A 44,658-nucleotide genomic window follows, 5' to 3' on the forward strand; every position below is an offset into this window, starting at 1 on the left:
CCGGTTCAAGGCCTACAACGACACTTACGGCCATTTGGCAGGTGACGAATGCCTGCGCCTCGTCAGCAAGTGCCTGCTCCAATCGGTGAAGCGGCCCGCCGACATCGTGGCGCGTTACGGTGGCGAGGAATTCGTCGTGCTGTTGCCGGAAACCGATGAGGATGGCGCGCTGGTCGTTGCCGGCCACTTCGCGGACCATCTGGCCGAAGCGAACATCGCGCATTCGCGGAGCGAGTTCGGCAGGGTGACGGCGAGCATCGGCATTTGCTGTGGCAGCGGGCGAACCCTGCGGTCGGACCCGAACGCGCTTCTCTCCGTGGCGGACACCGCACTCTACGATGCCAAGTCGCAGGGGCGTAACCGCCTTGTTTTCCGGGCTCTCGCCGATGGCGGGGACACCCGGAAGGCCGGCTGACACGTCCTTTCGACATCAGGGTTCGGGGCGCGGTCCTGGCCGTTATACGATACGCCCGCGGGCCGCGACCGGCAGCGAACGCATCGACGTCGTATCGGCATCATACACGTGAACCCTATCGACCATGTTGGTCACGACGCAGGCGTGATTGGGAACGATGCGGACACGGTCACCGACCGCAAGATCGATCGGTCCGGCGCTGATGAGCCGGCCATGTTCCTCCGATAGCTGGTCGATTGCGATGTCGTCCCGCCCGAGGACGTGCCCGTACCCGGTCAGTCCCAGCAGGTCGGAGGTCAGGGTCTTCGAGCCGGCGTCGATGATGGCGCGGTTTTCGGCGGGGACCGACACGACGGTTGCGAGTACGGTCAATGCGCAATCCTCCCAGCGGCAAACGCCTCGGGTGACCAGAGACCGGTCGTTGTAGACATAGGTGCCGGGCCGATACTCGGTGACGACCGGCGCATCGGCGGCCTGCATCATCGTCGGCGTCCCGCCCGAGGTGATCGTCGGCACGGGAATGCCACGGGCTTCGATCAACGCCTTTGCCTCCGTCATGAACCGCTCGACGCCCGCTTCGCCACCGGCAGGCGGATAGGTCATCAGCCCGGCGAAACGAAGACCCGGTGCCGTCGCGATGCGGACTGCGAGAGCCCCGGCCGCTGCCGGCGAGCTGACGCCGCACCGATTGGCGCCCGTATCGCACTCGACGAGAACGGAGAGGGGCAGCGGCATACCGCTGAACGTCTTGGAAAGTCCATCCACCACCGCGGCGCTGTCGGCGACGACGGACAGCGTCACCTTTTCGGCAAGCGCGGCGAGGCGCGCGCGCTTCGTTCCGCCGACGATATTGTAGGTGATCAATACGTCGCGGATCGAAGCATCGCCCGCGACCATCGCCTCGGCCTCCGAGACCTTCTGGCAAGTGATACCGATCGCGCCGGCGGCAAGCTGCATCGCGGCGACTTCCGGCAGCTTGTGCGTCTTGATGTGCGGACGGACGGCGATCCCGTGCGCGTCGGCATAGGCTTGAAACGTCCGGATATTGGCTCGGACGACGTCGAGGTCGATGACCACGGCCGGCGTATCAAGGTCATGCAGAAACGTTTCGTTCACCGGCATTTCACACCTCCGAAGGCAATTGCGGGCGCCAGAATAAAAGGCGCAACCAGACCTTTTACGCGAAAACCGTCAGGCGACGGCTTGACAATTCATGGGCGCTGCCGCTCTATGTGTCAATCCAATAAAACAGACACTTGTTCGGTATATTGGACAAAATATCAGACAAAAAGGGGAACGCCATGACCACATCCTTTCGTGCCGGCCTGCTGACACTGGCGGCGGCTACCTCCTTCCTGTCGGCTCTGCCCGCTGCAGCCCAGGAGGCGTCGAGCAAGCTCGACGAGGTTCTCGCCCGCGGCCATCTCGTCCTCGGTACCGGCAGCACCAACGCGCCCTGGCACTTCAAGAGCGCCGACGACAAGCTTCAGGGTTTCGACGTCGACATGGGGCGGATCGTCGCCAAGGCGCTGTTCGGCGACCCGGACAAGATCGAGTATGTCAACCAGTCCTCCGATGCGCGCATCCCGAACATCACGACCGACAAGGTGGACCTTACCTGCCAGTTCATGACGGTCACCGGCGAGCGCGCTCAGCAGATCGCCTTCACGATCCCCTACTATCGCGAGGGCGTTGGCCTGATGCTGAAGGCGGACGGCAAATATGCCGACTACGAGGCGATGAAGGCCGCCGGGTCGTCGGTGACGGTCTCCGTGCTGCAGAACGTTTATGCCGAGGACATGGTCCATGCCGCGCTGCCGGAAGCAACGGTCGATCAGTACGAGTCGGTCGACCTGATCTACCAGGCGCTCGAGTCCGGCCGCGCCGACGCGGCTGCGACGGACCAGTCGTCGCTTGCCTGGTACATGACGCAGAATCCTGATCGCTACAAGGATGCGGGCTACGGCTGGAACCCGCAGACCTATGCCTGCGGCGTCAAGCGCGGCGATCAGGATTGGCTGAATTTCGTCAATACCGCGCTGCACGAGGCGATGACCGGCGTGGAGTTCGATTTCTATGCGAAGTCCTTCAAGACCTGGTTCGGCAAGGATCTGGCGCCGCCGCAGATCGGCTTCCCGGTCGAATACAAGTAAGGGAAGCGGGAACGGGGACGGCCTCCCCGTTCCGTACTCTCGCAGCGACGGGACGTCATGGGTTACACGTTGAATTTCGCCGCCGTCTGGCGCAGCTTCGATGCTCTGCTTGCCGGCCTGGCGTTGAGCCTCGGGCTTGCCGTTATCTCCATCCTGATCGGCGCGCTGATCGGCCTCGTGGTCGCATTCGCGCTGCTGTCGAAGCTCCGCGCCGTCTCTTGGCCTGCGACCGCCTATGTCACGCTGATCCGCAATCTGCCCATCCTCGTCCTCGTGCTCTTTGCCTATTTCGCGCTGCCGCAGATGGGGGTCCGGCTGGGCAAGATCGAGAGTTTCGTCGCTGTTCTGTCGCTCTATTCCGGCGCCTATCTTGCGGAGGTGTTTCGCGCCGGGCTTCTGTCGATTCCGAAGGGACTGCCGGAAGCAGGACTTGCCATCGGGCTGACGCCGATGCAGATCCGCACGACGATCGTCGCGCCGCTGATGTTTCGCAATGTGCTTCCGTCGCTGTCCTCGACGGTCATATCGCTGTTCAAGGACACGTCGCTTGCCGCTGCCATCGCCGTGCCGGAACTGACCTTCGAGGCACGCAAGATCAATGTGGAGACCTTCCGGGTAATCGAGACCTGGATCGTCGCTTCGGGCCTTTATGTCCTCACATGCTCCGTTCTCGCCGCCCTGATGCGTCTGGTGGAGCGACGACTGGCGGTGCCGAGGTGAAGCCATGACGGACTTTTACGCTTTTCTCGATCAGCTCTGGATTGCCCGCCTGGTCATTTTGCGGGGCCTCGGCACGACCGTCTCCATTTCGTTCCTGGCGATCGTCGCGGGCTCGGTGCTGGGTGTCCTTGTCGGCCTGTCGCTCGTTTACGGCGGCCGTCTTCTGCGCCTTGCGATGCGTGCCTATACGGATATCGTGCGGGGGACGCCCGTCCTCGTGCTCGTGCTGGCAAGCTACTACGTCTCCGCAGCGGTCGGCATCGATCTCGGCCCCTTTGCTGCCGGCGTGCTGGCGCTTGCCGTCTTCTGCTCCTCCCATGTCGGCGAAATCGTGCGCGGCGGGCTGCAGGCGATCTCCGCCGGACAGACCGAGGCAGCCAAGGCCATCGGCCTCTCCTTCAGCCAGACCTTCGCCTATGTTCTCTGGCCGCAGGCGCTGCGCCAGTTCCTGCCGGCCTGGGTGAACACGGCAGCTGAAATGGTGAAGGCGTCGACGCTGCTGTCGGTCATCGGTGTCGCCGAACTGCTGTTGCGCACGCAGGAGATCATTTCGCGCAATTTCATGAGCCTCCAGTTCTATTTCTTCGCTGGACTTCTCTACTTCGTCGTCAATTTCGGCATCGAGCGGCTCGGCAAATATGTCGAACGCAAGACCGCCGTGCCGTCCTGAGGAAGCCGAGCCGATGGCCAAGACACTTCTCGAAATCAAAGGTTTGCGCAAAACCTACGGCCCGGTGGAAATCCTCAAGGGGGTCGATTGCACGGTCGCCGAAGGGGAGGTGATTGCGATCATCGGTTCATCGGGGTCGGGCAAGACGACCATGCTGCGCTGCATCAACATGCTGGAGGAGTTCCAGGGCGGCACGATCCGGCTCGATGGCGAGGAGATCGGCTATCACGTCGACGGGGCGGGGCGGCGGCGCAAGTCCGAAAAAGAGATCGCCCGGCAGCGTGCGCTGACCGGCATGGCCTTTCAGCAGTTCAACCTCTTTCCGCACATGACTGCAGCCGAAAATGTCATGCTCGGCCTCGTCAAGGTCAAGAAGCTCGGCCGGTCGGAAGCCCGGTCGATCGCCGAGACCTGGCTCGATCGTGTCGGCCTCGCCAGTCGCGCCGACCACTATCCCGGCCAATTGTCCGGCGGACAGCAGCAGCGCGTCGCGATTGCCCGTGCCATCGCGATGAGCCCGAGGCTCATGCTGTTCGACGAGGTCACCTCGGCGCTCGATCCGGAACTTGTCGGCGAGGTGCTGCAGGTGATCAAGGGCCTTGCAGCCGACGGCATGACCATGCTGCTCGTCACCCACGAGATGCGGTTTGCCTACGAGGTGTCGTCACGGGTCATCTTCATGAACCAGGGCATCATCTGCGAGGAGGGCGATCCGAAGGAAATGTTCGTACGACCGAACACCGAGCGTCTGGCGGAGTTCCTCAAGACGTCCAGTTTCAACTAGAGAAGAAGAGATATCCCATGACTATCAAGCGTTACGGCACTGGAGAAACCGGAGCCGGTGGTCAGCCCCTGCCTTTCGCGCGTGCGGTCGAAGCCGGCGGCTGGCTCCATGTCTCCGGCCAGGTGCCGATAGAGAAGGGCGAGATCGTGCGCGGCGGCATCGTTGCGGAAAGCCGCAGGGCAATCGAGAACATGATTGCCATCCTCGAAGAGGCGGGATACGGCCTTGAGGACGTTGTCCGCGTCGGCGTCTGGCTCGACGACCCGCGCGACTTCTGGAGCTTCAACGGCGTCTATGCCGAGTATTTCGGCACCAATCCGCCGGCGCGCGCCTGCGTGCAGTCGCGCATGATGGTCGATTGCAAAGTCGAGGTCGATTGCGTCGCCTATCGCGCCGATCGCGCCTGAGGCGGCTGCAGGGTCGCCGGAAAAGAAAGAGCCGGCATCAATCGCCGGCTCTCCGTTCCGTTTCGGGCCGGCGGCGCTCGAACAGCCCGTCGCCACGGTGGGTGGCGAGAGCCCGGGCATGGAGCCGCGCCTGACACCCGTCAGGCGACCTGTTCGCTGCTTGCCTTGAGAAAATACCGGGCGGTCAGGTCGGCGGCGCAAATCGGCTTGCTGAACAGATAACCCTGCAGCGCGTCGCAGCCCGACAGCCTGACCATCATCGCCTGTTCCTCGGTCTCGACTCCCTCCGCGGTCACCGGAATGGCGAAGGCGTTCGCAAGCGCGATCGTCGCCTGCAGCACCGCGCCGGCATTGGCATCGTGCTCGAGCGCTTCAATCAGCGAGCGGTCGATCTTCATGCGATCGAAGCCGAACTGGCGCAGGGTCCCGATACTCGCGAAGCCCGATCCGAAATCGTCGAGCGCGATCTGGACGCCTGCTGCTTTCAGTCCGTCGATGGCGCGGCGTGCCTGGTCCGGATTGGAGATCAGCACGCCTTCCGTCAGTTCTATGGTCAATCGGCACGGATCGAATTCCGCCGTTTCGATCGCGTCCCTCACCTGGCTCACGAATTTCGGGTTCTTGAGCTGCAGCGGGGAGACGTTGACCGACAGGGAGATGCCTGGCCAGGCGGCCGCGGCCTTCAACGATGTCTGCAGCACTTGCAATCCAAGCTGGTCGATAAGGCCGGCGCGCTCGGCAAGCGGAATGAACACGTCCGGTCTTATCTTCTGCCCGGCTTCGGTCGTCCAGCGCGCCAGCGCTTCCACGCCGCGGATCTGATCGGAGCCCGCGTCCACAAGGGGCTGGAAGAAAACCTCAAGCCCGCCGATCGACAGGGTTTCGCGCAGTTGCGACTCCAGTTCGGCGAGCCTTACGGTATCCTCGTCGAAGCTTGTTTCGAAATGCACCGTTACGCCGCGCCCGAGATCCTTCGCGCGATAGAGCGCAATGTCCGCCCGCCGTATCAGTTCGCCGACATCGATGTCGGCCCGGGAGACCGCAACGCCGATGCTGGCGCCGATTTCGATGGAGCGGCCGCCGATTTCGAAAACGCGTGACAGGGCAATCTGGATCTGCTCTCCGAGCGGCGGTGTCCGGTCCCCGCCGCCGCTCCCGGCGACCACCGCGAACTCGTCTCCGCCGAGCCGCGCGAGGAGGACGTCGTCCGGCAACGTATCGGACAGCCGCCGTGCGACGGCGACAATAAGCGCATCGCCGACGGCGTGGCCCCAGGCATCGTTGACGCCCTTGAAACCGTCGAGGTCGATGAGCAGCAGGTCGACGGAAGCGCCTTCCCCCCGGGCGTTGGCGAGCATTAGATCGATGCCTTCGAAGAGCCCGGCGCGGTTGCGAAGGCCGGTCAGCGCATCGTGCAGCGCCTTGTGGCGCGCCCGCCGTTCACTGGTGCGCAGATTGCGGCCCGTGACAACGCCGACGATCCCGATCGCCGCCAGGAAGAGAACGAGAATCAGGCCGGCATATTGAATGTCGCCCTCGACGAGGGCGTAGCTCGCGGTGCCGGGCAATTGGGGAGGCCATGTCAGCACGGCGATCGTTTCGCCTTTGACGTCCCGGAGCGGCACGTCGAGCCGGCCGGGCACGGTCTCGGCGTCCAAGCGAAGGCCCGCGATGTTGAAGCCCTCCGCGATGTCCTGCACGACCTCGGCGGTCACATGCTTGGCGAAGACCAGGACGGCGAGATCGTCGCGATCGACGGACGGGTCGGCTTCGTAAGGCTGGATGAGGGCTGCACCGATCAGGGCCGTGCCCTTCGGCGAGTGTATGAAATGCACCGGAACCTGTGCTTTGGCGTCGGCCTGTCGTGCGGCTTGGAGTATGTCACGGAACGTTGCAAAGAACTGCTGTGGCGGCGAAGCCAATTCGTCTCCCGAATGATAGGCCATGACAGGTTTGTTATCGGGTCCGATGACCATCGCGGTGTCATAGAGCGGGTAACCGGCGGTCGTTACGCCCCAGTTTTCAACGGCCCAGGCGAGAGCGTCTTCGGAAGCCATCTGCCGATAGGCGTCGTCCCAAAATGCATTGTCCCGCACGGTTGCCGCCAGTTGTTTGCGCAGGGACTGCAGGGCGGCCTCACCGGCCTGGAGGGCACGACGGTCGTCGATCCGGTCGGCTGTTACGGCCATCGTATCGATGGAGCGCATGACGAGGGTTGCGAGCGCCGTGCCGACGACGATGAATCCTGCTGCCACCACAGCCACGACAAACTGCGTTCGGCGCGCGAGCGACATGATGGGTTTCTGCACGGCATTCAACCTTCGATCGGAAACAACAAATGTCCGCAAGGGACCGCAGATCGGCGTCATGCCCGCAAAGCGTTGCGCCGGCGATCATAAGGCAAAGTTCTAGCTATTTGTTAAACACGGCCTCCGGACGGACCTGGCGAAAACAGGTCCGTCAGCCAACAAGCAATTTCACGTTTCGTCAGGCGCCGATTGGTTGCGACGTCAATACTGTCGCTGGAGCGCCGTCGGGCAGCTCTCGACAGGAATGTCCTGGAACGAACGACAGTGCGGCCGGGCTCAGGTGTTGGCGCGTTGCAGCATGCCGAAGAGATCGCGCGGATCGTCCGGATCGGCAATGATGTCGAGATCCTGGTAGAGACCGGTGCCGTTCAGCCGGTCCCGCACATAGCGAAGCGCTGAAAAATCCTCGACAGCGAAGCCGACACTGTCGAAGAGCGTGATCTGGTTGCGGTCGCGCCGACCTGCCGCTTCACCGGTGATGACCTTCCAGAGCTCGGTCACCGGATAGTCCGGATCCATCTGCTGGATCTCGCCTTCCACCCGGGTCTGCGGGGGATATTCGACGAAGGTGTCCGAGCGCAGGAGAATGTCGCGATGGAGCTCGGTCTTGCCGGGGCAGTCGCCGCCGATCGCATTGATGTGCACGCCGGCGCCGACCATGTTGTCGGAAAGGATCGTCGCATACTGCTTGTCGGCAGTGCAGGTGGTGATGATCTCGGCACCCTCGATCGCTGCTTGCGACGATGTACATGCCGTGATCGTCAGGCCGCAGCCTGCCAGGTTGCGGGCGGTTTTTTCCGTGGCCTTCGGGTCGATGTCGTAGAGGCGGATCCGTTCGATGCCGACGACGGCCTTCATGGCGAGGGCCTGGAACTCGGCCTGCGCGCCATTGCCGATCATGGCCATCGTCTTCGCCCCCTTCGGTGCCAGATGCCGCGCCGCCATGGCGGAGGTCGCGGCCGTCCGCAAGGCCGTCAGCATGGTCATTTCGGTGAGCAGCACGGGATAGCCGGTCGAGACCTCGGCGAGCAGGCCGAAGGCGGTGACCGTCTGCAGACCCTGCGCCATGTTCTTCGGATGGCCGTTCACGTATTTGAAGCTGTAGATATCGCCGTCCGAGGTCGGCATCAGTTCGATCACGCCCTCGCGGGAGTGTGAGGCGACGCGCGGCGTCTTGTCGAAGAGCTGCCACCGCCGGAAATCCGCTTCGATCACGTCGGCGAGTTCGGCGAGCATCGTTTCGATGCCGATCAGATGCACGAGCCGCATCATGTTCTCGACGCTGACGAAGGGGACGAGGGCTTTCTGCGACGGCGCTTGCAACACGGATCGGGCTCCTGGGTGGGCTTCGACGGGGAGAGTAGCAGCGACGGCGGTTGACGGAAATCGCACAACTGTGCTGAAAAGGGCAGAGATATAGGCAAATTGCTCAGTCTTCTTTCTCAAATTGCCAGAAGCACCGCAACAATGAACATCGCAAAATACATTCCCGACGATCTCGACCGCCGCATCATCGCGCATCTGAGGACGGATGGGCGGGCGTCGCTTTCCAAGCTGGCGGACGTGCTTGGCGTGGCGCGCGGCACCGTGCAGAACCGGCTCGACCGGCTGGTCGACACGGGCACGCTCCTGGGGTTCACCATCCGGGTCCGTGAGGACTACGACGCGCAAACGGTGCACGCCGTGATGATGATCGAGGTGACGGGAAAATCCACGACGCAGGTCATCCGCAGACTGCGCGGATTGCCAGAGGTTTATTCGCTGCATACGACCAACGGCAACTGGGATCTCGTCGCCAACATCCGTGCGGCGAGCCTTTCCGATTTCGATCGCGTGCTGCGCGAGGTGCGCATGATCGACGGCATCTCCAACAGCGAAACCAGCCTGCTGCTCAGCAGCGTTTAGGGCTGCGGACCGCTCGCCACGTCCTTGCGGACGTCTTCCGGCGTTACCCGCCATTCTCCCCACCGGGCGCGGCGGAGATGCTGGCATACATGCCGGTCGTGCGGAACTCCGTCGGGCTTGCGCCGAAGTGGCGGCGAAACACCTTGGCGAAGTAGTTCGGCTCCTCAAATCCCGACATGCTGGACACTTCCTTGACGGAAAGGTTGCCTGCCTTGGTCAGAAGCTTCGTCGCTCGCTGCAACCGCTTGCGCAGTACGAATTCGGCCGGCGGCACGCCTTCGGTCGCTGCGAACACCCGGGAGAAGTGCGAGCGGCTGAGGCCCGAGACGCGGGCAAGTTCCTCGACGGGCAGCGGCTTGTCGAGATTCTGAGCGATATGGCTGATGACGTGCTGCATGGCCCGGTACTCCTGCCCGAGCACCGGATGGGAGCCGAAGACGTCGTCGTAGAGCACCATTGCTGCCTCGTAGGCGATTGCCGAGGCGCGTCCCGGCGTCTCGCCGCCGCCGGAAATGAGGCGCAGGCTGCAGTCGGCGAGATGCTCCACCGTTTCGGGCTTGAGTTTCAGAACGGGGCCGGCCATCGCGAGGATCCCGCGATGGATGCGCAGAGCTTCCTCGCCGTTCATGGAAATCCAGAAGAACTCCCAGCGGCCACCGTCCTCCAGCCAGTAGCGATGATTGTGCGGCACGAGCAACAGCAGCGTCTCCCCCGGCTTCAGCCGGTAGGTCCGGTTCTCGTAGCGCAGATTGCCGGCGCCGCCGAGCGTGTGCTGCAGCACGGTGAAAGGCGTCTGCCCGCGCCGCCGCCCGTCCCAGTCGTAGCTCGCATCCGTGCGGATCTCGTAGCCGGTGCTGGTCGGCATCGTGTGCAGACGCTGGCGTCCGCGCGGCAGTGAGACCGTCTTCATTGCGGGGCCGGTCGCGATCAATTTCTGGAGCACAGAATTACCCATGAAAGCACAATACCTCTCTACCAAGACGCACCATTATACGCATAATCCTCATGGACGCATACGGAGCCTGATAATTCAGCGGGAGTGCGAACCGGGCGGTGGAGGAGATCTGCGAAAACGCGGCCGAAGGTGAGCGCGCGATTTTACCCGGTTCTTCGGCAGTCAGATTTCATGGGATGAGGACAGCATGAGCAGGTTCAAGATCACCATCATCGGCGCGGGCAGTGTGGGCTTCACCAAGAAGCTCTTCACCGACATTCTTTCTGTGCGGGAATTCGCAGGGATCGAGGTGGCACTCACCGACGTCAGCGACCGCAATCTTTCGATGATAAAGACCATCCTCGACCGGATCGTCGAGGCGAACGGCCTGCCGACGCTGGTGACGGCGACGACGGATCGCCGCAAGGCGCTTGAGGGCGCGCGCTATGTCATCAGCTGCGTGCGGGTCGGCGGACTTGCTGCCTATGCCGACGACATCCGCATTCCCCTGAAATACGGCGTCGACCAGTGCGTCGGCGACACGATCTGCGCCGGCGGCATTCTCTACGGCCAGCGCAACATTCCGGTCATCCTCGACTTCTGCAAGGACATCCGCGAGGTGGCGGAGCCGGGTGCGAAGTTTCTGAACTACGCCAACCCGATGGCGATGAACACCTGGGCGGCAATCGAATACGGCAAGGTGGATACCGTCGGCCTGTGCCATGGCGTTCAGCACGGCGCCGAGCAGATCGCGGAGATCCTGGGCGCCCAGGACGGCGAACTCGACTACATCTGCTCCGGCATCAACCACCAGACCTGGTTCATCGACCTGCGGGTCAGGGGCCGCAGGATCGGCAAGGACGAACTCGTCTCGGCCTTCGAGGCTCATCCAGTTTTCTCGAAGCAGGAGAAGCTGAGGATCGACGTTCTGAAGCGTTTCGGCGTCTATTCGACGGAGAGCAACGGTCATCTTTCGGAATACCTGCCCTGGTATCGCAAGCGCCCCGACGAGATTTCCCGCTGGATCGACATGTCGGACTGGATCCACGGCGAGACCGGTGGCTACCTGCGCTACTCCACAGAGACCCGCAACTGGTTCGAAACCGATTATCCGAAGCTGCTCGAGGCCGCCGGCAGCCCCATCGATCCGGCGAAGCGATCGAACGAGCATGCGAGCCATATTCTGGAGGCGCTCGAGACGGGGCGCGTCTATCGCGGTCACTTCAACGTCAAGAACAACGGCGTGATTGCGAACCTGCCGGCCGATGCGATCATCGAATCGCCGGGCTTCGTTGATCGCTTCGGCATCAACATGGTGGCCGGCATCAGCTTGCCGGAAGCCTGTGCCGCCACCTGCATTTCCTCGATCAACGTGCAGCGCATGTCGGTGCATGCTGCGGTATCGGGCGATCTCGATCTCCTGAAACTCGCGGTGCTGCACGATCCGCTGGTCGGTGCCATCTGCACGCCGGAGGAAGTCTGGCAGATGGTCGACGAGATGGTGGTCGCGCAGGCGGAATGGCTGCCGCAATACGCCCATGCCGTCGAGGGTGCCAGGGACAGGCTGTCGCGTGCCACCGTCAAGACGCGCGACTGGACGGGTGCCGCTCGCCGCGCAGTTCGATCGATCGAGGAGATTCGCGCCGAGAAGGAAGCGACGAGACTGCGCGCCGCCGGCTGAGCGACGCCTGCCGGCCTTGCCCCGGAGGAGGGGCGGAGCCGGCGCGAATGTCCGGCGCGCAAGGCCGGGCGTAGGTGCTTCGAGGAGGATGATCGTCCGGAACGGGCGGTCGGAAGTATAGGGAGAACAGCGACAATGACACGCATCCGCAATTTGCGGGCCGCCGCCCTGCTGCTTGGCGTCTCGGCCCTTGCCCTGCCCGCCGCCGCCGTCGAGCCGGTGGTCGTGCCTGAACAACCGGTCTTCCCGGCCCAGGGAAAGATCACCTATGTGCCGCGCGACTCGATCCTCGAGTTCAAGGCGCTGCCGTCCTACAAGGAGCCCGCCTGGGTCACGGAAAAGTTCGTCAAGACCGGCAAGCTGCCGCCCGTCGGGGAACGGCTGCCGAAGGAGCCGATGGTCTTCAAGACGGGCAACATGCCGGACGGCATCGGGGTCTATGGCGACACGATCCGCCATGTCATCGGCGGACGGCCGGAAGGCTGGAACTACAGCGCCGGCCAGACGCAGGGCTGGGGCGGCATCGATATCGGCATGTCCGAGTGCCTGACCCGCACCGCACCGCTGTTCCAGGTCGAAGCGAAGGACATGGAGCCGCTTCCCAATCTTGCGAAGAGCTGGGAATGGTCGGAGGACGGCCATAGGCTGACGATGAAGCTCGTCGAGGGCGCGAAATGGTCCGATGGCGACCCCTTCGATTCCGAAGACATCATGTTTTACTGGGACGACAATGTCGTCGACTCGAACGTGTCGCCGCTGAACGGTGCGACGCCCGAGACATTCGGTGTCGGCACGACGCTGAAGGCGATCGACAAGTACACGGTTGAATGGACGTTCCAGGAAGCCTTCCCGCGCCAGCACCTCTATGCCATGGCCTACGGCACCTTCTGCCCCGGTCCGTCGCACATCCTGAAGACGAAACATCCGAAATACGCCAAGACGACTTACGACGACTACAAGAACGGCTTTCCTCCCGAATTCCTGAACGTGCCCGTCATGGGCGCCTGGGTGCCGGTCGAGTATCGCTCGGACGACATCATCGTGCTGCGCCGCAACCCCTATTACTGGAAGGTCGACGAGGAGGGGCACCAGCTGCCCTATCTCAACGAGATGCACTACAAGCTCTCGACCTGGGCGGACCGCGACGTGCAGGCGATCGCCGGCTCCGGCGACTTCTCGAACCTCGAGCAGCCGGAAAACTTCGTCGAATCGCTGAAGCGTGCGGCGCAGGAGACGGCGCCGGCGCGGCTCGCCTTCGGCCCGCGCCTGATCGGCTACAATCTGCGCCTGAATTTCTCGGCCAACGGCTGGGGTGAGCCGGACGAGCGGGCGAAGGCGGTGCGTGATCTCAACCGCAATCTCGACTTCCGCAAAGCCGTCACGATGGCCGTCGACCGCAAGAAACTCGGCGAGGCTCTGGTCAAGGGACCGTTCACGGCGATCTATCCGGGCGGCCTTTCATCGGGGACGAGCTTCTACGATCGGCAGTCGACGATGTATTATCCTTTCGACCTCGAAGGGGCGAAAGCGCTGCTCGAAAAGGCGGGCCTTGCCGACACCGACGGCAACGGTTTCGTCAACTTCCCGGTGGGCACCGCAGGCGGTGCCGACGTGCAGGTGGTGCTGCTCGTCAATTCGGACTACGGCACGGACCGCAATCTTGCCGAGGGCATCGTCGGGCAGATGGAGCAGCTTGGTCTCAAGGTGGTGCTGAATGCCGTCGACGGCACCAAGCGTGATGCCGCCCAGTACGCCGGTCGCTTCGACTGGTTCATCCGCCGCAACGACCAGGATCTGACCTCCGTGGTGCAGAATACCACGCAGCTTGCCGCCACCGGCCCGCGCACGAGCTGGCATCACCGGGCAGGGACCGACGGCAGCGTCGACCTGATGCCGTTCGAGCAGGAGATGGTGGACATCGTCAATGCCTTCGTCGCCAGCAGCGACAACGACAAGCGGGCCGAGTTGATGCGGCAGTATCAGAAGATCGCGACGTCCAATCTCGATACGATCGGTCTCACCGAATATCCCGGTGCGCTTGTTATCAACAAGCGCTTCTCGAACATCCCCGAGGGCGCGCCGATCTTCATGTTCAACTGGGCGGAGGATACGATCATCCGCGAGCGCGTCTTCGTGGCGGCCGACAAGCAGGGCGACCACGAGCTCTTCCCCGAGCAGATGCCCGGCAAGCCGGGCGACAGCGGCCCGATCAACTGACCCGCACTCCGCCCGGCCGGCACGGTCGGCCGGGCAGCCCCTCTCGCGCGTCGCCGGCGCGTAAGCCCGAAACGGCAGGCCGGTGACGAAACAAGGGAAACGACGATGCATCTCCTGCGCTTCCTGCTCGGCCGCGTTGCCGCCGCGATACCGCTGCTCTTCGTCCTGAGCGTGGTGACCTTCGCGATCATCCAGGCGCCGCCGGGCGACTACAGCGACTATATCCGCTCGCAGCTCATCAACCAGGGCGGCGCGTCCTTCGAGGAGGCAGACGCCCAGGCCCAGGCCTACCGCGCGGAACACGGCCTCGACCGGCCGCTGCCGATCCAATATGTCAACTGGATCACCGGGATCGTCACCCGCGGCGACTTCGGCCACAGCCTCTTCTACAACAAGCCGGTCGCGGACGTCGTCGGAGAACGGTTGCCACGCACGCTTGCGCTTGCTCTCGTCTGCCACGTCCTGGCGTCCATTCTCGGCATCACCTTCGGCATTGTCGCGGCGACGCGGCAGTATTCCTGGGTGGACACCCTGCTCTCGGGCGTCTCGTTTCTTGGCATGACCGTGCCGCGTTTCCTGATGGCGCTGATCATCGTCTATGTCATGGTCTTCCACTTCAATGTCTCGGAGATCAACAGCTTCCATTCCGCCCGCTACGGCGGCGCGCCCTGGTCCTGGGGCAAGTTCGCCGATCTCGTGCAGCATGTCTGGCCGGTGATCGCCATCGCCACCTTCGGCGGTCTCGCCTACAACATGCGGGTGATGCGCGGGAATCTGCTCGACACGCTGAATGCGCAATATGTCGAGACGGCGCGCGCCAAGGGGCTGAGCGAGGGTGCAGTTGTCGTCCGCCACGCGGTACCGAACGCCCTGCATCCGCTCATCATGTACCAGGGCGTCGTGCTGCCCTACATGCTGACGGGCGAGATCGAGACGGCCATCATCTTCGCGCTGCCGACGGTCGGCCCAGCGATCGTCGGTTCGATGCAGGTTGGCGACGTCTATGTGACGGCGACCTTCATGCTCGTCCTCTCGGTAACCCTCATCGTCGGCAACATCATCGCCGATCTGCTTCTCGCCGCGCTCGATCCGCGCGTGCGTCTTTCGGGGGCCGCGGCATGACCGTCGATACGCATCCGCCGGTGGGCATGACCGCCGCCCCCGAGGAGAAGCACCACAACGAGAGCTATTCCGCCCTCGTCTGGCGCAGGCTCAGGCGTTCCTTCACCGGCATGATGGGCCTCGTGCTCGTCGGCTTGCTGATCGTCATTGCGGTCTTCGCGGACTTCCTGTCACCTGTCGATCCGAAGGCCACCGGCGTCGCCTTCGCGCCGCCGCAGGCTATCAGCTTCACCGACAGGGACGGCAACTTCGCCTTTCCGCCGAGGAGCTACCCGATCCGCGAGACGGAGGAGCTCGACCCGATCACCTTCCAGCCCGTCGTCGGGCCGGACTACGACAACCCGCAGGTCCTGGGTTTCTTCGTCGAGGGCGCGCCCTACCGGCTCTTCGGATTGATCCCGGCCGACCGCCATCTGTTCGGCACGACGGACGGCACGGCAATCCACCTGCTGGGGACTGACAAGTTCGGGCGGGACGTTTTGTCCCGCGCGTTGCATGGCTCGCGGATCTCGCTGATGATCGCGCTTGTCGTCGTGTCGATCATCACCGTGGTCGGCACGACGGTCGGCATGATGTCCGGCTATTTCGGCGGGCGCTTCGATGCCTGGACGCAGCGTTTCGTCGAACTGGTGCTCGCCTTCCCGCAACTGCCGCTCTATCTGGCGCTCACGTCGCTCATTCCGGTGACGGCGCCCACCAACGTCTTCCTCGCCTTCGTCATTATCGTCATGTCGGCGCTCGGCTGGGCGCAGATGTCGCGCGAAGTGCGCGGCAAGACGCTGGCGCTCGCCCGCATCGACTACGTGCGCGCCGCGATGGCGATCGGCGCGTCCGACCGGCGCATCATCCTCCAGCACATCCTGCCGAACGTGATGAGCCATGTGATCGTCGCCGTGACGCTTGCCATTCCAAGTGTCGTGCTGCTCGAATCCTTCCTCGGCTTCCTGGGTTTCGCGGTGAAGCCGCCGCTGATCTCCTGGGGCTTGATGCTGCAGGATACAGCGAACTATTCCGTGATCGGCTCCTATCCGTGGCTGCTCGCGCCCGTCGGCTTCGTGCTCGTCACCGTCTTCGCCTTCAACGCGCTCGGCGACGGTCTGCGCGACGCAATCGATCCCTATTGAGGAGGTTCTCCCATGACGACATCCGACATTGCCGTCACGGCCCCCGACGAGCGGCGCGACCTCTCGTCCAGAACGGACCGTCCCATCATCGATGCCCGGAACGTCGCTGTCGACTTCACGGTGGAGGGCGGCACGATCCGTGCGGTCCGGGACGTCTCCTTCCAGCTCTACCGCGGCGAGACGATCGCGATCGTCGGCGAATCCGGCTCCGGCAAGTCCGTGACGGCCCGCACGGTGATGGGCCTGCTGTCGAAGCGGGCCGTGACGAGCGAGCGTTCAAAGATCGAATACCAGGGTGAAAACGTGCTCGTCTTCCCGGAACGCCGACGCCGAAAGCTCCGGGGCGACCGCATTTCGATGATCTTTCAGGAACCGATGAGTTCGCTCAACCCGGTCTATACGGTCGGCAGTCAGATCGTCGAAGCGATCCGCGCCCACCGCCGGGTCGGCAGAAGGCAGGCGATGGCGGAAGCGCTCGACCTTCTGCGGCACGTCCAGATTCCCGATCCGGAGGCGCGCCTGAACCAGTATCCGCACCAGCTCTCCGGCGGCCAGCGGCAGCGCGTCATGATCGCGATGGCGCTCGCCAACAAGCCGGATGTGCTGATTGCCGACGAGCCGACGACGGCGCTCGACGTCACCGTGCAGGCACAGATCCTGAACCTCATCCGCTCGCTGCAGCAGGAAATGGGCATGGCGGTGATCCTGATCACCCATGACCTGACGGTCGTCCGGCAATTCTCGGACTATGTCTACGTGATGAGTCAGGGTGAGGTGAAGGAACACAACACGACGGAGGCGCTTTTCCGGAACCCGGTCCATCCCTATACCCAGCGCCTGCTTGCCTCCGAACCGTCGGGCTCTGCCAATCCGTTGCCGGAAAACTCGCCGGTCATGCTCGAAGGCAGCAAGGTGCGTGTCGGCTTCACGCTCCGGAAGGGCAGTTTCTTCCGGCCGGAATACAGCGAACTGCTGGCCGTCAACGACCTGTCGATTTCGCTGCGCCGGCACGAGACGCTCGGTCTCGTCGGCGAATCCGGTTCCGGCAAGACGACCTTCGGCCAGGCGTTGATCCGCCTCATTAATGCGGACGCCGGCGAGATCCGCTTCGACGGCGCGCCGATCCACGGTCGCAGCCGGGCGCAGATGCAGCCCCTGCGGTCGCGCATGCAGGTCGTGTTCCAGGATCCGTTTTCCTCGCTGAACCCGCGTATGGCGATCGGGCAGATCATCGAGGAAGGCCTGATCGTCAATCGCATCGGCGCGACAAGAACCGAGAGGCTCGAGCGGGTGCGCGACGCCCTGTCGAGCGCGGGCCTGCCGACCAACATCCTGTCGCGCTTCCCGCACGAATTCTCTGGCGGCCAGCGCCAGCGCATCGCGATCGCCCGCGCCATCGCGCTCGAACCGGAGTTTATCCTGCTCGACGAGCCGACATCGGCGCTTGATCTCTCCGTCCAGGCACAGATCATCGACCTGCTGCGCCGGCTGCAGGACGAGCGGGGGCTCAGCTACCTTTTCATCTCGCACGATCTCAAGGTTGTGCGCGCGCTCTGCCACCGCGTCGTCGTCATGCAGCACGGACGCATCGTCGAGGAAGGCGCAGTCGAAGACGTGCTTACCCATCCCAAGACCGCCTACACCGAACGGCTCGTCCGCGCCGCCTTCGATGTGGCTGCATAACCAACGACCAGAGGCTACCATCATGAGACAACCCAAGATCACCTTCATCGGCGCCGGTTCCACGGTCTTCATGAAGAACATCATCGGCGACGTGCTGCAGCGTCCGGCGCTTGCCGGCGCCACGATCGCGCTGATGGACATCAACCGTGAACGGCTCGCCGAAAGCGAGATCGTCGCCGGCAAGCTCATCCGGACGCTCGGCACCGGGACGAAGGTCGAAACCCACACGGACCGCCGCAAGGCGCTGGAAGGTGCGGATTTTGTCGTCGTCGCCTTCCAGATCGGCGGCTACGAACCCTGCACGGTCACCGATTTCGAGGTTCCGAAGAAATACGGCCTGCGCCAGACGATCGCCGATACGCTCGGCGTCGGCGGCATTATGCGCGGGCTTCGCACGGTGCCGCATCTCTGGGCGATCTGCGCGGACATGCTCGAGGTCTGCCCGGAGGCGATCCTCCTGCAATACGTGAACCCGATGGCGATCAACACCTGGGCGATCGCCGAGAAATTTCCGTCGATCCGACAGGTCGGTCTCTGCCACTCCGTGCAGGGAACGGCTGGCGAGCTTGCCCGCGACCTCGATATCCCGGTCGAAGAGATTCGCTATCGTGCGGCCGGCATCAACCACATGGCCTTCTACCTGAAATTCGAGCATCGCCAGCCGGACGGCAGCTACCGCGACCTCTATCCGGACCTGTTGCGCGGCTATAGGGACGGGCGCTTTCCGAAGCCCAGCCACTGGAATCCGCGCTGCCCGAACAAGGTGCGCTACGAGATGCTGACGCGGCTCGGCTATTTCGTCACCGAAAGCTCGGAGCATTTCGCCGAATACACGCCCTATTTCATCAAGGAGGGACGGGAGGATCTGATCGAAAAATTCGGCATTCCGCTCGACGAATATCCGAAGCGCTGCATCGAACAGGTCGAACGCTGGAAAAACCAGGCCGCGGCGTTTCGTGAGGCGGATACGATCGAGGTCAAGGAGAGCCATGAATATGCCTCCTCCATCATGAACTCGGTGTGGACCGGAGAGCCCTCGGTCATCTACGGCAATGTCCGCAACAACGGCTGCATCACCTCGCTGCCGGAGAGCTGTGCGGCGGAGGTGCCGTGCCTCGTTGACGCTTCCGGCATCCAGCCGACTCATATCGGCGCCCTGCCGCCCCAGCTGACGGCGCTCATCCGCACAAACATCAACGTGCAGGAACTGACGGTGGCGGCGCTGATGACGGAGAACCGCGAACACATCTACCATGCCGCGATGATGGATCCGCATACGGCCGCCGAACTGGACCTCGATCAGATCTGGTCACTGACCGACGATCTGCTCGCCGCACACGGTACATGGATACCGGAATGGGCCCGGCCATCGCGCAAGGTACAAGCTGCGTGACTTTTTCTCCCGGTCGCGCGGCACAGGCCTCCGGGCGCTTGGCGCCCGGAGGCCTGTCCATCGAATCCGGCCGCCGCCGCCGGTCTGTCGGCGCTGGTGGATAGCGTCGCGGGAAGAAATTTTTCGCCGCCGTGACGAACCGCTCAAGCCGGCTCAGCGATGCGTGCAAAGGCGGCGAGGACAGTGCGCTCGGACTGGGCGAGATAGGCGTCCAGCGCCGCCGCCGCCTCCTTGGGCTTGCCGGCTTCCAGCATCGCGAGAATGTTCGCGTTGAGATCCACGTAGGGTGCGTGCAGCATTTCGGGATCGGGCAGGAGCCCGAAGCTCAGCCGGAGTTCTGCGGCGATATGGGCATAAAAGGCATTCAGGCGGCTGCTGTCGGCGAGATCGACGATCGCCGCGTGGAAGGCCATGTTGGCGCTGCCGACACTGCTCCAGTCTCCGTCCTCGCGGGCCTTGTTGGCCCGCTCGACAGACGTGCGCATGCGAATCACCGCCGGATGTTTCGGATAGGCCTGCTCCAGTGCCCGGCATTCGAGAACCCGGCGCACGCGATAGATGTCGATGATCGATGCCATGCTCGGGGTGGCGACAAAGACGCCGCGGTTGGGTTCGTGGCGCAGGAGCCCTTCCTTGGTCAGCAGGCGGAACGCCTCGCGCAGCGAATTGCGCGACACGTCGAGCGTGCTCGCAAGCGCTGCTTCGGATAATTTCTGGCCGGGCCTGAGCTCACCGGCGATCAGCTTGTCGCGGATTCGTTCCGCCAGGCGCTGCGCCAATGTGCCCGCTGCATCCGCTTCGATCATCTTTTCCTCGGGTAGCATGCGGGGCGCGGGTGCCTCGCGAAGTGAATTGCGACCGTGGGTACGGGGTTCCGGTGTTATGATCGAAGCGGGCTAGGGAGGCAAGCGGACGGCACAATATGCATGATCTTGCGGCGTTTACTGATCAAATGGCGTGCGATTGGCCCAACATTTAGACAGAATGATGGAACGATATAGAAAAATTGTTGAACAATCTTGACAGAATTGTGAAACGAGGTGACGCTGCATTCGTGGATCAGCCCAAGCGCCTTGGGGTGACGTTCTTGGCAATCGGAGATGTCTCATGGAGCAGCATTCTATTCCTTCCAGCAACGCCACCACGGGTGGTGCACACGGGGGCGCCGCGGCTGCGCTGTCCCTTGACGCGCTCAAGTCGCGCCGCGCGTCACTGACTGCCGCGATCTTCCTGATGGCGACGTCCGCCATCGGGCCCGGTTTCATCACGCAGACGGCGACCTTCACCGCCACCATGGGCGCGGCCTTCGCCTTCGGCATCCTCGCCTCGATCCTCATCGACTTCGTGGTCCAGCTCAACATCTGGCGCATCGTCACGCTGACGCGCATGCGCGCTTCGGACATCGCGAATGCTGCCATTCCCAGAACGGGCTACCTGCTCGCGGTGCTCGTCATCGTCGGCGGGCTGTTTTTCAACGTCGGCAACATCGGCGGTACGGGCCTCGGCCTCAATGCGATGCTGGGCATCGATCCGAAATGGGGAGGGGCCGCGAGTGCGTTCCTGTCGATCGGCATCTTCCTGTCCAAGCGCGCCGGCCTGGCGATCGACCGCTTCATCGTCTTCGCCGGCCTCCTGATGATCGCGCTTACGCTCTATGTCGCCTTCGTCTCCGGCCCGCCGGTCGGTGAGGCGCTGCGCCAGACGATCCTTCCCGACACGATCAACTTCGCAACGATCACCACGATCGTCGGCGGTACGGTCGGCGGTTACATCACCTATTCCGGCGCGCACCGCCTGCTCGACAAGGGTACCGTCGGCATCGAGAATCTCGGCGCCGTCAACCGGGCCGCGCTCACCGGCATCGCCGTCACCGGCGTGATGCGCTACGTGCTCTTCCTCGCTGTCCTCGGCGTCGTGGCGAGCGGTGTCGTCATCGACATTTCCGGCAAGGGCGCAAACCCGGCGGCGCAGGCCTTCGGTGCGGCGGCCGGCGACATCGGCATGCGCATCTTCGGCGTCATCCTCTGGGCCGCAGCCATCACCAGTGTCATCGGTGCTGCCTATACGTCGGTGTCCTTCATAACGGTATTCAAGAAGGACATCAGCGAGCGCCAGCGGAACCTGGCGACCGTCGCCTTCATCGGCATATCGCTCGTCGCCTACGTGCTGATCACCACGCCGCCGGCTGCCATGCTGGTCTTCGTCGGCGGCCTCAACGGTCTGATCCTGCCGATCGGCTTCTCGATCTTCGTCTATGCGGCCTGGGCGCGTCCGGACCTGATGGCGGGCTATGTCTATCCGCGCTGGCTACTGGTGCTCGGCGCGATCACCTGCGCGCTGACCTGGTACATGGGTTACAAGTCGATCGGTCCGATCTTCGCGTTCCTCAGCCTGTAAGGGAGGGTTTCATGGCTGTCATCGATCTCAACAGCGATCTCGGCGAAAGCTACGGCGCCTGGCGGATGGGCGACGACGCGGCGATGCTTTCCATCGTCTCGAGCGCCAACGTCGCCTGCGGTTTCCATGCCGGCGACCCGGCCGGAATCCTGGCGACCGTCAGGGCGGCCGCCGAGCGGGACGTTGCGATCGGCGCCCATGTCTCCTACCCGGATCGCGTCGGCTTCGGCCGGCGCGACATGGACGTTACGAGCGGTGAACTCGTGGCCGACGTCATCTACCAGATCGGCGCGTTGAAGGGCATCGCGGCGGCGGCGGGGACGACCGTGCGTTACGTCAAGCCGCACGGCGCGCTCTACAACCGCATCGCCCACGATCCGCGTCAGGGCCGGGACGTGATCGAGGGCATCCGGTCCATCGATCCGTCGCTCGTCCTGATGGGCCTCGCCGGTTCCCCCATCCTCAATCTTGCCCGCGAGGCCGGGCTTGCGGTGGTGTCGGAAGCTTTCGCGGATCGGGCCTATACGCCGGAGGGCGCCCTGGTCTCGCGGCGTGAGGTGGGCGCGGTGCTGCATGATGCCGAGCTGATCGCCCGGCGCATGCTGCGGCTCGCCGGCGAGGGCACGCTCGAGGCGATCGACGGAAGCACCGTACGCATCGATGCACAATCCATCTGCGTGCATGGCGACAGTCCGGGCGCGGTGGCGATCGCCCGGGAAATCCGCCGGCTGTTCGAGGCTGAGGGGATCGAGATCCGCGCCTTTCCGCAGTCCGACCCTCAAGCCGGGGAGAACCGCGCATGAATGCCGTCGCGCATCAGAACCGCGAAGCGGCAGTGGCGGCGCGGCGCCGTTACCGTGCCGGTGCCGTCGAGCCGACCTCGGGCGTCGCACCCGGCTTCACCCAGGCGAACATGATCGTGCTCCCGAGGGACTGGGCCTTCGATTTCCTGCTTTACGCGCAACGCAACCCGAAGGCCTGTCCGGTTCTCGACGTCGGCGATCCGGGCGCCCACGGCACGACGCTCGCGTCCGACGCGGACCTGCGGACCGACCTGCCGCTCTACCGCATCTGGCGGGACGGCAAGCTCGACGAGGAGACGGCGGACGCGACCGCCGCCTGGGCGGAGCACCCGGACCTTGTCAGCTTCCTGATCGGTTGCAGCTTCACCTTCGAGACGCCGATGGCGGAAGCGGGCATCGAGATCCGCCACATGACCGACGGCACCAATGTGCCGATGTATCTCACCAGCCGCCCCTGCCGCCCGGCCGGCCGGCTGCATGGCAACATGGTCGTCTCGATGCGCCCGATCCCGGCCGATCGCGTTGCGGACGCGTCGACCATCTCCGGGCGCTTCCCGGCCGTGCACGGTTCCCCGGTCCATGTGGGCGAGCCGTCGCTGATCGGAATTTCCGACCTGGGGAGACCTGATTTCGGAGATCCCGTCCGCATCGAGCCCGGCGAGATTCCGGTCTTCTGGGCCTGCGGGGTAACGCCACAGGCGGCCGTCATGGCCTCCGGCGTGCCCTTCGCCATCACCCATGCGCCGGGACACATGTTCATCACGGACGTGCCCGATTCCGCCTATCACGCCTGAGGTCCCGATGCGCTTCCTTCCCGTCAGCCTGACGACATTCCTCGTCGAACTCGCCGATCTCGACGAAACGCTCGCCCTCTTCGCGTCGCTGGAGGCGGAGCCGGTCGACGGCATCGAGGAGATCGTGCCGGCGGCGCGCACGCTGATGATCCGCTTCCGGCCGGAACGGGCAACGGCAGGCGCACTTGCGGAGATGCTGAGGGGCCGCGACCTCTCGGGCAAAATAGCGGCGTCTGACAAGCTGATCGAGATTCCCGTCGACTATAGCGGCGAGGATCTAGATGACGTGGCGCGGCTGACGGGCCTGTCGGTGGAAGAGGTGATCCGCCGCCATACGGAGAGCGAGTTCACCGTTGCCTTTTCCGGCTTCGCGCCGGGTTTCGGCTATCTGGTCGGCGGCGACCCGGCGTTGCACGTGCCGCGCCGCCAGTCGCCGCGCACAAAGATTCCGGCAGGCGCGGTGGCACTCGCCGGCGCCTTCAGCGGCGTCTATCCGCAGGCGAGTCCGGGCGGCTGGCAGATCATCGGCGTCACGCCCGTCAAGATGTGGGATCTGGCGCGCGACCCGCCGGCGCTTTTCCAGCCCGGCTACCGGGTTCGTTTCTACGATCTGGCAAAGCGGACCATGCCGGCGGGCAAACCCGCCGAAAAGCCGTCATCGCCTGGCCGGAGGCTCGAAGCGTCCGAGATCGATGGGGTGACATTGACGGTGCGCGCGACGCCCATGCCGGTTCTCTTCCAGGACCTGGGCCGTTTCGGGCAGGCGGGGCAGGGGGTTTCTGCGTCGGGCGTGCTCGATCAGGACGCGCTCAAGGCCGCCAACCGCATCGTCGGCAATCCGGCGGGCTTCGCCGGCCTTGAGATCACGCTCGGCGGCCTGTCCTTCGAGGTGTCCGGCCGGGCCGTCATCGCACTGACGGGTGCTCCATGTCCGATCACCGTCACCAGCGCCAGAGGCCGGCGACTGACCGCGTCCGTTTACCAGCCCATATCGCTTGAAACCGGCGACGTGGTTTCGCTCGGCCAGCCGCTTGCCGGGCTGCGGTCCTATCTCGCCGCACGCGGTGGTTTTGCAGTCGAACCCGTCCTCGGAAGCGCCTCGACCGATACGCTGGCGCATGTCGGGCCGGAGACGGTCGTCGCCGGCACCTCGCTCCTCATCCGCGCGGGAACTGCCGGGCTCGCCAGCGTGTCGCTGAACGAGGCACCCGTCCGCGACCTTCCGGCACCCGGCGACGTGGTGACGCTCGACATCGTGCTCGGCCCGCGCACCGACTGGTTTACGGAGACGGGTCTCGCCCGGCTGACGAACCAGGCGTGGCACGTCACGCCGCAATCGAACCGCGTCGGCATCCGCCTTGCCGGAGAGCAGCCGCTGGAGCGGAAGGACAATGCGGAGCTACCGAGCGAGGGCACGGCGACGGGGGCGGTTCAGGTGCCGCACAGCGGCCAGCCGGTGCTCTTTCTCGCGGATCATCCGCTGACGGGCGGCTACCCGGTGATCGGCGCGGTTGCCGAGTATCACCTCGACCTTGCCGGCCAGATCCCGATCGGCGCACGGATCCGTTTCAGGCCGATAACCCGCTTTTTCGATTTCTAGGCTGTCGCCGGCCGCAACGCTCGGCCACGACGACAAGGGAGGTTCCCAATGAAGAAAGTTCTGATCGCCAACCGGGGCGAGATCGCCGTCCGGGTCATCCGGGCCTGCCGCGACCACGGCCTTGCCTCGGTCGCGGTCTACGCCGATCCGGACATCGATGCGGTCTTCGTGCGGCTTGCCGACGAGGCTTATGGTCTTTCGGGCGCACGGCCCTCGGAAACCTATCTCGATATTGCCAAGCTGATCGACATCGCGCACCGCTCGGGCGCGGATGCCGTTCATCCGGGCTATGGCTTCCTTTCCGAACGCGCCGAGTTTGCCCGGGCGGTTCTTGATGCCGGTCTCGTCTGGATAGGGCCGGACCCACAGGTGATCGAGGCGCTGGGGGATAAGGTCGAAGCACGGCGGATTGCCGAAAGCGTCGGTGCGCCGCTGGTCGCCGGCAGCAACGGCCCCGTCGAAAGCGCTGCCGAGGTCATGGCCTTTGCGGAGCAGCATGGCCTGCCGATCGCGATCAAGGCGGCCCATGGCGGCGGCGGCCGCGGCCTGAAGGTCGCGTGGACGATGGAAGAGGTGGCGGAGCTCTACGCTTCCGCCGTCCGCGAGGCGACCGCCGCCTTCGGCCGCGGCGAGTGCTTCGTCGAACGCTTCCTCGACCGGCCGCGGCACATCGAGGCGCAGGTGATCGCCGACCGGCACGGCAACGTGCTCGTTGTCGGCACGCGCGACTGTACGCTGCAGCGCCGCAACCAGAAGCTCGTCGAGGAGGCGCCGGCGCCGTTTCTCTCCGACGCGCAGCGTCAGTCCATCCACAGGGCGGCGAAGGAGATCTGTGCGGCCGCCAGCTATACGGGTGCCGGCACCGTCGAGTTCCTGCTCGGCTCCGACGGCGCGATTTCCTTCCTCGAAGTCAACACGCGCCTGCAGGTGGAACACCCGGTGACCGAGGAGACGACGGGCATCGATCTCGTCGTCGAGCAGTTCCGCATCGCCGAAGGCCTGCCGCTGCGGCTCACCGAGGCACCCGAACCACGCGGCCACGCTATCGAGTTCCGCATCAATGCCGAGGATCCGGGTCGCGGTTTCCTGCCGACGCCGGGCACGGTCACGCGCTTCGATGCACCGTCCGGGCCGGGCGTGCGCCTCGACAGCGGGGTCGAAACGGGCTCGACCATCCCTGGCACGTTCGATTCGCTGATGGCGAAGCTGATCGTGACGGGCGCCACGCGCGACGAGGCCCTTCGGCGGGCGCGGCGGGCGCTCGACGAGTTCCGCATCGACGGCGTGGCAACGGTGCTGCCGTTCCACCGCGCGGCCGTCAGGTCGCAGGATTTCACCGCCGAAAACGGTTTCAAGGTCCATACGCGCTGGATCGAGGCGGACTTCGCCGCCATGCCGCCGGCCGATGCCCGGCCGGAACCGCCAGCCGAGACATCGGTGCTGCGCACCCATATCGAGATCGACGGCAAACGGCACGAGGTGGCCCTGCCCAGAGTTCTCTTTGCCGGCACTGGCGCACCTGCGCCCGTCGCGGAAGGAAAGCCGGATGCCGGCGCGGTCGATGCGTCCGCGGTGGCGGCCCCGGTGGCGGGAACCGTGCAGTCCTGGAAGGTGGAGGACGGCGCCGCGGTCAAGGAAGGCGAGCTCATCGCGGTGATGGAGGCGATGAAGATGGAGACGCAGGTGACAGCGCCGCGTGCCGGGACGCTGCGCTTCGCCGCGGCGCAAGGCGCCTATGTCGATGCCGGCGCCGTTCTCGCCCGCTACGTCTGAGGGATACTCAATGCCAGTAGCCAGTGCCGCGAGAGGCGGGTGTCGAATGAACGCCCGTCCTTAGCGGACGAGGTAGCGCTCTTCGTAAAAATGCTCCTCGAGGTTCACGCCCTCGCCGCCGCGGTCGACGACGGCGAAATCCGAGACGCCGTCGAGCGGTGTCAGGATTCCGTGCCAGACGTTGCGGCCGATATTGACTCCCTGGCCCGGCGCCGTCCGGAAGGCGATCGGTTCGCCGGGGCCATTCTTCGTCTCCTCGGCCACGACGACGAGAAACGGGTGCGCAGTCAAGGGAATGAAGGCTTGACTGCCGAGCGGGTGCCGCTCGACCATGGTGAGTTCGAGCGGCAGGGGATAGGGCTCGCCGCGCAGCAGGCTGATCATCGGCCGCGCATGTTCTCCCATCGTTTCGATCTTCGCCAGATCATGGTAGCGCGTGCACTTGCCCGCATTGATCGGGAAATTGTGCGCGCCCTCCCGCTCGATCACCTGCCCGAAAGGTGCAAACGCCTCCCGGGTGAGCGGCTGGATCCGGATCGTCTTCACTGCGCGCCTGCGATCTGGCCGAAGACACGCAGCCGGCTGACGCCGCCGTCCGGGAAGATGTTGAGGCGGACATGGGTGACCGGACCGGCATTCTTGACGATATTGCCGTTGAACTCGTGGATGCTGTCGGCGGCAAGTTTCTGCTCGGGCAGGATTTCCTCCCAGAACATCGAGGAGGCCGTCACCAACGCCTCGAGGTCGCCGTTGGCGCCGGCAAGGTCGGCGACCTGCAGCGAGCAACCATCCGGATAGTTGCCCTTGAAATGGGCCGTGTCGACGACGATCCGGTCGACCGTGGCGCGCGCCGCCAGCTTGACGATGATCCAGTCGTTGCCGGGCTCGCGGCGGCGGCGCGTCTCCCAGCCGTCGCCCATGTTGACGCCGCGGCCGGGCGCCAGCAGCCGGTGATGGCCGTAATGGCCGTTCGAGAAGGTGACGATCTGGCCGCCCATCAGCGAGGAAGCAAGGTCGACGGACTCGCTGCCGATCTTCGAGAGATCAAGTTCCGGGATGCCGTAGACGCGGAAGCGCGCCACGCCGCCATCGGGATAGATGCGCAGGCGCACATGGCTGAAAAGCGCGTCGCTGTCGCAGGCGAAATAGTGATGCGCGCTGGCCGAAAGCGGGCTCATGCCGAGAAGCTGCGTCCATTCGGTGTCGTCGGCCGGCCCTTCCGGCGTGTAGCAGGCCTCGATAGCGCATGCAGACGGAAAGTTGCCGGTAAAATGCGCCGTGTCGACGTCGAAGCCGGAGATACGGCCGGAGGCGGCGAGCGCAATGATCGCGTTGTCGTGGCCTTGGCCGCGCCGCCGCCGCGTCTCCCAGCCATCCATCCACTTGCCGTGATCGTCGAAGCGCTCCGGGTAGAAGACGGCGGGCTCGTCGGCGAGCATGCGCGCGAGCGGGGCGAAGAACTCATCCGTCGCGAAGACGCCCCTGGCGCCGAGCCCGGCGGAGGCGAGGTTGATCGTGTTGCGCGCGAAAGCGGGCAGGGTATCGGTATCGGTCGTCATCGTGGTCTCCTCAGTTGGGCAGCATGTCGGCGAGGCGGAGGAGGGCGATCCTCTCCACCTGGCGGCAGGCGGTCTCGAATTCGGTAGTGCGGTCGTTGGCGATGCGGTTTTCGAAAGCGGCAAGGATCTCTTCCTTGCTGCGGCCCTTCACCGCCATGATGAAGGGAAAGCCGAAGGTCTCGACATAGCGGCCGTTGAGCTCGGTGAAGCGCTCGCGCTCGCCATCCGTCAGCGCGTCGAGGCCGGCGCCGGCCTGTTCGGCCGTCGAGCTTTCCGTCAGCCGCTTCGCCTCTGCGAGCTTGCCGGCGAGGTCCGGGTGGGCGACGAGGACGCCGAGCCGTTCCTCCTCGCTCGCCGCGCGGAACTGGAAAGCGAGTGCCGCGTGCAGGCCGAGCGACGTATCGTTGGCGGCCGACAACTCGCCCGCAAAGGCGCGGCGCGCGATCCAGTCCGAATGCTCGAAGACGCCGCCATAGCGCGCCACGAACTCGTTCTCCGAGAGCCGCGACGGCCGGTCGATGCTTCTTGGCGGATGTGCCTTCGCCCAGTGCTCGGCGATGTCGATGCGCCGGGCGATCCAGACCTTCTCGTGACTGCTGACGTAGTCGAGGAAGCGGGCGAGCGCCATGGCGCGGCCCGGCCGGCCGGCAAGGCGGCAGTGCAGGCCGATGTTCATCATCTTCGGGCTGCCGGCGGCGCCCTCCGAATAGAGTAGGTCGAACGAATCCTTCAGATAGTCGAAGAACTGCTGCCCGCTGTTGAAACCCTGCGCGGTCGCAAAGCGCATGTCGTTGGCGTCGAGCGTGTAGGGAATGACGAGCTGCTGGCGGCCGGCGTGATCGTGCCAGTAGGGCAGGTCGTCGGCATAGCTGTCGGAGACATAGGCGAAACCGCCTTCCTCGGCGACGAGATCGACGGTATTTGCCGAACAGCGGCCGGTGTACCAGCCGCGCGGGCGATCGCCGGTGACGAGCGTGTGGATGCGGACTGCCTCGGCGATTGCGGCGCGCTCCTCCTCGCGATCCATGTCCTTGTGCTCGACCCATTTCAGCCCGTGCGAGGCGATCTCCCAGCCGGCCGCCTGCATCGCTGCGACCTGCGCCGGCGAGCGCTGGAGCGCGGCCGCTACACCGTAGACGGTGACCGGCATGTCGCGCTCCGTGAACAGCCGGTGCAGCCGCCAGAAGCCGGCGCGCGCGCCATAGTCGTAGATCGATTCCATGTTCCAGTGGCGCTGGCCCGGCCAGCCGGAGGCGCCGACGATCTCCGAGAGAAAGGCCTCGGACGCCGCGTCGCCATGCAGCACACAATTCTCGCCGCCTTCCTCGTAGTTGACGACGAACTGCACGGCGATGCGCGCGCCATCCGGCCAGACCGCATCGGGCGGGGTCGCGCCGTAACCCTGAAGATCGCGCGGATAGCGCATGAAACGGTCCTCCAAACGTTCGTGATGGCCTATCCGTAGCCGCAAATCGCGCGCGCCGTTTCCCCCGAAAAATTTGAAAGTCTCGAAGAATCCCGCCGCTTCTCAAGGGGAATGGGCTGGCCGATAGTGGCGGAACGAGTGCTCGAACGGGAGGTGAAGCGATGCAGTCTGAGGCGCAATCCGGCGGTCGGCTGACGACCCATGTGCTGGACACGGCAACGGGCAAGCCCGCCCGCGACCTTCGCATCGAGCTTTTCCGGATCGACGGCGAGGATTGTCGGCATCTCAAGACGACCGCGACGAATGACGACGGCCGCTGCGACGCGCCGCTTCTCGCGGGCGCCGAAATGGCGAAGGGTGTCTACGAATTGCGCTTCCATGCCGGCGACTATCTCGGCCGCGACGAGAGCGATGCTCCGCCCTTCCTCGACATCATCCCGCTGCGCTTCGGCATCGCGGACGACGCCGCGCATTACCATGTGCCGCTGCTGCTTTCGCCTTTTTCCTATTCGACCTACCGGGGGAGCTGAGCCATGGGCATCGACATCCGCAAGACGATCCGCTTCCTCCTGAACTATCAGACGGTGGAACTCGATGCCGTCCGGCCGAGCGATACGCTGCTCGATTTCCTGCGCCTCGACCGGCGTCTCAGCGGCACCAAGGAAGGCTGTGCCGAGGGCGACTGCGGCGCCTGCACGGTGCTGGTCGGGCGCCTGTTCGACGGCCGCCTGACCTATGAATCCGTCAATGCCTGCATCCGTTTCGTCGCCTCGCTCGACGGCTGTCACGTGGTAACGGTGGAATCGCTCGCCACACCGGGCGGGCCGCTGCACCCCGTTCAGCAGGCGATGGTCGAGACCCACGCCTCGCAATGCGGTTTCTGCACGCCGGGCTTCGTCATGTCGCTCTACGGCCTCTGGATGGAGAACCCGAAACCGTCTGTCGCCGAGATCGAGAAGGCTCTGCAGGGCAATCTCTGCCGCTGCACCGGCTATGCCGCGATCATCCGCGCCGCCGAGGCGATCTCCTCGATCGGCGATCGTGACCTGGACCCGCTGGTCGCCGAGCGCGCGTCCATCGCCAAAAGACTCGCCGCGCTGAAGGACGGCCGCCGCGTGGTCATCGAAGCCGGGGGCGGGCGCGTGATCCTGCCGGCCTCGCTCGACGACTTCGCCGACGTCTACGCAGCCGAGCCGAAGGCCACGATCGTCGCCGGCTCGACGGATGTTGGCCTCTGGGTGACCAAGTTCATGCGCGACATTTCGCCGGTGATCCACATCGGCCATCTGGACGAGCTGCGCCGGATCAAATCGGACGCAAACGGCATCACGCTCGGCGCCGGCGTCAGCTACACCAGCGCCTATCCGGTGATTGCCCGCCATGTCCCGCAGCTGACCGAACTCTGGAACCGCATCGGCGGCGCGCAGGTGCGCAACATGGGCACGGTCGGCGGCAACATCGCCAACGGCTCACCCATCGGTGATACGCCGCCGGCGCTGATCGCGCTCGGCGCGACGGTCACGCTGCGCAAGGGCGATAGCCGCCGGGCGTTGCCGCTCGAAGCCTTCTTCATCGACTACAGCAAGCAGGACCGGGCGCCGGGCGAATTCGTCGAATCGGTGCATCTTCCGGCGCGCGACGGCGCCGACCGTTTTGCCGTCTACAAGATCACCAAGCGGCTCGACGAGGACATTTCCGCCGCCTGCGGCGCCTTCCGCGTCCGGGTCCGGGACGGGCGCATCACTGACGCCGCCATCGCCTTCGGCGGCATGGCCGGCACGCCGAAGCGCGCGGCCTATGCGGAAGCGGCCCTTGTCGGCGAGGTCTGGGGTGCCGATGCGTTCGAGGCCGCCGCCATCGCACTCGCCAGGGACTACACGCCGCTCACCGACTGGCGCGCCTCCGCCGGCTACCGGATGCTGGTCGCGCAGAACCTCGTGCGCCGCTTCTATCTGGAGCAGGACTCGGCGGAACCCGTGCGGCTCGGCCGGACCCTCAAGGTCGCGGTGTAAGGGAGGACATCATGAACGTCATGCAGCCCATCGATTGCATCACTAACGACAAAACCTCCAGAGATCGCATCCGCGGTGCCGTGCACGAGAAGGAAAAACACGAATCCAGCCACAAGCACGTCACCGGCACGGCCGAATATATCGACGACATTCCCGAACCCGCCGGGCTGCTGCACGCCTATCTCGGCCTGTCTGAGCGTGCCCATGCGGACATCCTGTCGATCGATTTTTCCGCGGTCGAGGCGAGCCCCGGCGTGATTGGCATCCTGACGGCGGCCGACATTCCCGGCGAGAACGACATCAGCCCGGCCCACAAGCACGACGACCCGGTTCTGGCCGCCGGACGCGTCGAGTTCCACGGCCAGCCGATCTTCGCGGTCATTGCCGAAACACGCGATGCCGCCCGGCGCGCGGCAGCAAAGGTGAAGATCGACTATGCCGACCTGCCGCATGTGCTCGACGTCGTGGAAGCCGAGAAGACCGGCTATCCTGTCGTCTTCGAGCCGCTGAAGCTGGAACGCGGCGACATCGCCGCCGGCTTCGCCCGGGCGACAAACGTCGTCGAAGGCGAGATGCGGATCGGCGGACAGGATCATTTCTATCTCGAGGGCCAGATCTCGCTCGCCATTCCCGGCGAGGACGACGAGGTGACGCTTTTCTCCTCGACGCAGCATCCGAGCGAGACGCAGCACATGATCGGCCAGGTGCTGGGCATCGCCTCGCATGACGTGACGGTCAATGTGCGGCGCATGGGCGGCGCCTTCGGCGGCAAGGAGACCCAGGCGAACCTGTTTGCTGCCGTCGCCGCGCTCGCCGCGAAGAAATATGGCCGCGCGGTGAAAATCCGCCCGGACCGCGACGACGACATGACGGCGACCGGCAAGCGTCACGACTTCCACGTCGCCTACCGGATCGGCTTCGACGACGACGGCCGGATCGAGGCGGTGGACGCGACCTATGCCGCGCGTTGCGGCTTCTCGGCGGACCTTTCCGGCCCCGTCACCGACCGGGCGCTGTTTCATGCCGACAACTGCTATTTCTATCCTGATGTCCGGCTGCGCTCGCGCCCGCTCAAGACCAACACCGTCTCGAACACCGCCTTCCGCGGCTTCGGCGGGCCGCAGGGCATGGTCGGCGGCGAGCGGCTGATCGAGGAAGTCGCCTATGCGCTCGGCAAGGACCCGCTGGATATCCGCAAGCTGAACCTCTACGGCGGCGAGGGGCGGAACCTCACCCCCTATCACCAGACCGTCGAGGACAACATCGCCGGCCGCATCATCGAGGAACTGGAAACCTCGGCGGATTATCAGGCACGTCGCACCAAGATCATCGCCTTCAACGCGACAAGCCGGGTGATCCGGCGCGGTATCGCGCTGACGCCGGTAAAATTCGGCATCTCCTTCACCAAGACGGAATATAATCAGGCCGGTGCGCTGGTGCATGTCTATGCCGACGGCTCGATCCAGTTGAACCACGGCGGCACCGAGATGGGGCAGGGGCTCTATACCAAGGTGGCACAGGTGGTGGCCGACGAATTCCAGGTCGACCTCGCCCGCATCCGCGTCACCGCCACCTCCACGGGCAAGGTGCCGAACACCTCGGCAACCGCCGCTTCGTCGGGCTCGGACCTCAATGGCATGGCCGCGCAGGATGCCTGCCGGCAGATCAAGGCGCGGCTCGTTGCCTTCGCTGCCGAACGCTACGGCGTCCCTGAAAGCGAGATCGTCTTCGAGGCGAACCGGGTGCGCATCGGCACCGAACGCATCGCCTTCGACGACTTCATCCGGTCGGCCTATGGCGCCCGCATCCAGCTCTCGGCCGCCGGCTTCTACAAGACGCCGAAAATCCACTGGAACCGGGCCGAGGGGCGGGGACGACCGTTCTTCTATTATGCTTATGGCGCATCCTGCTCGGAGGTCAGCGTCGACACGCTGACCGGCGAATACCAGGTCGACCGCACGGACATCCTGCACGATGTCGGCCGCTCGCTGAACCCGGCCCTCGACATCGGCCAGGTGGAAGGTGCCTTCGTGCAGGGCATGGGGTGGCTGACGACCGAGGAACTCTGGTGGGACGCAAAGGGCCGGCTGAGGACGCACGCGCCCTCCACCTACAAGATCCCGCTCGCCTCGGACCGGCCGCGCGTCTTCAATGTCGCGCTCGCAGAATGGTCGGTGAACCGCGAGGAGACGATCCGCCGCTCCAAGGCCGTCGGCGAGCCGCCCTTCATGCTGGGGATTTCCGTGCTGGAAGCCATCTCCATGGCGGCGGCCAGCGTTGCGGACTACACTCTGCCGCCGCGCCTCGACGCACCGGCGACGCCGGAGCGCGTGCTGATGGCGATCGAACGGCTGAGGGCGCAGAGGAAAGGTTGAAGCGATGCCCGCCGTGCGCGAAAACATCCGCGATTTCCTGCGCCGGGAACCGGCCACGATCCTCGTCGAGGTGACCGGTGCCGCGGGCTCCACGCCACGCGACACGGATGCCTGGATGCTCGTCTCGGTGACGGCGATCTTCGCGACGATCGGCGGCGGGCAGCTCGAATATATGGCGATCGATGAGGCGCGCCGCGCGTTGCGCTCCGGCCGTGACCCCGAACCGATGTCGGTGCCGCTCGGTCCCGAGATCGGCCAGTGCTGCGGCGGCCGCGTCGGCCTCGCCTTCACGCCGGTGACGCCGGCCCTTGCCGACGACCTCATCGCGCGCAGCGACCGGGACACGGCGGCGCGGCCGCATGTCTACATCTTCGGGGCCGGCCATGTCGGCGATGCGCTCGCTATGGCGCTGTCGCTCGCGCCTCTGCGCGTCATCCTCGTCGACACGCGCGAGGCGGAACTCGTCGCCTCCGCCGTGCCGGATGTCGAGACCTGCCTGACGGCCATGCCGGAAGCCGTGGTGCGCGACGCGCCCGCCGGCAGCAGCTTCGTCATCCTCACCCACGACCACGCGCTGGATTTCCTGATCGCCGCCGAGGCGCTACGTCGCACGGATGCCGCCTATGTCGGCATGATCGGCTCGAAGACGAAGCGCGCCACCTTCCGCAACTGGCTCGTGCGAGAAGTCAACCGCCCGGACCTCTTCGACCGCCTCGTCTGCCCGATTGGCGGCACGGCCCTGAAGGACAAGCGCCCGCCGGTGATCGCCACACTTGCGGCCGCCGAAATCATGACGGCGGCGCTGAGCTGGACGAGGACGGCGACAGCGCTTGCACCACTGGCGCGCTAGAATTCGATCTTTCGGCCAGAGAAATCGGCGCGCTCGGGCGTAAAATCATCATCGAACCGGCTGTCCGGATCACTGAGCGCTTTCATCAGGCTCTTTGACTTCGGCTCGCCGGCCTTCCCCTCCAGCATCCTGCCGATCAGCCGCTGGCAGCGTTCGGCCATGAAGTCGATCATCAGGCGGACTTTGGGGTCCTGGAAGCGCTTGTGCGGATAGATCGCGGCGAGCTGCACCGGGGCGGGCGGCGTGTCCATGAGGATTTCCACCAGCGATCCGTCGCTCAGATGCGCCTTCACCTCGAAGAGCGGCTTGTTGATGATGCCCCGGCCCTCGAGCGCCCATTGGGTCAGCACGTCGCCGTCGTCGCTGTCATAGGGGCCGGCGATCTCGAACTTGCGCACGCCTTCAGCGGTTTGCAGCGTCCAGTAATATTCCTTGGACCCCGGATAGCGCAGCAGCAGACAGTCGTGCTTGTCCTCGATCAGCGCATCGGCCGTCGCCGGAATGCCGCGCCCGTCGAGATAGGCCGGCGCCGCGCAGAGGACGCGCTCGCAATTGAGGATGCCGCGCATGCGCAGGTTCGAATCCTCCAGCACGCCGAGCTTGAAGGCGACATCGACGCCCTCGCTGAGGATATCGACATTGTGGTCGGAGAGCCGGAGCCGCACCTCGATGTCGGGATATTTGTCGTGGAATTCCGGAATGCCCGAAGCGATCAGCCGCCGGCCGATGCCGAGCGGCGCGGTGATGCGGAGCGAGCCCTTCGGGTTGCGCGAGAGGTCCGCGATGGCCCCCTCCGCCTCGTTCACCGCCTCAATGATCTTGACCGCACCATCGTAGAACACCCGCCCGTGTTCGGTCGGCGAGAGCTTGCGGGTCGTGCGGTTGAAGAGCCTGACGCCCAGATGCCGCTCCAGTTCCTTGATGCGGTTGCTGGCGACAGCAGGCGTCACGCGCTGGTCGCGCCCGGCGGCAGAAAGGGTGCCGAGTTCGACCACACGAACGAAGACGCGGACATTATCGAGATAGGACATGGTTCTTTCTACCACAGGCGCCGGCTGACCACAGCGGGGCTGATCTTATAGTTTTTTTTGAAAGTGTTGAGGATTATCGGGGATTTTCGCGAAAATCGCGCGATGGCACAACGCTCCCGAATAGCGGGAGGCTTCTATGTACGACTATGCCATCGCCTGGGACTGGCTGACCTTTGCCGTGCGCTGGCTGCACGTGATCACCGGCATCGCCTGGATCGGCTCGTCCTTCTACTTCGTCGCACTCGACCTCGGCCTGAAGAAACATCCCGACCTGCCGCCGGGCGCGCATGGCGAGGAGTGGCAGGTGCATGGCGGCGGCTTCTACCACATCCAGAAATACCTGGTGGCGCCGGCCAACATGCCGGAACACCTCGTCTGGTTCAAATGGGAGAGCTACGTCACCTGGCTTTCCGGCTTCGGCATGCTCTGTCTCGTTTACTATGCCGGCGCCGACCTTTATCTCATCGATCCGAACGTGCTGGATGTTTCGAAGCCGGTGGCGATCGGCATTTCGCTGGCGTCCATCGCACTCGGCTGGATCTTCTACGACCTGCTCTGCAAGTCGCCGGTCGGCAATGACAACACGCGGCTGATGGCCATCCTCTATTTCATCCTCGTTGCCGTGGCCTGGGGTTATACGCAGCTCTTCACCGGCCGCGCGGCGCTGCTCCATCTCGGTGCCTTCACCGCGACGATCATGTCGGCCAACGTCTTCTTCATCATCATTCCGAACCAGAAGATCGTCGTCGCCGACCTCATCGCCGGCCGCACGCCGGATACCAAATACGGCAAGATCGCCAAGCAGCGCTCGACGCACAACAACTACCTGACGCTGCCGGTTCTCTTCCTGATGCTGTCGAACCACTATCCATTGGCCTTCGCCACGGAGTTCAACTGGATCATCGCCTCGCTCGTCTTCCTGATGGGCGTCACGATCCGGCACTATTTCAACACCCGCCACGCCAATGCCGGCAACCCGACCTGGACCTGGCTCGTCACCGCCATCCTCTTCGTCATCATCATGTGGCTTTCGACCGTGCCCAAGGTGCTGACCGGCGAGACGGAAGAGGCGAGGGTGCCGGAGGCCCACCAATCCTTCGTCACGGCGGACGCCTTCCCGCAGGTGCGCGACACCGTGCTCGGCCGCTGCACCATGTGCCACGCGAAGGAACCCGGCTGGGAGGGCATCGCCGTGCCGCCGAAAGGGGTGGTGCTGGAAACGGACGGCGAGATCGCCGCCCATGCGCGCGAGATCTATCTCCAGGCCGGACGCAGCCACGCCATGCCGCCGGCCAATGTCACCCGGATTTCCGAGGACGAGCGGCGCCTGCTCGTCGCCTGGTATGAAACCGCCGTCAAGGGAGGAGAAACCCGATGAGCGACCTTCTGATCCGCGGCCGCGTGCTGACTTTCGTCGCCGAGCCGCAGGGCATCGACGACAGCGTGGCCTATCGTTATGTCGAGGACGGCGCCGTGCTGGTGCGCGACGGCAAGGTGGTGGAAACCGGCGCCTATGCGGACGTGCGCAAGCTCGCGGGCGCCGGCCTGTGCGTCGCCGATCACCGGCCGAACCTTGTGCTGCCCGGCTTCATCGACACGCACCTGCATTTCCCGCAGACGCAGGCGATCGCCTCTTACGGCGCCCAGCTTCTCGAATGGCTGAACACCTACATCTTCGTCGAGGAGCAGAAGTTCGCCCGCCCTGAGCACGCCGCCTTCATCGCCGGCCGCTTCATGGACGAGCTTCTGTCGAACGGCACGACGACGGCCGCCGCCTATTGCTCGGTGCATCCGGAAAGCGTCGACGCCTATTTCACGGCGGCCGAGCAACGCGGCATGCGCATGATCGGCGGCAAGGTGATGATGGACCGCAATGCCCCGGACGCGCTGCGCGACACGCCGCAACAGGGCTATGACGAGACGAAGCGGCTGATCGAAAAATGGCACGGCCGTGGCCGGGCGCACTACGCGATCAGCCCGCGCTTCGCCATCACCTCGACGCCGGAGCAGATGGCGATGAGCCAGGCGCTCGTCGCCGAACATCCCGACTGCTACGTCCAGACGCATCTCTCCGAAAACCGCGATGAGATCGCCTATGCGACCTCGCTTTATCCGGAGGCGAAGGACTATACGGACATCTATGCCCGCTACGGCCTGCTGACGGAGAAGACGCTGCTCGGCCACTGCATCTATCTCGACGATCGGGAAGTGTCCGTGCTGGCCGAGACCGGCGCCGTCGGCGTCTTCTGCCCGACCTCCAACCTCTTCCTCGGCTCCGGCCTCTTTGACCGCGACCGCCTCGACCGGCTCGGCGCACGCTGGTCTGTGGCGACCGATGTCGGCGCCGGCACCAGCTTCTCGATGCTCGAAACCATGGACGAGGCCTACAAGGTGCTGCACCTGCAGGGCCAGCGCCTGACGCCGTTCAACTCCTTCTATCGCATGACGCTCGGCAATGCCCGCGCGCTCGGTCTGGAAAAGCAGATCGGCTCGCTCCATGCGGGCGCCGACGCGGATATCGTCATTCTCGATTCCTCAGGCAAGTCGGCGATGGAACTGCGCATGCGCACGGCGAATTCGCTGGCGGAGGAGCTCTTCATCCTCCAGACGATGGGCGACGACCGCTGCGTCGCGGAAGTCTATGTCGCCGGTCGGGCTATGAAAAGCGGAGCGTCAGATTCGCCGGCGAGCGCGGCGAAGCACGACCTCGAGCCGGCGTAAGCGCTTCCTTTGGAGCCGGACTGAGGCAAACCGGCGCCAGGCAACCGGCTCTCTGCTCACCCGAGCTCAAGCGCCGGGTCGAAGGTGAAGAGCTCCTGCGCCCTCGCAAAGCCGCGAAGCGCATAGCGGCCGAGCGACACGAGATGCGCCTGCTCCTCGACGGAGCACGCTTCGAGGAAATCACGCGACATCAGCGTGTTCCTTTCCACCGAGTTGCAGAGCGAGGCGATCCGGCTCACCATGTTCACCGCCGGGCCGACGACCGTGAAATCCAGCCGGTTGCGGCTGCCGATGTTGCCATAGAAGACCTCGCCGATGTGAAGGCCGAGATAGACCTCCGTCGTCGGTTCGCCGCGCTCCAGCCTGCGGGCGTTGAGTCCGACAAGGTCGGTCCGCATCTGGCGACTGGCATCGAGTGCTGCCTGTGCGGCGGCGCCCGGTCCTGCCTCGTCCGCGTTGAAAATGGCGAGCACGCCGTCGCCCATCAGCTTCAGCACACTGCCGCCGTTGGCGTGGATCGCCTCGATGATGAGACCGGCATAATCGTTGAGGAAGGGGATGATCTGGTCCGGATCGGACCGGTCGGAGATGCCGGTGAAGTTGCGCAGATCGGAAAACCACAGCACGGCGTCGATCCGCTCGGCGGTGCCGCGCGTGATGCGGCCGCTCACCACCCTCTGTCCGGCATCCCGCCCGAGATAGACGTCTGCAAGGGTGCTGATGATGTGCTTGCAGGATGCCGTCTTGACCGCGAGGGCGACCGTGGGGAGCAGCACCCGGAGTGCGACGAGATCCTCCGTGCCGAATCCCTCGGGCTTGCGGGTCATCCATTCGCCGTAGACGGCGTCCATCGCGCCGACGCGGCCGCGTTCGCCGAAATGCTGTATCGTTGCCAGGTAATCCGTGTGGGCCAAGGGACTTCAACCTTTCCAGCCGGCTAATATCCAGCGCCGCCTCTTTCGCGAGGGGTCGGCGGACCTCTTCAGCGTCGTCGGTCAGCATCCGAAAGAAGATGGAGTTTTCCCAGTCGGTGCGCGCCTCTCCCTCGTCGGTGGATTCGTAGACGAAGTTGGTCTTCAGCGTTTCCACGCTGTCCCATTGCAGGGCGCGGCCTTCGAAATCCGGATGCAGCGTGTCGATCAGCACGAGGACACGCGAGAGCGCCAGCCCGGCGGCATTGCAACGTTCGCAGAATCCGTTGAGCAGGACACCTTCTTCGGTTCCCTCGATGCCCTGGCGCGAGAGCCAGTGCAGGATGTCATTCAAGTCCTCGGGAGCCATGCGCGCGACCTTCTTGCCAGCCCCGACATTAGGACGAAAACCGGTATTCGCCCATCCCCGAACAATCTGTGTGCGGCATCGCTTGTCCACCGCGCGAAAATGAACCGGAAAGAAAGGCGGTGTCTGGCGAGTGAGAAAATAAGCAATTGGAATATATGAGTTTTATTGAAGGGGAACGCGATTCCGGGACGCGCATGTATCGCCGGCCGGCTCCCTCTGGAAAGGCGGCGTTAACCTTTATTTTCTATTCACGGGGGCAGGGGCGTTCGCCCCCGTCAGTACTCCAAGCGTGCAGGTTCCCATGCGTCTTTCCCGAACCAATGTGAGCAATTCCAGCGGCCGCGATGTCGAGCGACGCGACGCGGGGGATGAGGACAGGCAGGGCGCCTATGCGGCCGGGGCGACCGACGGCGATCTCGTGCAGCTTCCCGAGTGGCAACGTGCCTTCGTGCTCGGTCCGAACGTGCGCTTCACCCGGACGCCGGAAAGCGCCTATGCCAAACGGCAAACGGCGCAGGGTGCAGTCGAGGCCCATACTCCCGTTTCTGCGGATGATATGCGGCCGCAGGTCGAGGAGGCAGCCATCGAGTCCGAGCCTGTTGCCATCCCAATTCCGCAGCACCAGGACGTGTCGCAGGCATCCGTCGACGTGACGTCAGGGGAAACGGCGGACAACACACCGCTGTCGCTCTACCTGCGTCTGAAAAGGGAAATGAACGCCGCGAGCAGAGCCGCCTTGCAGCAGGCAGCGCCACCGCCTGCGCCGCGCCGGGAGACGAATTCGGCTGCTGTTTCCCGGCTGGCTGCGGGCAACCCGGCAACGACGCCACGGTCGCTGCAACCGACCGTTCCGGTTGCGCATGCCAGCCAGGCCGCATGGCCGGAGGCGAGGGCCCTCGACCTGCCGGTTTCGGATTTCATTTTCTGGGAAACGATGCCCTTCGCGGCCGCTCCCGCGCCACTGCCGCCGGCGCGCCGAAAGCCGGTTCCTGCATTCGAGGCTGAACCGGGATCCGTGACGGCGTTCTATCGGGAGGTGGACTGCGGTCAACCCGCGCCGCATCCCCTGCCGTATCCGAACAAGGACCGGACGCCTCCCGGTGCGGTGGCCCATGATCGTGCGATTGCCCTTGCACAGACGGCGGCTGAGACGTTTCTGCGGGAACCGGCCGCGCGACCGCTGCCGATGGCGGCCGCAAAGCCTCCAGCGCCGATCGCGCGCGCGACAGCGGTAACCGAAGCGCGACCTGCGGCCGCAGAAGTCGTGCAAGCCGCACCCGTACTTGCGGCTACGCCGGTACGCGAGCGCGCGCCCGTCGTGACGGCGGAGGTCGAATATGAATTCCCGCCGGTCGCGCTGCTGCAGATGCCGGCAGGGCAGACGACGCACACGATGACGGCAGAGGCGCTCGAACAGAGCGCGGGCCTGCTGGAAAGCATCCTGGAAGATTTCGGCGTGAAGGGCGAGATCATCGATGTCAGACCCGGCCCTGTCGTGACGCTTTACGAATTCGAGCCGGCGCCGGGTGTCAAATCCTCGCGCGTCATCGGTCTTTCCGACGATATCGCCAGGTCCATGTCGGCGCTCTCGGCCCGCGTTGCCGTCGTGCCCGGCCGCAATGTCATCGGCATCGAATTGCCGAACGCAGTTCGCGAGACGGTCTTCTTCCGCGAACTCATCGAATGCGAAAGCTACTGGGAAACGAAGTTCAAGCTCGCGGTCTGCCTCGGCAAGACGATCGGCGGCGAGCCGGTGATCGCCGAACTCGCCAAGATGCCGCACCTGCTGGTTGCCGGCACCACCGGCTCGGGCAAGTCGGTCGCGATCAACACCTTCATCCTCTCGCTGCTCTACCGCCTGCGGCCGGAAGAGTGCCGGCTGATCATGGTTGATCCGAAGATGCTGGAACTCTCCGTCTACGACGGCATCCCGCATCTTTTGACCCCCGTCGTCACCGATCCCAAAAAGGCGGTCATGGCGCTGAAATGGGCGGTGCGCGAGATGGAGGACCGCTATCGCAAGATGTCGCGCCTCGGCGTGCGCAACATCGACGGCTTCAACGCCCGCGCCGCCTCGGCCCGCGCCAAGGGCGAGACGGTGATGTGCGACATCCAGAAGGGTTTCGACCGCTCCACCGGCGAACCCTTCTACGAACAGGAGGAGATGGACCTCACGCCGATGCCCTATATCGTCGTCATCGTCGACGAGATGGCCGACCTGATGATGGTGGCGGGCAAGGAGATCGAAGGCGCCATCCAGAGGCTCGCCCAGATGGCGCGGGCCGCCGGCATCCACCTCATCATGGCGACCCAGCGTCCGTCGGTCGATGTCATCACCGGCACGATCAAGGCGAACTTCCCGACCCGCATCTCCTTCCAGGTGACCTCGAAGATCGACAGCCGCACGATCCTCGGCGAACAGGGTGCGGAACACCTGCTCGGCCAGGGCGATATGCTGCACATGGTCGGCGGCGGGCGCATCTCGCGCGTCCATGGCCCCTTCGTCTCCGACGAGGAGGTCGAGGCGGTCGTCGCGCATCTGAAGGCGCAGGGCCGTCCGGAGTATCTCGGAACGGTGACCGAGGATGCCGACGAGGAGGATGCGGAGGAGGCCGAGGACACGGCGGTCTTCGACAAGTCGTCGATGGGCGAGGAGGAGGGCGACGACCTCTACGACAAAGCCGTGAAGGTTGTCATGCGCGACAAGAAGTGCTCGACATCCTATATCCAGCGGCGCCTGTCGGTCGGCTACAACCGTGCGGCGTCCCTCGTCGAACGCATGGAGAAGGAAGGTCTCGTCGGGCCGGCGAACCATGTCGGCAAGCGGGAAATCCTCTCCGGCAATCGCGATCGTGACCCGGTCGAGGCAGCCTTCGGCGACGAAGACTGAGCCGGAGAGGGGCGGTCGATTTCGATCAGAGATCCCAGAGACGGCGCGCAGTGGCGCGATAGAGCTTTTCGCGTTCGTCCGCCGAGCAGGTGCCGAAGATCGCCTGGGTCGCGCCGACCCAGGTGGAGAGCCCGCCGCCGAGCGTGCAGACCGGCCAGTCGCTGCCCCAGACGACCCGGTCCCAGCCGAAGGCAGCGACGATGTGTTCCGCGTAGGGCCGGATCGTCGTGACGGTCCAGTTTTCGGGATCGGCATAGGCGATGATGCCGGAGATCTTCGCCGTGACGTTCGGCCGTTTCGCGATCTCGGAAACCCCACGCCTCCAGGTCTCGAAATCGCCCGAGACGATGTCCGGCACGCCGCAATGGTCAAGGACGAAGCGCGTGTCCGGCGCGGCGTCGATCAGGGCAACCGCGAGCGGCTGCTGGCGGGCGAGCATGCAGAGGTCGAAGGTAAGCCTTGTCTTGCCGATGCGTCGCACGTTCTCGCGAAAGGCGGGTCGCTCGGACACGTCGTCCGGCACCACGTGGAGCACTCGACGGAATCCCTTGACGACGGGGTCGGCGGCACAGGACTCCAGATAGGCGGGAAAGCCCGCGTCCTCCGGCCGGCAAGCTGCGATCACCCCGGCGATGAGGCTGTCGTCCTCGCTGGAAAGTGCGCGGACGACGTTCGTCTCGTTGCCTATATCCTCCTCCGTGACATCCACCTCCATGTGCAGCGCGGCCTCTATGCCGAGGCGCCTTGCCTCGCGGCTGTACTCGGCATAGGAAAAATCCCGGTTGAGCGCGCCGGCACCGGCAAGCCAGGGATAGGCAAGGCGCGACCGGTCGATCAGATGCAGGTGGGTGTCCAGAAACACGATGTCCTCCCTGGTGCCCTGGCTCGAATGGCAGTCGGCGCAGGGAATGATGCCGGCAGCCGTGTTGACAGCGGCTTTTTGTGTCCTTTATATATAAAGAACATTTTTAAAAACACAAGCGTGGATGCGTGGCAAGAGAGCTTGTCGCCCGGTCCGCCGCATCCGGGAGGACGACATGACCCGCATTACAGGCCTGCGCGTATACGACCTCAGGTTCCCCACGTCGCAGAGCCTCGACGGCTCCGACGCCATGAATCCGGATCCCGACTACTCTGCGGCCTATGTGGTGCTTGAAACAGACCGCCCGGGGCTGGAAGGCCACGGTCTGACCTTTACGATCGGTCGCGGCAACGACATCTGCTGCATGGCGATCCGCGCGATGGAACACCTGGTCGTCGGAACCGAGCTCGACACGGTGCGCAGCGCACCCGGCAAATACTGGCGGCATCTGACCGGAGACAGCCAGTTGCGCTGGATCGGGCCCGACAAGGGCGCGATGCACCTGGCGACCGGCGCCGTCGTCAATGCCGTGTGGGACCTGCTCGCCAAGGAGGCCGGCAAACCGGTCTGGCTGCTGGTGGCGGAGATGTCGCCGGAGGAGATCGCCGACATCGTCGACTTCCGCTACCTGACCGACGTGCTGACGCACGACGAGGCGGTCGCGATCCTGAAAGCGACCGAGGCCGGCAAGGCGGAGCGGATCGCGACGCTCCGGCACGAGGGTTACGCCTGTTATACGACATCGGCCGGCTGGCTCGGTTATCCGG

At 64.8% G+C, this 44,658-nt stretch carries 35 protein-coding genes and 2 pseudogenes; 26 read left to right on the forward strand and 11 right to left on the reverse strand.

Going from position 1 to position 44,658, the window contains the following annotated elements:
• Nucleotides 1-415 (forward strand): GGDEF domain-containing protein (locus LXM94_RS13820; RefSeq protein WP_235772052.1); only part of this gene is annotated, 415 nt, incomplete at its 5' end.
• A gap of 42 nt (nt 416-457) precedes the next feature.
• Here the strand turns inward: LXM94_RS13820 and LXM94_RS13825 are convergent.
• On the reverse strand, nt 458-1,537 hold the full coding sequence (locus LXM94_RS13825; RefSeq protein WP_235772053.1) for a D-TA family PLP-dependent enzyme: 1,080 nt from the start codon (nt 1,535-1,537) through the stop codon (nt 458-460).
• A gap of 179 nt (nt 1,538-1,716) precedes the next feature.
• On the opposite strand from LXM94_RS13825, the gene LXM94_RS13830 reads away from it, so the two are divergent.
• Genes LXM94_RS13830 through LXM94_RS13850 form a run of 5 tightly spaced genes read left to right on the forward strand, consistent with a single transcriptional unit; the run spans nt 1,717 to nt 5,149 of the window.
• Nucleotides 1,717-2,568 carry a transporter substrate-binding domain-containing protein gene (locus tag LXM94_RS13830; RefSeq protein WP_235772054.1) on the forward strand — a complete coding sequence of 284 codons (852 nt, stop codon included), beginning with the start codon at nt 1,717-1,719 and terminating at the stop codon, nt 2,566-2,568.
• Nucleotides 2,569-2,625: 57 nt separating this feature from the next.
• A complete protein-coding gene (locus LXM94_RS13835) occupies nt 2,626-3,288 on the forward strand; it encodes an amino acid ABC transporter permease (RefSeq protein ID WP_235772055.1) in 663 nt (220 codons plus the stop codon).
• 4 nt (nt 3,289-3,292) lie between these two features.
• Complete coding sequence (locus tag LXM94_RS13840) at nt 3,293-3,958, forward strand: amino acid ABC transporter permease (RefSeq protein ID WP_235772056.1); 666 nt, start codon at nt 3,293-3,295, stop codon at nt 3,956-3,958.
• 13 nt (nt 3,959-3,971) lie between these two features.
• A complete protein-coding gene (locus LXM94_RS13845) occupies nt 3,972-4,742 on the forward strand; it encodes an amino acid ABC transporter ATP-binding protein (protein ID WP_235772057.1) in 771 nt (256 codons plus the stop codon).
• A gap of 17 nt (nt 4,743-4,759) precedes the next feature.
• Complete coding sequence (locus LXM94_RS13850; RefSeq protein WP_235772058.1) at nt 4,760-5,149, forward strand: RidA family protein; 390 nt, start codon at nt 4,760-4,762, stop codon at nt 5,147-5,149.
• A 140-nt stretch (nt 5,150-5,289) separates the two neighbouring features.
• On the opposite strand, the gene LXM94_RS13855 is transcribed toward LXM94_RS13850, so the two are convergent.
• Both LXM94_RS13855 and LXM94_RS13860 read right to left on the reverse strand, forming a co-directional pair.
• Nucleotides 5,290-7,458 (reverse strand): putative bifunctional diguanylate cyclase/phosphodiesterase, encoded by a 2,169-nt coding sequence (locus LXM94_RS13855; RefSeq protein WP_235772059.1) that lies wholly within the window; start codon nt 7,456-7,458, stop codon nt 5,290-5,292.
• A 276-nt stretch (nt 7,459-7,734) separates the two neighbouring features.
• Nucleotides 7,735-8,784 (reverse strand): ornithine cyclodeaminase, encoded by a 1,050-nt coding sequence (locus LXM94_RS13860; protein WP_408015643.1) that lies wholly within the window; start codon nt 8,782-8,784, stop codon nt 7,735-7,737.
• Nucleotides 8,785-8,925: 141 nt separating this feature from the next.
• Here LXM94_RS13860 and LXM94_RS13865 point away from each other — a divergent pair, with 141 nt between their 5' ends.
• Nucleotides 8,926-9,363: an Lrp/AsnC family transcriptional regulator gene (locus LXM94_RS13865; protein ID WP_235772060.1), complete on the forward strand. Its 438-nt coding sequence runs from the start codon at nt 8,926-8,928 to the stop codon at nt 9,361-9,363.
• 43 nt (nt 9,364-9,406) lie between these two features.
• Here the strand turns inward: LXM94_RS13865 and LXM94_RS13870 are convergent, their stop codons facing one another.
• Entirely contained in the window at nt 9,407-10,318 is a 912-nt protein-coding gene (locus tag LXM94_RS13870; RefSeq protein WP_235772061.1) for an AraC family transcriptional regulator, read from the reverse strand.
• Nucleotides 10,319-10,505: 187 nt separating this feature from the next.
• On the opposite strand from LXM94_RS13870, the gene melA (LXM94_RS13875) reads away from it, so the two are divergent.
• From melA (LXM94_RS13875) to melA (LXM94_RS13900), 6 genes are all read left to right on the forward strand, one after another.
• On the forward strand, nt 10,506-11,978 hold the full coding sequence (gene melA / locus LXM94_RS13875; protein ID WP_235772062.1) for an alpha-glucosidase/alpha-galactosidase: 1,473 nt from the start codon (nt 10,506-10,508) through the stop codon (nt 11,976-11,978).
• A gap of 135 nt (nt 11,979-12,113) precedes the next feature.
• Nucleotides 12,114-14,195: an ABC transporter substrate-binding protein gene (locus LXM94_RS13880; RefSeq protein WP_235772063.1), complete on the forward strand. Its 2,082-nt coding sequence runs from the start codon at nt 12,114-12,116 to the stop codon at nt 14,193-14,195.
• Between the two features lie 105 nt (nt 14,196-14,300).
• Complete coding sequence (locus tag LXM94_RS13885) at nt 14,301-15,317, forward strand: ABC transporter permease (protein ID WP_235772064.1); 1,017 nt, start codon at nt 14,301-14,303, stop codon at nt 15,315-15,317.
• A 26-nt stretch (nt 15,318-15,343) separates the two neighbouring features.
• Nucleotides 15,344-16,441 (forward strand): ABC transporter permease, encoded by a 1,098-nt coding sequence (locus LXM94_RS13890; protein ID WP_235772083.1) that lies wholly within the window; start codon nt 15,344-15,346, stop codon nt 16,439-16,441.
• Nucleotides 16,442-16,453: 12 nt separating this feature from the next.
• The gene (locus LXM94_RS13895; RefSeq protein WP_235772065.1) at nt 16,454-18,124 is read left to right on the forward strand and encodes an ABC transporter ATP-binding protein; all 1,671 of its coding nucleotides are present in this window, start codon (nt 16,454-16,456) and stop codon (nt 18,122-18,124) included.
• Nucleotides 18,125-18,143: 19 nt separating this feature from the next.
• Nucleotides 18,144-19,517: an alpha-glucosidase/alpha-galactosidase gene (gene melA, locus LXM94_RS13900; RefSeq protein WP_235772084.1), complete on the forward strand. Its 1,374-nt coding sequence runs from the start codon at nt 18,144-18,146 to the stop codon at nt 19,515-19,517.
• A 143-nt stretch (nt 19,518-19,660) separates the two neighbouring features.
• Here the strand turns inward: melA (LXM94_RS13900) and LXM94_RS13905 are convergent, their stop codons facing one another.
• Complete coding sequence (locus tag LXM94_RS13905) at nt 19,661-20,323, reverse strand: GntR family transcriptional regulator (RefSeq protein WP_235772066.1); 663 nt, start codon at nt 20,321-20,323, stop codon at nt 19,661-19,663.
• Between the two features lie 427 nt (nt 20,324-20,750).
• Here LXM94_RS13905 and LXM94_RS13910 point away from each other — a divergent pair, with 427 nt between their 5' ends.
• Genes LXM94_RS13910 through LXM94_RS13930 form a run of 5 tightly spaced genes read left to right on the forward strand, consistent with a single transcriptional unit; the run spans nt 20,751 to nt 26,884 of the window.
• A complete protein-coding gene (locus LXM94_RS13910; protein WP_235772085.1) occupies nt 20,751-21,914 on the forward strand; it encodes an NRAMP family divalent metal transporter in 1,164 nt (387 codons plus the stop codon).
• Nucleotides 21,915-21,925: 11 nt separating this feature from the next.
• Nucleotides 21,926-22,717, forward strand: a complete 792-nt coding sequence (locus tag LXM94_RS13915; RefSeq protein WP_235772067.1) for a LamB/YcsF family protein — start codon at nt 21,926-21,928, stop codon at nt 22,715-22,717.
• On the forward strand, nt 22,714-23,511 hold the full coding sequence (locus LXM94_RS13920) for a putative hydro-lyase (RefSeq protein ID WP_235772068.1): 798 nt from the start codon (nt 22,714-22,716) through the stop codon (nt 23,509-23,511). The genes LXM94_RS13915 and LXM94_RS13920 overlap by 4 nt, the downstream gene beginning before the upstream one ends.
• A 7-nt stretch (nt 23,512-23,518) precedes the next feature.
• Nucleotides 23,519-25,111, forward strand: a complete 1,593-nt coding sequence (locus LXM94_RS13925) for a 5-oxoprolinase subunit B/C family protein (RefSeq protein ID WP_235772069.1) — start codon at nt 23,519-23,521, stop codon at nt 25,109-25,111.
• A gap of 48 nt (nt 25,112-25,159) precedes the next feature.
• Nucleotides 25,160-26,884 (forward strand): acetyl/propionyl/methylcrotonyl-CoA carboxylase subunit alpha, encoded by a 1,725-nt coding sequence (locus LXM94_RS13930; protein ID WP_235772070.1) that lies wholly within the window; start codon nt 25,160-25,162, stop codon nt 26,882-26,884.
• A gap of 60 nt (nt 26,885-26,944) precedes the next feature.
• Here LXM94_RS13930 and LXM94_RS13935 read toward each other — a convergent pair whose 3' ends face one another.
• The 3 genes from LXM94_RS13935 to puuE are packed head-to-tail and all read right to left on the reverse strand — an operon-like array spanning nt 26,945 to nt 29,869.
• Nucleotides 26,945-27,430 (reverse strand): ureidoglycolate lyase, encoded by a 486-nt coding sequence (locus LXM94_RS13935; RefSeq protein ID WP_235772071.1) that lies wholly within the window; start codon nt 27,428-27,430, stop codon nt 26,945-26,947.
• Nucleotides 27,427-28,443, reverse strand: coding sequence for an allantoicase (gene alc / locus LXM94_RS13940; RefSeq protein WP_235772072.1), 1,017 nt, complete (start codon nt 28,441-28,443; stop codon nt 27,427-27,429). The genes LXM94_RS13935 and alc overlap by 4 nt, the downstream gene beginning before the upstream one ends.
• 10 nt (nt 28,444-28,453) lie before the next feature.
• Nucleotides 28,454-29,869 carry an allantoinase PuuE gene (gene puuE / locus LXM94_RS13945; RefSeq protein ID WP_235772073.1) on the reverse strand — a complete coding sequence of 472 codons (1,416 nt, stop codon included), beginning with the start codon at nt 29,867-29,869 and terminating at the stop codon, nt 28,454-28,456.
• Nucleotides 29,870-30,030: 161 nt separating this feature from the next.
• Here puuE and uraH point away from each other — a divergent pair, with 161 nt between their 5' ends.
• The 4 genes from uraH to xdhC are packed head-to-tail and all read left to right on the forward strand — an operon-like array spanning nt 30,031 to nt 35,106.
• Nucleotides 30,031-30,399: a hydroxyisourate hydrolase gene (uraH, locus tag LXM94_RS13950; RefSeq protein WP_235772074.1), complete on the forward strand. Its 369-nt coding sequence runs from the start codon at nt 30,031-30,033 to the stop codon at nt 30,397-30,399.
• 3 nt (nt 30,400-30,402) lie between these two features.
• Nucleotides 30,403-31,881, forward strand: a complete 1,479-nt coding sequence (gene xdhA / locus LXM94_RS13955) for a xanthine dehydrogenase small subunit (protein WP_235772075.1) — start codon at nt 30,403-30,405, stop codon at nt 31,879-31,881.
• Nucleotides 31,882-31,892: 11 nt separating this feature from the next.
• On the forward strand, nt 31,893-34,256 hold the full coding sequence (gene xdhB, locus LXM94_RS13960) for a xanthine dehydrogenase molybdopterin binding subunit (protein WP_235772076.1): 2,364 nt from the start codon (nt 31,893-31,895) through the stop codon (nt 34,254-34,256).
• 4 nt (nt 34,257-34,260) lie between these two features.
• Nucleotides 34,261-35,106, forward strand: a complete 846-nt coding sequence (xdhC, locus tag LXM94_RS13965; RefSeq protein ID WP_235772077.1) for a xanthine dehydrogenase accessory protein XdhC — start codon at nt 34,261-34,263, stop codon at nt 35,104-35,106.
• Here xdhC and LXM94_RS13970 read toward each other — a convergent pair.
• Nucleotides 35,103-36,137: a LysR family transcriptional regulator gene (locus LXM94_RS13970; protein ID WP_408015644.1), complete on the reverse strand. Its 1,035-nt coding sequence runs from the start codon at nt 36,135-36,137 to the stop codon at nt 35,103-35,105. The genes xdhC and LXM94_RS13970 overlap by 4 nt on opposite strands.
• Nucleotides 36,138-36,273: 136 nt before the next feature.
• Here LXM94_RS13970 and LXM94_RS13975 point away from each other — a divergent pair, with 136 nt between their 5' ends.
• Complete coding sequence (locus LXM94_RS13975; protein ID WP_235772078.1) at nt 36,274-37,515, forward strand: urate hydroxylase PuuD; 1,242 nt, start codon at nt 36,274-36,276, stop codon at nt 37,513-37,515.
• Complete coding sequence (gene guaD, locus LXM94_RS13980) at nt 37,512-38,858, forward strand: guanine deaminase (RefSeq protein WP_235772079.1); 1,347 nt, start codon at nt 37,512-37,514, stop codon at nt 38,856-38,858. The genes LXM94_RS13975 and guaD overlap by 4 nt, the downstream gene beginning before the upstream one ends.
• Nucleotides 38,859-38,914: 56 nt before the next feature.
• Here the strand turns inward: guaD and LXM94_RS13985 are convergent.
• Nucleotides 38,915-40,139: pseudogene (locus LXM94_RS13985) on the reverse strand (adenylate/guanylate cyclase domain-containing protein).
• A 301-nt stretch (nt 40,140-40,440) separates the two neighbouring features.
• On the opposite strand from LXM94_RS13985, the gene LXM94_RS13990 reads away from it, so the two are divergent.
• Nucleotides 40,441-43,029: a DNA translocase FtsK gene (locus tag LXM94_RS13990; protein ID WP_235772080.1), complete on the forward strand. Its 2,589-nt coding sequence runs from the start codon at nt 40,441-40,443 to the stop codon at nt 43,027-43,029.
• A gap of 25 nt (nt 43,030-43,054) precedes the next feature.
• Here LXM94_RS13990 and LXM94_RS13995 read toward each other — a convergent pair whose 3' ends face one another.
• On the reverse strand, nt 43,055-43,891 hold the full coding sequence (locus LXM94_RS13995; protein ID WP_235772081.1) for an amidohydrolase family protein: 837 nt from the start codon (nt 43,889-43,891) through the stop codon (nt 43,055-43,057).
• A 175-nt stretch (nt 43,892-44,066) separates the two neighbouring features.
• Between LXM94_RS13995 and LXM94_RS14000 the strand changes: the two are divergent.
• Nucleotides 44,067-44,658 (forward strand): annotated as a pseudogene (locus tag LXM94_RS14000) (fuconate dehydratase); the annotation flags it as partial.

It is taken from the genome of Rhizobium alarense (genome assembly GCF_021555155.1).
GTDB lineage: Bacteria > Pseudomonadota > Alphaproteobacteria > Rhizobiales > Rhizobiaceae > Rhizobium_D > Rhizobium_D alarense.

Coding starts and splice junctions, on each gene's coding strand:
- LXM94_RS13905 (WP_235772066.1), bottom strand. CDS start 20,323: ATGATCGAAGCGGATGCAGCGGGCACATTGGCGCAGCGCCTGGCGGAA.
- LXM94_RS13845 (WP_235772057.1), top strand. CDS start 3,972: ATGGCCAAGACACTTCTCGAAATCAAAGGTTTGCGCAAAACCTACGGC.
- LXM94_RS13840 (WP_235772056.1), top strand. CDS start 3,293: ATGACGGACTTTTACGCTTTTCTCGATCAGCTCTGGATTGCCCGCCTG.
- LXM94_RS13890 (WP_235772083.1), top strand. CDS start 15,344: ATGACCGCCGCCCCCGAGGAGAAGCACCACAACGAGAGCTATTCCGCC.
- LXM94_RS13990 (WP_235772080.1), top strand. CDS start 40,441: ATGCGTCTTTCCCGAACCAATGTGAGCAATTCCAGCGGCCGCGATGTC.
- xdhB (WP_235772076.1), top strand. CDS start 31,893: ATGAACGTCATGCAGCCCATCGATTGCATCACTAACGACAAAACCTCC.
- puuE (WP_235772073.1), bottom strand. CDS start 29,869: ATGCGCTATCCGCGCGATCTTCAGGGTTACGGCGCGACCCCGCCCGAT.
- LXM94_RS13915 (WP_235772067.1), top strand. CDS start 21,926: ATGGCTGTCATCGATCTCAACAGCGATCTCGGCGAAAGCTACGGCGCC.
- LXM94_RS13825 (WP_235772053.1), bottom strand. CDS start 1,537: ATGCCGGTGAACGAAACGTTTCTGCATGACCTTGATACGCCGGCCGTG.
- LXM94_RS13895 (WP_235772065.1), top strand. CDS start 16,454: ATGACGACATCCGACATTGCCGTCACGGCCCCCGACGAGCGGCGCGAC.
- LXM94_RS13930 (WP_235772070.1), top strand. CDS start 25,160: ATGAAGAAAGTTCTGATCGCCAACCGGGGCGAGATCGCCGTCCGGGTC.
- LXM94_RS13910 (WP_235772085.1), top strand. CDS start 20,751: ATGGCGACGTCCGCCATCGGGCCCGGTTTCATCACGCAGACGGCGACC.
- LXM94_RS13835 (WP_235772055.1), top strand. CDS start 2,626: ATGGGTTACACGTTGAATTTCGCCGCCGTCTGGCGCAGCTTCGATGCT.
- guaD (WP_235772079.1), top strand. CDS start 37,512: ATGAGCGACCTTCTGATCCGCGGCCGCGTGCTGACTTTCGTCGCCGAG.
- LXM94_RS13830 (WP_235772054.1), top strand. CDS start 1,717: ATGACCACATCCTTTCGTGCCGGCCTGCTGACACTGGCGGCGGCTACC.
- LXM94_RS13920 (WP_235772068.1), top strand. CDS start 22,714: ATGAATGCCGTCGCGCATCAGAACCGCGAAGCGGCAGTGGCGGCGCGG.
- xdhC (WP_235772077.1), top strand. CDS start 34,261: ATGCCCGCCGTGCGCGAAAACATCCGCGATTTCCTGCGCCGGGAACCG.
- LXM94_RS13885 (WP_235772064.1), top strand. CDS start 14,301: ATGCATCTCCTGCGCTTCCTGCTCGGCCGCGTTGCCGCCGCGATACCG.
- LXM94_RS13870 (WP_235772061.1), bottom strand. CDS start 10,318: ATGGGTAATTCTGTGCTCCAGAAATTGATCGCGACCGGCCCCGCAATG.
- xdhA (WP_235772075.1), top strand. CDS start 30,403: ATGGGCATCGACATCCGCAAGACGATCCGCTTCCTCCTGAACTATCAG.
- LXM94_RS13975 (WP_235772078.1), top strand. CDS start 36,274: ATGTACGACTATGCCATCGCCTGGGACTGGCTGACCTTTGCCGTGCGC.
- LXM94_RS13850 (WP_235772058.1), top strand. CDS start 4,760: ATGACTATCAAGCGTTACGGCACTGGAGAAACCGGAGCCGGTGGTCAG.
- LXM94_RS13970 (WP_408015644.1), bottom strand. CDS start 36,137: ATGTCCTATCTCGATAATGTCCGCGTCTTCGTTCGTGTGGTCGAACTC.
- alc (WP_235772072.1), bottom strand. CDS start 28,443: ATGACGACCGATACCGATACCCTGCCCGCTTTCGCGCGCAACACGATC.
- melA (WP_235772062.1), top strand. CDS start 10,506: ATGAGCAGGTTCAAGATCACCATCATCGGCGCGGGCAGTGTGGGCTTC.
- LXM94_RS13925 (WP_235772069.1), top strand. CDS start 23,519: ATGCGCTTCCTTCCCGTCAGCCTGACGACATTCCTCGTCGAACTCGCC.
- LXM94_RS13865 (WP_235772060.1), top strand. CDS start 8,926: ATGAACATCGCAAAATACATTCCCGACGATCTCGACCGCCGCATCATC.
- LXM94_RS13880 (WP_235772063.1), top strand. CDS start 12,114: ATGACACGCATCCGCAATTTGCGGGCCGCCGCCCTGCTGCTTGGCGTC.
- uraH (WP_235772074.1), top strand. CDS start 30,031: ATGCAGTCTGAGGCGCAATCCGGCGGTCGGCTGACGACCCATGTGCTG.